The organism is Actinokineospora terrae (assembly GCF_900111175.1).
Lineage (GTDB): Bacteria > Actinomycetota > Actinomycetes > Mycobacteriales > Pseudonocardiaceae > Actinokineospora > Actinokineospora terrae.
Genome location: NZ_FOGI01000003.1, coordinates 553,116 through 610,786, shown reverse-complemented (window position 1 = coordinate 610,786; position 57,671 = coordinate 553,116). Strand labels below are relative to the sequence as shown.

49 protein-coding genes and 1 pseudogene (1 of these 50 only partly in view) are annotated in these 57,671 nt (G+C 71.7%); 27 read left to right on the top strand and 23 right to left on the bottom strand.

What is annotated here, in order from left to right:
* A protein-coding gene (locus tag BMY07_RS08410; RefSeq protein WP_092775995.1) for a D-2-hydroxyacid dehydrogenase crosses the window boundary here: on the bottom strand, window positions 1–667 show its 5' portion. The gene continues 299 nt to the left of window position 1, outside the view; 667 of the gene's 966 nt are visible here — the first part of the coding sequence; its start codon is at window positions 665–667; its stop codon lies off the left edge, out of view.
* A 781-nt stretch (window positions 668–1,448) separates the two neighbouring features.
* Between BMY07_RS08410 and shbA the strand changes: the two genes are divergently transcribed.
* Window positions 1,449–2,027 (top strand): RNA polymerase sigma factor ShbA, encoded by a 579-nt coding sequence (gene shbA / locus BMY07_RS08405; RefSeq protein ID WP_245782270.1) that lies wholly within the window; start codon window positions 1,449–1,451, stop codon window positions 2,025–2,027.
* 564 nt (window positions 2,028–2,591) lie between these two features.
* Here the strand turns inward: shbA and BMY07_RS08400 are convergent.
* Window positions 2,592–3,200: a class I SAM-dependent methyltransferase gene (locus BMY07_RS08400; RefSeq protein ID WP_092776176.1), complete on the bottom strand. Its 609-nt coding sequence runs from the start codon at window positions 3,198–3,200 to the stop codon at window positions 2,592–2,594.
* 92 nt (window positions 3,201–3,292) lie between these two features.
* Here BMY07_RS08400 and BMY07_RS08395 point away from each other — a divergent pair, with 92 nt between their 5' ends.
* Complete coding sequence (locus BMY07_RS08395; protein ID WP_092775992.1) at window positions 3,293–7,393, top strand: caspase, EACC1-associated type; 4,101 nt, start codon at window positions 3,293–3,295, stop codon at window positions 7,391–7,393.
* On the opposite strand, the gene BMY07_RS08390 is transcribed toward BMY07_RS08395, so the two are convergent.
* Entirely contained in the window at window positions 7,394–8,041 is a 648-nt protein-coding gene (locus BMY07_RS08390; protein ID WP_092775991.1) for a TetR/AcrR family transcriptional regulator, read from the bottom strand. It abuts the gene before it with no gap.
* 124 nt (window positions 8,042–8,165) lie between these two features.
* Between BMY07_RS08390 and BMY07_RS08385 the strand changes: the two genes are divergently transcribed.
* Both BMY07_RS08385 and BMY07_RS36040 read left to right on the top strand, forming a co-directional pair.
* Complete coding sequence (locus BMY07_RS08385; protein WP_245782269.1) at window positions 8,166–9,635, top strand: MFS transporter; 1,470 nt, start codon at window positions 8,166–8,168, stop codon at window positions 9,633–9,635.
* Window positions 9,589–10,499: pseudogene (locus BMY07_RS36040) on the top strand (SAM-dependent methyltransferase). Before BMY07_RS08385 ends, BMY07_RS36040 begins: the two are co-directional and overlap by 47 nt.
* On the opposite strand, the gene BMY07_RS08375 reads toward BMY07_RS36040, so the two are convergent.
* Both BMY07_RS08375 and BMY07_RS08370 read right to left on the bottom strand, forming a co-directional pair.
* On the bottom strand, window positions 10,472–11,656 hold the full coding sequence (locus BMY07_RS08375) for a hypothetical protein (protein WP_143073402.1): 1,185 nt from the start codon (window positions 11,654–11,656) through the stop codon (window positions 10,472–10,474). The pseudogene BMY07_RS36040 and the gene BMY07_RS08375 overlap by 28 nt on opposite strands.
* An 11-nt stretch (window positions 11,657–11,667) precedes the next feature.
* On the bottom strand, window positions 11,668–12,867 hold the full coding sequence (locus BMY07_RS08370; protein ID WP_092775988.1) for an OmpA family protein: 1,200 nt from the start codon (window positions 12,865–12,867) through the stop codon (window positions 11,668–11,670).
* Between the two features lie 282 nt (window positions 12,868–13,149).
* Between BMY07_RS08370 and BMY07_RS08365 the strand changes: the two genes are divergently transcribed.
* The 5 genes from BMY07_RS08365 (at window position 13,150) to BMY07_RS08345 (ending at window position 17,831) form a co-directional block, all read left to right on the top strand.
* Window positions 13,150–14,100 carry a helix-turn-helix domain-containing protein gene (locus tag BMY07_RS08365; RefSeq protein WP_143073401.1) on the top strand — a complete coding sequence of 317 codons (951 nt, stop codon included), beginning with the start codon at window positions 13,150–13,152 and terminating at the stop codon, window positions 14,098–14,100.
* Window positions 14,097–14,306: a DUF397 domain-containing protein gene (locus BMY07_RS08360; protein ID WP_092775984.1), complete on the top strand. Its 210-nt coding sequence runs from the start codon at window positions 14,097–14,099 to the stop codon at window positions 14,304–14,306. The genes BMY07_RS08365 and BMY07_RS08360 overlap by 4 nt, the downstream gene beginning before the upstream one ends.
* Window positions 14,307–14,553: 247 nt before the next feature.
* A complete protein-coding gene (locus BMY07_RS08355) occupies window positions 14,554–14,769 on the top strand; it encodes a hypothetical protein (protein ID WP_092775982.1) in 216 nt (71 codons plus the stop codon).
* A 224-nt stretch (window positions 14,770–14,993) separates the two neighbouring features.
* Window positions 14,994–16,397 carry a serine/threonine-protein kinase gene (locus BMY07_RS08350; RefSeq protein WP_092775980.1) on the top strand — a complete coding sequence of 468 codons (1,404 nt, stop codon included), beginning with the start codon at window positions 14,994–14,996 and terminating at the stop codon, window positions 16,395–16,397.
* A gap of 93 nt (window positions 16,398–16,490) precedes the next feature.
* Window positions 16,491–17,831, top strand: coding sequence for a WS/DGAT/MGAT family O-acyltransferase (locus tag BMY07_RS08345; RefSeq protein ID WP_092775978.1), 1,341 nt, complete (start codon window positions 16,491–16,493; stop codon window positions 17,829–17,831).
* A gap of 38 nt (window positions 17,832–17,869) precedes the next feature.
* Here BMY07_RS08345 and BMY07_RS08340 read toward each other — a convergent pair whose 3' ends face one another.
* Both BMY07_RS08340 and BMY07_RS08335 read right to left on the bottom strand, forming a co-directional pair.
* A complete protein-coding gene (locus BMY07_RS08340) occupies window positions 17,870–18,067 on the bottom strand; it encodes a DUF5302 domain-containing protein (protein WP_092775976.1) in 198 nt (65 codons plus the stop codon).
* 83 nt (window positions 18,068–18,150) lie between these two features.
* Window positions 18,151–18,573, bottom strand: a complete 423-nt coding sequence (locus tag BMY07_RS08335) for an SRPBCC family protein (protein WP_092775974.1) — start codon at window positions 18,571–18,573, stop codon at window positions 18,151–18,153.
* Window positions 18,574–18,656: 83 nt separating this feature from the next.
* On the opposite strand from BMY07_RS08335, the gene BMY07_RS08330 reads away from it, so the two are divergent.
* The 4 genes from BMY07_RS08330 to BMY07_RS08315 all read left to right on the top strand — a co-directional run bounded on the left by BMY07_RS08330 (window position 18,657) and on the right by BMY07_RS08315 (window position 21,371).
* Window positions 18,657–19,166, top strand: coding sequence for a hypothetical protein (locus BMY07_RS08330; protein ID WP_092775972.1), 510 nt, complete (start codon window positions 18,657–18,659; stop codon window positions 19,164–19,166).
* A gap of 73 nt (window positions 19,167–19,239) precedes the next feature.
* Window positions 19,240–19,713 (top strand): cupin domain-containing protein, encoded by a 474-nt coding sequence (locus BMY07_RS08325; RefSeq protein ID WP_092775970.1) that lies wholly within the window; start codon window positions 19,240–19,242, stop codon window positions 19,711–19,713.
* Window positions 19,714–19,770: 57 nt separating this feature from the next.
* A complete protein-coding gene (locus BMY07_RS08320; RefSeq protein ID WP_092775968.1) occupies window positions 19,771–20,121 on the top strand; it encodes a hypothetical protein in 351 nt (116 codons plus the stop codon).
* Between the two features lie 272 nt (window positions 20,122–20,393).
* Window positions 20,394–21,371: a LysR family transcriptional regulator gene (locus BMY07_RS08315; protein WP_092775966.1), complete on the top strand. Its 978-nt coding sequence runs from the start codon at window positions 20,394–20,396 to the stop codon at window positions 21,369–21,371.
* A 1,563-nt stretch (window positions 21,372–22,934) separates the two neighbouring features.
* Here the strand turns inward: BMY07_RS08315 and BMY07_RS08310 are convergent.
* The 5 genes from BMY07_RS08310 to BMY07_RS08290 form a co-directional block, all read right to left on the bottom strand.
* The gene (locus BMY07_RS08310; protein WP_092775964.1) at window positions 22,935–23,909 is read right to left on the bottom strand and encodes a hypothetical protein; all 975 of its coding nucleotides are present in this window, start codon (window positions 23,907–23,909) and stop codon (window positions 22,935–22,937) included.
* A 103-nt stretch (window positions 23,910–24,012) separates the two neighbouring features.
* Window positions 24,013–24,840, bottom strand: coding sequence for an SMP-30/gluconolactonase/LRE family protein (locus BMY07_RS08305; RefSeq protein ID WP_092775962.1), 828 nt, complete (start codon window positions 24,838–24,840; stop codon window positions 24,013–24,015).
* A gap of 151 nt (window positions 24,841–24,991) precedes the next feature.
* Window positions 24,992–25,939 (bottom strand): ImmA/IrrE family metallo-endopeptidase, encoded by a 948-nt coding sequence (locus tag BMY07_RS08300; protein WP_143073400.1) that lies wholly within the window; start codon window positions 25,937–25,939, stop codon window positions 24,992–24,994.
* A gap of 89 nt (window positions 25,940–26,028) precedes the next feature.
* The gene (locus BMY07_RS08295) at window positions 26,029–26,658 is read right to left on the bottom strand and encodes a hypothetical protein (protein ID WP_092775958.1); all 630 of its coding nucleotides are present in this window, start codon (window positions 26,656–26,658) and stop codon (window positions 26,029–26,031) included.
* A 23-nt stretch (window positions 26,659–26,681) separates the two neighbouring features.
* Window positions 26,682–27,110, bottom strand: a complete 429-nt coding sequence (locus BMY07_RS08290; RefSeq protein ID WP_143073399.1) for an HIT family protein — start codon at window positions 27,108–27,110, stop codon at window positions 26,682–26,684.
* 52 nt (window positions 27,111–27,162) lie between these two features.
* On the opposite strand from BMY07_RS08290, the gene BMY07_RS08285 reads away from it, so the two are divergent.
* The 3 genes from BMY07_RS08285 (at window position 27,163) to BMY07_RS08275 (ending at window position 30,036) form a co-directional block, all read left to right on the top strand.
* Entirely contained in the window at window positions 27,163–27,789 is a 627-nt protein-coding gene (locus BMY07_RS08285) for a TetR/AcrR family transcriptional regulator (protein ID WP_177215493.1), read from the top strand.
* A gap of 577 nt (window positions 27,790–28,366) precedes the next feature.
* Window positions 28,367–29,515 carry a trans-sulfuration enzyme family protein gene (locus BMY07_RS08280; protein WP_092775954.1) on the top strand — a complete coding sequence of 383 codons (1,149 nt, stop codon included), beginning with the start codon at window positions 28,367–28,369 and terminating at the stop codon, window positions 29,513–29,515.
* Window positions 29,516–29,562: 47 nt separating this feature from the next.
* Window positions 29,563–30,036, top strand: a complete 474-nt coding sequence (locus BMY07_RS08275) for an Lrp/AsnC family transcriptional regulator (protein ID WP_092775952.1) — start codon at window positions 29,563–29,565, stop codon at window positions 30,034–30,036.
* A gap of 52 nt (window positions 30,037–30,088) precedes the next feature.
* On the opposite strand, the gene BMY07_RS34230 is transcribed toward BMY07_RS08275, so the two are convergent.
* Entirely contained in the window at window positions 30,089–30,730 is a 642-nt protein-coding gene (locus tag BMY07_RS34230) for an LPXTG cell wall anchor domain-containing protein (protein WP_092775950.1), read from the bottom strand.
* A gap of 332 nt (window positions 30,731–31,062) precedes the next feature.
* Between BMY07_RS34230 and BMY07_RS08265 the strand changes: the two genes are divergently transcribed.
* Window positions 31,063–31,524, top strand: a complete 462-nt coding sequence (locus BMY07_RS08265; protein ID WP_143073398.1) for a hypothetical protein — start codon at window positions 31,063–31,065, stop codon at window positions 31,522–31,524.
* A gap of 249 nt (window positions 31,525–31,773) precedes the next feature.
* Window positions 31,774–32,673, top strand: a complete 900-nt coding sequence (locus BMY07_RS08260; protein ID WP_342741526.1) for an MBL fold metallo-hydrolase — start codon at window positions 31,774–31,776, stop codon at window positions 32,671–32,673.
* Here BMY07_RS08260 and BMY07_RS08255 read toward each other — a convergent pair.
* Window positions 32,670–33,677, bottom strand: a complete 1,008-nt coding sequence (locus BMY07_RS08255; RefSeq protein WP_092775944.1) for a hypothetical protein — start codon at window positions 33,675–33,677, stop codon at window positions 32,670–32,672. The two genes, BMY07_RS08260 and BMY07_RS08255, sit on opposite strands and share 4 nt — an antisense overlap.
* Window positions 33,678–33,720: 43 nt before the next feature.
* On the opposite strand from BMY07_RS08255, the gene BMY07_RS08250 reads away from it, so the two are divergent.
* The 4 genes from BMY07_RS08250 (at window position 33,721) to BMY07_RS08235 (ending at window position 37,343) form a co-directional block, all read left to right on the top strand.
* Window positions 33,721–34,242 (top strand): GNAT family N-acetyltransferase, encoded by a 522-nt coding sequence (locus BMY07_RS08250; protein ID WP_092775942.1) that lies wholly within the window; start codon window positions 33,721–33,723, stop codon window positions 34,240–34,242.
* Between the two features lie 104 nt (window positions 34,243–34,346).
* Window positions 34,347–35,831, top strand: a complete 1,485-nt coding sequence (locus BMY07_RS08245; protein WP_092775941.1) for a hypothetical protein — start codon at window positions 34,347–34,349, stop codon at window positions 35,829–35,831.
* Window positions 35,832–36,399: 568 nt separating this feature from the next.
* Window positions 36,400–36,843 carry an SRPBCC family protein gene (locus BMY07_RS08240; protein ID WP_092775939.1) on the top strand — a complete coding sequence of 148 codons (444 nt, stop codon included), beginning with the start codon at window positions 36,400–36,402 and terminating at the stop codon, window positions 36,841–36,843.
* Between the two features lie 41 nt (window positions 36,844–36,884).
* A complete protein-coding gene (locus BMY07_RS08235; RefSeq protein ID WP_143073397.1) occupies window positions 36,885–37,343 on the top strand; it encodes a hypothetical protein in 459 nt (152 codons plus the stop codon).
* Window positions 37,344–37,576: 233 nt separating this feature from the next.
* Here the strand turns inward: BMY07_RS08235 and treZ are convergent, their stop codons facing one another.
* The 4 genes from treZ to BMY07_RS08215 form a co-directional block, all read right to left on the bottom strand.
* On the bottom strand, window positions 37,577–39,292 hold the full coding sequence (gene treZ / locus BMY07_RS08230; RefSeq protein WP_092775935.1) for a malto-oligosyltrehalose trehalohydrolase: 1,716 nt from the start codon (window positions 39,290–39,292) through the stop codon (window positions 37,577–37,579).
* Window positions 39,292–41,529, bottom strand: coding sequence for a malto-oligosyltrehalose synthase (treY, locus tag BMY07_RS08225; protein ID WP_092775932.1), 2,238 nt, complete (start codon window positions 41,527–41,529; stop codon window positions 39,292–39,294). The genes treZ and treY overlap by 1 nt, the downstream gene beginning before the upstream one ends.
* The gene (gene glgX, locus BMY07_RS08220) at window positions 41,529–43,649 is read right to left on the bottom strand and encodes a glycogen debranching protein GlgX (protein ID WP_092775929.1); all 2,121 of its coding nucleotides are present in this window, start codon (window positions 43,647–43,649) and stop codon (window positions 41,529–41,531) included. Before glgX ends, treY begins: the two co-directional genes overlap by 1 nt.
* Before the next feature lie 174 nt (window positions 43,650–43,823).
* The gene (locus BMY07_RS08215; RefSeq protein ID WP_177215492.1) at window positions 43,824–45,017 is read right to left on the bottom strand and encodes a serine/threonine-protein kinase; all 1,194 of its coding nucleotides are present in this window, start codon (window positions 45,015–45,017) and stop codon (window positions 43,824–43,826) included.
* 214 nt (window positions 45,018–45,231) lie between these two features.
* Here BMY07_RS08215 and BMY07_RS08210 point away from each other — a divergent pair, with 214 nt between their 5' ends.
* From BMY07_RS08210 to BMY07_RS08200, 3 genes are read left to right on the top strand one after another with little or no spacing between them, the layout of a single operon-like run.
* On the top strand, window positions 45,232–45,525 hold the full coding sequence (locus BMY07_RS08210) for a hypothetical protein (RefSeq protein WP_092775924.1): 294 nt from the start codon (window positions 45,232–45,234) through the stop codon (window positions 45,523–45,525).
* A complete protein-coding gene (locus BMY07_RS08205) occupies window positions 45,522–46,775 on the top strand; it encodes a cupin domain-containing protein (protein WP_092775921.1) in 1,254 nt (417 codons plus the stop codon). Before BMY07_RS08210 ends, BMY07_RS08205 begins: the two co-directional genes overlap by 4 nt.
* Window positions 46,765–47,646, top strand: coding sequence for a ferredoxin family protein (locus tag BMY07_RS08200; RefSeq protein WP_092775919.1), 882 nt, complete (start codon window positions 46,765–46,767; stop codon window positions 47,644–47,646). The genes BMY07_RS08205 and BMY07_RS08200 overlap by 11 nt, the downstream gene beginning before the upstream one ends.
* Here the strand turns inward: BMY07_RS08200 and BMY07_RS08195 are convergent.
* The 5 genes from BMY07_RS08195 to BMY07_RS08175 form a co-directional block, all read right to left on the bottom strand.
* Window positions 47,640–49,019, bottom strand: coding sequence for a DUF2867 domain-containing protein (locus BMY07_RS08195; RefSeq protein WP_092775916.1), 1,380 nt, complete (start codon window positions 49,017–49,019; stop codon window positions 47,640–47,642). The genes BMY07_RS08200 and BMY07_RS08195 overlap by 7 nt on opposite strands.
* Window positions 49,016–49,345, bottom strand: coding sequence for a hypothetical protein (locus tag BMY07_RS08190; protein WP_092775913.1), 330 nt, complete (start codon window positions 49,343–49,345; stop codon window positions 49,016–49,018). Before BMY07_RS08190 ends, BMY07_RS08195 begins: the two co-directional genes overlap by 4 nt.
* 63 nt (window positions 49,346–49,408) lie before the next feature.
* Window positions 49,409–50,437 carry a hypothetical protein gene (locus tag BMY07_RS08185; protein ID WP_092775910.1) on the bottom strand — a complete coding sequence of 343 codons (1,029 nt, stop codon included), beginning with the start codon at window positions 50,435–50,437 and terminating at the stop codon, window positions 49,409–49,411.
* A gap of 7 nt (window positions 50,438–50,444) precedes the next feature.
* Window positions 50,445–52,133, bottom strand: coding sequence for a GTPase (locus tag BMY07_RS08180; RefSeq protein ID WP_092775907.1), 1,689 nt, complete (start codon window positions 52,131–52,133; stop codon window positions 50,445–50,447).
* An 89-nt stretch (window positions 52,134–52,222) separates the two neighbouring features.
* On the bottom strand, window positions 52,223–53,578 hold the full coding sequence (locus tag BMY07_RS08175) for an IniB N-terminal domain-containing protein (protein ID WP_092775904.1): 1,356 nt from the start codon (window positions 53,576–53,578) through the stop codon (window positions 52,223–52,225).
* Between the two features lie 294 nt (window positions 53,579–53,872).
* Here BMY07_RS08175 and BMY07_RS08170 point away from each other — a divergent pair, with 294 nt between their 5' ends.
* Entirely contained in the window at window positions 53,873–55,135 is a 1,263-nt protein-coding gene (locus tag BMY07_RS08170; RefSeq protein ID WP_092775901.1) for an Hsp70 family protein, read from the top strand.
* 28 nt (window positions 55,136–55,163) lie between these two features.
* Window positions 55,164–57,518, top strand: coding sequence for a helix-turn-helix transcriptional regulator (locus BMY07_RS08165; protein WP_092775898.1), 2,355 nt, complete (start codon window positions 55,164–55,166; stop codon window positions 57,516–57,518).
* The last annotated feature ends 153 nt before the right edge of the window (window positions 57,519–57,671 follow it).

The following is a 57,671-nucleotide window of genomic DNA, read 5'->3' as shown; positions in this document are numbered from 1 at the left end:
GCACCACCCGCAGCAGCTCGGCGTCGATCAGTCCCGCGGTCTGCTGGTTGTGCGCGACCGCCAGGATGATCCAGTCGTGCTCGGCGACCGCTGCTCTCAGTCCCGACATCGGCCGCACGTCACCCAGATCGGGGTCACCCGTGCGGGCGGTGGGGCCGATGGCGTTCACCGTCACCCCGACCGCGCCCAGCTTGCGCCCGATGGCCCGCGCGATCGGCCCGGTGCCCACCACCAGCGCCCGCGACCCGGCGACGCGCTCGGTCTCGCGGTGCTGCCAGCGGCGCCGCTGCTGGTCGCGCAGGGTGGTCGGCAGGTGCTTGGCGAAGGCGAGCACCAGGCCGAGGACGTACTCGGCCACCGGCTCGTCGTAGACGCCCGTCGAGTTGGTCAGCACGACACCGCTGTCGCGCAGGGCGGGGAACAGCAGGTGGCCGACCGCGGGGCCCGCGACATGCACCCAGCGCAGGGCGTCGGCGGCGGGCCAGACCCGCTCCAGCGCGGTCGTGCGGGTGTCCCAGACGAACAGGACGTCGGCGCCGTCGAGCGCGCCGCCGAGCCGGTCGGCGGTCGCGTGCCGCACGGTCGCGACGGCCTCGACCCGGCCGAGGCCGGGCGGTCGGTCGGCGCCGTGCAGGACCACGACGGTCGGCCGTGGGCGGGTGTCCATACGAGTGGGGCTCCCCGTTCGGGTGAAGGCCGTGGCCAGACAAGCAGGCAACGCTAGGAACCGGCCGGGTCGGTGTCAAACCGCCCGCTGACCTCGAGTTTTCCCAGGTCAGCAGGGGTGTACTCCTCGGTAGGGTGACGCCGCGAGTGGATCATGCTCGTTTCCGTATGTCTAGTCGTACTCCATTCGTGAGAAGGAGTACACGAACGGAGTAATCATGATCGTCCGGCGCTGGTGACGCTCGGCGGTCAGGTGGATCAAGGTTGCCTCGCCGGCGAGAAAACGACACCCCGATAGTGGTTCCCGGATCGGGTCTGCACCGCTACTGTACGTCTCACCTGGGAATATCCCCACCCGCGCCGAGCATGCACCGAAGTGACCCAGACCACTGACCGGGCGCATGGCGCAGCAGACTGTCCGAGAACCGGGGTCCAACCGCGGGCCGGGTAGGGTCGTTGTGCCCTTCCGGCTGTGAGGTTGAATACGAAAACATCGCCCGTATGCAGCAGCGATACCCCTGGTGCACAGTCATCACCCCGGCTACCATCACTCTCCGTCAGGTTCACCATCGCATCCGACGGTCACACGGGCGGATGCAACGGTGAGCCGGGACACCAACGCCGTTCCGGACCTCGACGGCGTACCTCCCGCCTTAATCGGTGCGCCGCAACATCTGGGGGCTCATGTGAGTGCGACGACAGCTTCCTCGTCCGTGTCGGAAACGGCTCCGTCCCCGTCTCCGGTCGCCCAGCCCGCCACCAGGACCCCGGGGACCGACGCCGTGTTCGCCCGTCTGAAGAGCTCGGCCTTCCACGAGCTGGTCGCCGCCTCGCTCGACGGTGAGCAGGAGGCCATCGGCACCCTGTTCACCTGGATCAACCCGGCCATCACGCGCTACTGCCGCGCCCGCATCGGCCGCACCGGCTCCGCGTTCTCCTCCGCCGACGACGTCGCCCAGGAGATCCTGCTCGCCGTCCTCGGTGCCCTCCCACGGTACTCCGACGACAAGGAGTCGTTCCTGCCGTTCGTCTACGGCATCGCCTCCCACAAGGTCGCCGACTACTACCGCCGCTCCGGCCGCGACCGCTCCGACCCCGTCGCCGACGTCCCCGACACCGTGGACCACAGCCTCGGCCCCGAGCAGGTCACCCTCCGCGCCGAGATGCGCACCCGCCTGGCGACCCTGCTCGACACCCTCGCCCCCCGCCAGCGCGAGATCCTCGTCCTGCGCCTGGTCGTCGGCCTCTCCGCCCAGGAAACCGCCGCCGCCATCGGCCTCACCGCCACCGCGGTCCGCGTCGCCCAGCACCGAGCCCTCACCCGCCTGCGCGGCAGCCTCTCCGCCACCGACTGGCTGTAGGACTCCCCGAAGTCTCCTCACCACAGGCCGCTGGGTCGCGTTGTGTGCCGCGACCCAGCGGTCGCTGGTTTTCTGCTGACCTGCGCACGCCGCGCCGCACAACCAGGTCGTGATCGTCCGGACCCACCGGACCCACCCCCACCAGCCCACCGGCCACGACACCCTCGCCGATCCCCGGTCTTCCGCGCCCCTCACTCCGGCCAGACCCCCGGGCCGCCCCCGCGAGCCCCAGCCGTCCCCGGGAAAACCCGGCTCGCCGCCCACCCCCGGCGGACGGCAGACCCCCACCCACCCGGGGGCCACCCGCATCCAGCCTATCGCTTCGCGGCTTTTGTCAAGAGGGTGAACCGAGGGCCTGTGGACAGGTCAGACCCATGTGGACAACTCAACGGCCGCACCGGATCGCGGCTCGGCGCCTGCTCTCGGCACCGCACTGGATCTGCACGGCCGCACTGGATCTCCACGGCGTACTGGATCGTGACTCCGCACTCGATCGCGGCGCGGCATTCGATCGCGACCCCGCGCTGGATCGTGACGCCGTAATAGCGTGGCGCCCCGGGGATGTCAGGCGGCGCGGGCGCGGAGGTAGAGCTGGACCTCGATGCGGCCCGGTTCGGCCTCGGCCTCGAACTCGCGCAGGGTCACGTCGGTGAAGCCCGCGGCGGTGACGATGTCGCGGAGTTGGTCCGGGGGGTAGGCGGAGACCGTGGTGGGGGCGCCGAGGAAGTTGACCGGGAAGGTGTCGAAGTCGCCCTGGACCATGCTCAGCAGCAGCAGGCGGGGGCCGGTGAGGACGCCGTGGATGGCGCGCAGGGTGGCCTCGATGTCGGCCTTGGGGAGCATCAGCAGCGCGAAGAACGCGACCACCGCGTCGAAGCTGCCCAGCTCGTCGAGTTCCCGCAGGTCGCCGTGCCGGTAGTCGGCGCCGGGGGCGTTGTCGGCCGCGAGGTCCAGCATCACCCGCGACTCGTCGACGCCGACGACCGACAGCCCGGCCGCGAGCAGCTGCTGGGCGGTGGGCAGGCCGCTGCCGCAGCCGAGGTCGAGCACGCGGGCGCCCGCAGGCAGCTGGTCGACCAGCCACGCCGCCTCGGCGATCTGGACGTCGCGCTCCACGAACGACTCGTCGTACCGCTTGCCGATCAGGTCGAACGCTGGGTTCTCGGTAGCCACGCGCACAGCATGCCGCCGTGGTCGCGAACGGTCCAGGTTTGTGCCCGGATGAGATCAACCACCGCTACCCTCGGTCGCGGCGAGGGGAGATCATGGCTGACCTTGCGGCGGCGCGGGTCGTGTTGATCGCGACAGCTGACCACGACGGGACGCGGCTGCCGTCGCTGCCCCCGGTCGAGCGCACCTTCCACGACCTGCGCGCGGCCCTGCTCGACCGCTGCGGTGTCCGCGAGGACCGGTTGACCGCCGTGCTCGACCCGGCGGACGCGCGCACCATGGCCTCGGCGGTGGCGCGCGAGGCCAGGCTCGCCGACGAGGTCCTGGTCGTCTACTTCATCGGCCACGGCCTGCTCGGCCCCGGCGACCAGCTGTACCTGGCCGCGCGCGACACCGACGAGCTGGAGCCGGGGCTCGCCGAGCACCAGGCGCTGTCGTTCGCGAGCCTGCGGCAGGCCCTCGCGGTGTGCCGGGCGCCGTCGGTGGTCGTGGTGCTGGACTGCTGCTTCTCCGGCCGCGTCTCGCTCACCGACCACCCGGTGCTCCCGCTCGACCCCGCGCACGGCCGCTACCTCATCGGCTCCGCGGAGCGGGTCGCGGCCGCGCCGGTCGACGCCGAGCACACCGCGTTCTCCGGCGCCGTCATCGACGTCCTCACCAACGGCGACCCGCGCGGCCCCCGCGACCTCACCCTCGACGACCTGTACGACGCCGTCTTCCGCAAGCTGCGCGAGCAGGGCAAACCGCTGCCGCGCCGCCAGGCGGGCGACCGGTCCGGCGGCTTGGTCCTGACCAGGAACCGGTTCGACGACCACAGCCAGCTCGAAGACCCCGCTCCCGGCCGCTGCCCGTACCCCGGCCTGGACGCTTTCGGCGTGGACGACGCGGGCGTGTTCTTCGGCCGCGAGGACATGACAACGCGGCTGGTCGACGCCCTCGCCGAGCCCGGGGTCGTCGCACTGGTCGGTGCCTCCGGGTCGGGCAAGTCATCGTTGCTCAACGCGGGCCTGCTTGCGAGCGTGCGGTCCAACCGCATCCCGGGATCCGCTCGATGGACAACGTTGCGCGTCACCCCCGGCGCGCACCCACCCGCCGCGGCTGACCTGGACGCCGATCTCGTGCTGGTGGACCAGTTCGAGGAGCTGTTCACCCTCTGCCAGGACCCCGCGGAGCGCAACGCCTTCCTCCGCGCGCTCACCGCGAGCACCAACCGCGTGGTCATCGCACTGCGCGCCGACTTCTACAGCCAGGCCACCGCCCACCCCGAGCTGCTCGCCGTGTTGCGCGACCGCCAGGTGCTGGTCGAACCCATGACCCAGGAGCAACTGCGCGCCGCCATCGAACGCCCGGCGGCAGCGGCGGGCCTGGTGCTCGACGACGGGCTCGCCGACGTGATCCTGAGGGACGCCACCGAGGGCGCGCTGCCGTTGCTCTCGCACGCGCTCTGGTCGACGTGGCGGTACCGCAACGGTTCCCGGCTGACCGTGCGGGGCTACCGCGAGGCGGGTGGTATCGAGCAGGCCATCGCCACCACCGCCGAGGCCGTCTTCACGGCGCTGGACCGGGCCGACCAGGACACCGCCCGGAAACTGCTGCCCCGCCTGGTCCGCGTCGGCACCGCCGACCTCGCCCACCCGGTCGACCGCGCCGCCCTCCCCGACACCCCGGCCACCCGCCACGTCCTCGACGAGTTCACCCGCGCCCGCCTGCTGACCCTCGACCGCGGCACCGTCCGGCTCAGCCACGAGGCGCTCCTGCGCGCCTGGCCGCGGCTGCGGGAGTGGGTCGACGCCGACCGCGACTCGCTGCGCGTGCGCCAGCAGGTGGTCGACGACGCCGAGGCGTGGGAACGCGCTGGCCGCGACACTTCCCTGCTGTACCGGGGAAATCGGCTCGCGGGTGTGCGGAAGTGGGTGGCCGAGCTGGAACCCGCGCAGGCCGAGTTCGTCGCCGTCTCGTACGGCCAGGAACGGCGGGGCAGGCGCAGGACCCGCACCGCGATCGCCCTGCTGTCGGTGCTGGCCCTGCTGGCGGGCGCGGGCGTCGTCACCATGGTGCTGTTCCGGCAGGAGTCGACCAAGGCCGCCGACCGGGACCTGGCCCGCCACGTCGCCGCCGAGGCCGGGAACCTGCGGGAGGGAAACCCCGGCCTGGCCAAGCAGCTCAGCCTCGCCGCCTACGACATCGACCCGGACATCGGCCTGGGCGCGGTCCTCGACAGCCAGCGCACGCCGGGTGTCATCAACGCGGGCGAGCAGGCCCTGGAGATCGCGCAGGGCAACGGAGTGCTGGCGATCGCGACCGGGAACTCGGTCGAACTCAGGGGAAAGGCCGGACCCGCGCTGATCGACGGCGTGCGCACCGGCCTGATCGCGGTCGACGGCTCGGACCTGGCGGTGGTCGAATCGGCGAAGTCGGTCCGGCTGTGGGACATCGGCGACTACCGCGCCGCCCGCGACACCGCGGTGTGGACGACCCAGGACCCGGTCACGGCCATCGCGGCGGGCGGCGGGATCGTCTACGCGGGTACCGAGTCGGGGTCGATCCTGCGGTGGGACGCCAAAGGCGGGACAGTGTCCACTGTGGTCACTGACGGCCCGGTGCTCTCGCTCGCGGTGTCCCCCGAGCGTGGACTCCTCGCGGCCGCGAGCGCCAACGGCGTCATCCGGTTGTGGGACAAGGGAGGCGCGCAACTCACCGCGTGGCGGGAGGTCGGGTACGGCCACCCGGACCACCAGCCCGCGAACCCGCTGCACCGGGTCGCGTTCAACCGCGCGGGGACCCTGCTGGCCACCGCCGGACTGGCCGACCGCCCGGACGTGTGGCGGCTCGACGACCCCGCCAAGCCCGCCCGGGTCCCGTACCAGCAGGAACAACAGCTGTGCCAGGAGCTGTGGGGCGCGGAGTTCCTGGCCTTCAGCCCGGTCGAGGACACCCTGATCGCGGTGTGCGACCGGGTGGTGGTGGTGAAGTACGACGGGGGCGTGTTGGTGCCGGGGGCGTCGTCCGCGCCCGACACCGTTCTCGGTCCAGTGCTCCTGGACCGGGACAATCCCAGGCGCCTGCTCACCGCCACCCAGTCCGGGGTGCACGTGACCGACTTCGCCAACCCGGACCAACCCGGCGTCGTCGCCTTCCTGCCGTCACCGCTCCTGGCCGGATCCGCTTTCGCGACGGGCGGTACCGCGGGTCGCGAGATGCTCGCCGTGCAGGGTTCCGACCGGGACCTGCTGTGGGACATCACCGCGGTCGCCGCGCCGCGCGAGATCGCCGTCGTCGCGCGTGAGGGTCGGGACTACCGCTCTTCGGCCATCGCACTCAACCGCGACGGAACGGTCTTGGCCACCACGGACGGTCCTGACGGGCGGCGTTTGGTGTTGCGTGACACCACTGCGCCGGGTGTGCCGGTTCTCGGTTCGATCGACGACATCGCGGTGGGCATCCTGTCCATCGCGTTCCACCCCGACCGGCCGCTGCTGGCCGTGTCGGACGCGCGCTACCAAGGACCGTCACCGACCATCAGGATCTACGACATAGCCGACCCGGGGCATCCTCGGCCGCTGTTCGAGACCGGGCAGCAATCCCGACAGCTCGCCTTCTCCCGGGACGGCTCGATGTTGGTCACCCTTGGCGACACCAGTGTGCAGGGGTGGGACATCACCGACCCGGCCCGGCCTGCCCGCCGGTGGGAGGTCGCGGTGTCGGAGACGGCGGGCTCGTTCGCCGTCAGCCCGGACGGGGAACTGGTCGTGGTGCACGACACCGGAGGCAGTCTGGTGCTGGTGCGGCTGCGGGACCACCTGCCCGCGGGCGCCCCGGTGATCACGACCGTTGGTAGTGCGGGGACCGGTGAGATCGTGTTCGACCCCACGGGCACGAAAGTCGCCCTGCTGAGCCTGCACGGCGAGCTCGGACGCGAACTCAGCCGCCCCGAGATCTGGGACGTCTCCACCGGCGGCGCGCCCGTGCTGCGCTACTACCTACCCATCTCCCAAGACGCAGGCGTGGAGGCAGTCGCGTTCACCCCGGACGCCGACGTACTCGCCATAGCCCGCAACAGCACAGGCGTCGAACTCTGGCCCACCGACGCCCCACGGATCCGGGCCGCGATCTGCGCCACCGCCGGTGATCCGATCACCGAGCAGGACTGGCGCCACTACATGGGTGACCGCCCCTACGCCCCGCCGTGTCGGTGATTACGGTCGGGCTGAGCTGATGGCTGCCATGAGTCCGTTGTGGGACACCCGGTTGGGGTGCAGTTCACCGGTCCCCGGGGCGCGGATGCCGTCGAACAGGAGGTCCAGGTAGCGGCGCCACAGGTCGGGGTCGGCGCTGCGGGTGGCGGTGCTCACGGCGGAGAGCATGACGATCATCGGGCTGATGTCGGTCCCGGTGATGTCCGCGCGCACCGCGCCCGCGGCCTTGGCCCTGGCGACCAGGCCGTCGACGGCGGGGACGTAGTGGGCGGCGATCCGGTCGAGTTGGCCGAAGTCGGCCCTGGTGCAGATCTCGACCACGCCGCGGTCGCCGGACTGGCGTTCGAGCACCGAGGTGACCAGGCGCACCAGACCGGCCCACGGGTCCGGGTCGGCGGCGCACGAGTCGATGGTGTCGGTGATCTCGGCGACGACCTGGTCGAACACCGCGGACAGCAGCGAGTCCTTGGTCGGGAATCGCCGGTAGAGGGTGCCGATGCCCACCCCGGCGGCGCGCGCGACGTCGTCGAGGGAGGCGGCGATACCGTGGTCGGCGAAGACCACCCTGGCGGCCTCGACGATCCGCGCGCGATTGCGCTCAGCATCGGCGCGCAGCGGCCGATTACTGCTCTCGGTGTCTGAGGTCACGCTCTCAGCTTAGCGCAAAAGTGGAGGATGAACCTCCGCTTCCGTGTTAGCGTCGCCACGACACCACAGTGGACATCCGCAGCAGGGGGAGAAAACCTTGACTCTGTCCGATTCCAGCCCACCCGTGACCACACCGGCACCCGCTGACACCCAACCGGACCACGGTCACGCCAAGCGCTGGCTGATCCTCGCGGTCATCGCCATCGCGCAGGTCATGGTCATCCTCGACGCCACCGTGGTGAACATCGCGCTGCCGTCCGCCCAGCAGGACCTGCTCTTCAGCGACGACCAGCGGCAGTGGCTGATCACCGGCTACGCGCTGAGCTTCGGCAGCCTGCTGCTCATCGGCGGCCGGGTCGCCGACCTGTTCGGCCGCAAGATCACCTTCCTGATCGGCGTCGCGGGCTTCGCCATCGCCTCCGCCGTCGGTGGTGCCGCGGGCAGCTTCGAGGTGCTGGTCGCCGCCCGCGTCGGGCAGGGCGTGTTCGCCGCGCTGCTGGCCCCCGCCGCGCTGTCGCTGCTGACCACCACGTTCACCGACCCGTCCGAGCGCGGCAAGGCGTTCGGCATCTTCGGCGCCATCTCCGGTGCCGGTGGCGCGATCGGCCTGCTGCTGGGCGGCGTGCTCACCGAGTACCTCGACTGGCGCTGGTGCATGTACGTCAACCTCGTCTTCGCCGCGATCGGCTTCTTCGGCGGCGTCTCGCTGCTGACCAAGGGCCGCGAGGCCACCGAGCGCCCCAAGATCGACCTGATCGGCGTCGTCACCGCGACCGCGGGCATGTTCGCCCTGGTGTTCGGCCTGGGCAACGCCGAGTCCGAGTCGTGGAGCTCGCCGAGCACCTGGGGCTTCCTGATCGCCGGTGGCGTGCTGCTGACCGCGTTCGTCGCCTGGCAGACCAAGTCCGCGCACCCGCTGCTGCCGCTGCGCATCCTGCTGCACCGCAACCGGGGCGGCTCGTTCCTGGCCATCTTCGTGCTGTGCGCCGGGATGTTCGTCATCTTCCTGTTCCTGACCTACTTCATGCAGGTCAACCTGCGGTTCACCCCGGTGACCAGCGGTCTTGGCTTCCTGCCGATGATCGGCACGCTGATGGTCGGCGCCACCCTGGCGACCACCGTGCTGCTGCCCAAGGTCGGGCCGCGGCTGCTGGTGACCGTCGGCATGCTGCTCGCCGGTGCGGGCATCGGTCTGCTCGCGCTGCTCGAGGCCGACAGCAAGTACGCCTCCGCGGTGCTGCCCGCGCTGCTGGTCGCCGGCTTCGGCATCGGCCTGACCATGGCGTCGGCGATGAACGTCGGCATCGCGGGCGTCGACCCGCAGGACGCCGGTGTCGCCTCGGCGGCGATCAACGCGGTGCAGCAGATCGGTGGCTCCATCGGCACCGCGCTGTTCAGCACCATCGCCGCCAGCGCGGTCACCGCCTCGCTCACCGAGGGCAAGAACCCGATGGCCGCCGCGGTGTCCGGCTACAGCGCCGCGTTCACCTGGAGCGCCATCCTGTTCGGCGTCGGCGGCGTGATCTGCGCCTTCGTGCTGCGCCCCGGTGTGCCGGAGGAGCTGCGCACCGCGGGTCCCGCAGTCCACATGTGACAGTCCACAAAGGGCTCTCGACCACGGTGGTCGGGGGCCCTTTGTGCGTTCCGGGGGCGGTCGGGCCCGGCGCCGGCTACGCTTGTCCCGGGGCAAGGGTGGAGGACTGACTGTGGCCGAGATCGACCCGGAGCGACCGCACCCCGCGCGGATCTACGACTACCTGCTCGGCGGGGCCTGCAACTTCGAGCCGGACCGCGCGTTCGCCGAGCAGTTCCTGCGGGTCATGCCCGGCGCGGCCGACGCGGCCCGCCTCAACCGCGCCTTCCTGCGCCGCGCCGTCCGCGCCTGCGTCGAGGACGGCATCACCCAGTTCCTCGACCTCGGCTCCGGCATCCCGACCGTCGGCAACGTCCACGAGACCGCCCGGGCGCCCGCGTGCTGTACGTCGGCAACGACCCGATCGCCATCGCCCACAGCGAGATCGAACTCGCCGACGCCCCCAACGCCACCGCCGTCCTCGGCGACCTCCGCGACCCCGACGCGGTGCTGGCCGCCGCCGCCCAGGTCCTCGACCTCACCCGACCGGTCGGCCTCCTCATGCTCGCGGTCCTGCACTTCGTCGAAGCCCCCGAAGAACCACTCCGCCGCTACTACGACGCCCTCGCCCCCGGCAGCCACGTGGCCATCACCCACGGCACCGCCGACGAAGAACCGGAGAAGCGCGAAGACGTCCTCCGCCTCTACGCCAGCAGCGGCTCCCCAGCCACCCCCCGCGACCGCACCCAGGTAGCCGCCTTGGTCGAAGGCCTGACCCCCCTCCCACCCGGCGTCGTCTGGACCCCTCTCTGGCGCCCCGACGAACCGGTCACCACCAACCCCGCCCGGTCACTCACCTACGCCATCGTCGCGCGCAAACCCTGACCAGCCAATGCCTCGGCCTCGGCCACCGCGGCGCGTGCCTGGTCCAGGGGAGTGGTGAGCGGGGTTCGATCCACCGGCAGCCGGATAGGTAAGCCCGTGCCCGGGGCGGTTGGGCTGAGCGGGTGATCGGGGGATGGACCGGCCAGGGAGCGGGACAGCAGGATGGTTCGGTGGGCGGGGAGGTAGTAGCGGGCGGCGCGGGCTAGGGCTCGGTCGTGTTCGTGGTGGACGCGGGCGGTCAGGCGGCGGGCCCGGGTGAGATGGCGGTGCGCTTGGCGGAGGTGGCGGTGGTGTTCGGCGTCCGCGCGGGTGATGACGCGGGTGAGGGTGGCGGCTCGGCGGGTCAAGGGGGAGCCGTCGAAGGTCTCCTGCTGGACGATGATCCAGGGGGCGGCGAGGGTGCACCCGGCCAGCACCAGGCCGATGGCGGTCGCCACGGAGGTCTGGTCCACCAGGTCGCCCTCGTGCCGCAGCCGCAGCAGGATCGACACCGCCGCGCACCCGCTGACCACGAGCAGCAGCACCGCCGTCCAGGTGATCACGACCCCCTCGCCGCCGCCCACCCGCCGGGTCCACGCGCGTCGGCCCAACTCGACCGCGAGCTTCGCCTGCACCCCGGCGCCGAACAGCGAGAAAGCGACCGCGGTGGCCATCGGCGCGGGTTGGGGTGCGGCCCAGTCGAGGTTGAGCAGCAGGGCGACGACGGTGAACAGGGCCACCGCGTCGACGGCGAGCAGCAGGTAGGCGATCGCGGTTATCAGTCGACTTCTGCTCTGGTGGTGGGTCGTCACGCCCGCGGACACCTCTTCATCGATGGTGCGCAGCGTCGCGGCGAGCAACGGGCGTGCCTCTGTGGCGCTGATGGCCCATCCCCGCGCGGCCGTTGTGTGGTAGGAAAAGCCGAGGACACGAGTGGTGTCCGCGGCAGCGAGGGCGCTGGCGCGGTGGGCGGTCGACGCGGCCGCCGCCGAGCAGGCCCTCTTGCTCCACCGACCCAGCCTGCGGGAGCGGCGGTGGACGAGCCTGCCCGCCCTTCCCAGGCCCCGGACCTCGTGCGCGAGCTCACCGTTCTCGGTGCCCCGCGCCAGGAACGTGGCGTTCGCGGCGACGACGGGGTGTCGCAACCACAGCGACAGCGGCAAGTGACGGGATCGCATGGCGGGTCTCCCTACGGGCGGGTCACGATGAGCGAGACGGACCGGTTGCGCTGCGCCGCGGCGGGGATGAGCACCCCGCCGGGGTCGCGGTCGGGGACAAGGGGCGCGTCGAACCCCAGTCCCTCGACGGTCAACGCCGCCGCGGGGACTCCGTGGGCGGCCAACGCGTCGCCCACGGCGCGGGCGCGGCCCAGGCTCAGCGCCCGCGCGGAGTCCGGCGCGCCGACCGAGGCGGTGCGGCCGAGGAGGTGGACCCGCGCGCCCGCGGGCAGCGCGGCGGCGAACCCGGCCAGCAGCGGGTCGGCCTCCGGGAGCAGCGCGGCCGAGTCCGGGCCGAACAGGATGTCGCTCGGCAGTTCGACCGGCCCCGCCGCCACCGCCGGTGCGGTGATCGCGGGCAGTTGGGGGATGGCGACCGTCGGCACCGGCGTCGTGGACCGGGGTTCACCGCCCGCCAGCGGTTCGGTGTCGACCGAGCAGTCGCCGCCGCCCGCCTGGCAGAACCGGGTCCACATCGCGGCCAGCCGGTCCCGCAGCGGCGCGGGCAGCGGCTCCTGCGGCCGCCTGACCTCGCCCAACCCGCTCAGCACCACCCGTTTGCCGCGCAGATCGGGCACCAGACCGTCCCGGACGGCCTGGTCGACGACCTCGGCGGCGCCGATCCGGTCCCAGCCGAGCGCCGCGACGGCCAGCGGACCGGATGTCTGCAGGCCAGAGCTGATGACGACGGCCGTGGCCGGTCCCGGTACGCGGGCGACCGCGTCGAGCAGCCCGACGAGGTCCAGTTCGGCCGCCGCGCTGTCCGCGTCGCCGAGCACGGCGCCGATCCGCAGCACCTCTTGCCTGGTCAGCTCGGCTCTGCGGGCGGTGTCGTGCTCGACCTGGGTGCCCCGGCGCAATCGCATGTCGCCGTCCTCCAGCACCCTCGGGCGCTCGACGCCGCCGATCACGATCCGCAGTCGGCCCCGGTCGGTGCCCAGCGCGGCGGCGACCTCCGCCCTGGCCGCCGCGGTGAGCGTCGGCCGCTGCTCGGTCGCCACCGCGGTCACCGCGATCACCAGCGTGACGCCGGTACCGGTCCGGTCGCGGGCACCACCGCAGGCCGCGGCGCCGAGGCAGGCCGCCACCGCGGTGGTGATCATGAACAGCGCCTTCGCGGCTTTCGGTCGCCGCGGGCCGCCGTGGTCGCCGAGCCTGCGTCGTCGGGTCATCGCGCGCTCCCCTCGGGCCGGGCCGCCCACCGGGGGCGGCTACGCAAGTCCGTCTTCAGATTCCGAGATTCACGCGCGCGATACAAGTGCTCAGTGCAAGTGCATGAGGCAAGTGCGTCGAAATTCGGCCACTCGCCGTCGTTCCGTACACCGTTCGGGGCACACCCATCCGGGTGTCGTGCACTTGCACCGTGCAAGTCCGCGACCTCCGGTCCTCAGTGGATCGAGCCTGGTCACGGGCGGCAGGAACAGGCCATCCGCTGGTCGTGCCAAGTTCAACCAGTGGTACCGTCGAACATCGATCCGGGCGAGCAATCCCGTCCGGCAATTGCATGGCGCGAGGAGGCGTTGATGCCGTCGCAAACGCCGCTCATCCCGCGGCGTCGCCTGGGGCAGGAACTGCGCAGGCTGCGCGAGCTGCGTGGGCTGCACCTCGAGGACGCGGCCGACCACCTTGAGTGCTCGCCGTCGAAGATCAGCAGATTGGAGACCGGGCAGGGAGTGCCCAAGGCACGGGACGTGCGCGACCTGCTCGACCTCTACGGGGTCGGCGACCAGCGGTTGCGCGACCAATTGCTGCGGCTGGCCGGGGACGGCCGCAGGCAGGCGTGGTGGCAGGACCTGGCGGATGTGGTGTCCAGTGCGATGGACACCTTCATCTCGCTGGAATCCGAAGCCTCCAACATCCGCTACTACGTGCAGTCGACATTTCCCGGAATGTTCCAAACGGAGGAGTACGCGCGCGAGTTGTTCCGCGCCATCTACCCCCGGGATGACGATGTCGAACGCGAGAAGCGGGTCCGCCTGCGCCTCAAGCGCCAGGATATTCTCGTCGAGCGCGAGGACCAGCCCAGGATCGGCGTCATCGTCGACGAGGCGACGCTGCACCGCGTCGTCGGTTCGTCGGCGGTCATGGCCGACCAGTTGGCCGCGCTGCTGCAGGCGAGTGAGCGTCAAGGTGTCACCCTGCGCGTCTACCCCTTCGCAGCAGGGCCCGATATCGCCATCCAGTGCACGTTCGTGGTCTTCACGTTCGAGAGCGAGTACGACCGCAACTCGGTCCACATCGAACTCAGCGCTGGTGATCGGTGGCTCGAGCAAGAGAGCGACATCACCCGCTACACGCGGATTTTCGATGACCTCGGCCGCAAGTGCCTCTCCGTCGAGGACAGCCGGGACATGATTCGTTCGATGATGGAATACTATTCGAGCAAGGAAGAACCGCCCCGATGAACACCATTTACCAGCAGAGCAGCTTCTGTTCCACCGGTGGCTGCGTCCAGGTCGCCGTGCTCGCGGACGGCACCGTCTCGCTGCGCGACTCCAAGAACCTGACCATTCCCGCGCACACCTACACCGCCGAGGAGTGGGTCGCGTTCACCGCGGGGGTCAAGAACGGCGAGTTCGACCTCGTGCCCGGCGGGCTGCTCGCGGGCTGAGGTCCGCCACCTGTCCTCGTCGCCACCCTCCGCGACCGCGCCCAGCGGGTCGCGGAGGGTATTGGCGCGTCTCGTAACCATCCGGTAACCTGAGGTGACGAGGTCGCCCGACGTCGTTACCCCCAGCGGTGTGGTCGAACGCGCCAACCCGGCCACCCGAGGTGTGCCTGCTTTCGGCACTGGTCGCCCGCGCCCGGCGCGCGCCGTCCACCGGGTCGTCGGTGTCGGGGCAGGGAGGGGGCGGCCCATGTCCGGTGTGACGTCGAGCGAGTCGGGGGCGGGGGAGACCGGTTTCCGGCGCGGCTCCCGCTGCACCACCGGCGCGTGCGTCCTGCTCTCCGCCTCGGCCGACCTGCTGCGCGTGCGCGGCAACGATCCCCAGCGCGAACTCAGCTTCCCGGCCGCGGCCAGGGGGCCGCTGCTGCGCGCCATCACCGACGGGCTGCTCGCGCCTGACCGCTGAGCGCGCCCGCGTGCCGGGACGACCCCGGACCGTGAACTCGCTGTGACGAACCGAATCCAGCAAACCACCACACGTGGACGGATGATCGCCCGTCGGTGTGATTCGCTACTCTCGGTCCCTCCACTCGGGGGTCAGTCCACGCACGCGAGGAGTACCTGGTCATCGAACAGGGTGAGTTGATCGCCGGGCGTTATCGGCTCGAGGAGCCTGTCGGCAGCGGCGCTATGGGTGTGGTGTGGCGGGCGCGCGACGAGCGCCTGGAGCGGGTCATCGCCCTCAAGCGGTTGATCATCCGGCCCGGGCTGACCCCGGCGCAGACCGACGAGGCGCGCCGCAGGGCCATGCGGGAGGCGCGCATCGCCGCCCGGCTGCAGCACCGCAACGCGATCGCGATGCTCGACGTCGCCGAGCACGACGGCGACCCCTGCCTGGTGATGGAGTTCCTGCCCTCGCGCAGCCTGTCCGCGGTCATCGCCGAGGACGGCCCGCTGCCGCCCGAGCAGGTCGCCGCGATCGGCTCCCAGGTCGCCGCCGCGCTCGCCGCCGCCCACGCGGCCGGGATCGTGCACCGCGACGTGAAGCCGGGCAACATCCTGCTCGCCGAGGGCGGCACGGTGAAGATCACCGACTTCGGCATCTCCCGGGCCATCGACGACGGCACCGTCACCGAGACCGGCATGCTCGCGGGCACCCCGGCCTACCTGGCCCCGGAGATCGCCCGCGGCAACGAACCCAGCCAGTCCTCCGACGTGTTCTCCCTCGGCGCCACGCTCTACCACGCCGTGGAGGGCGGCCCGCCGTTCGGCCTGAACCCCAACCCGCTGGCGCTGCTGCACGCGGTGGCCTCCGGCGAGGTCACCCCGCCGCGCGGCGCGGGCGCCTTCACCCCGACCCTGATGACGCTGCTGCGGCCCGAGCCGACCGACCGGCCGACCATGGAGGAGGCGGCGTCCATGCTGGCGCTGCCGACCGCGCCCCTGCAGGTCCCCGCCTTCGAGCAGCGCACCGTGCCCGCCGGGCCCAACCCGATGCGCGCCCAGCCCCGCCAGGCCCCGCCGCCGCCCCGGCGCCTGCCGCCGGGGGAGCACGGGCAGCAGCGCCAGCCCGCGCAGCAGGGACCCAAGCGGGGCGTGCTGATCGCCCTGCTGCTCGGCGTCGTCGTGCTCGCCGCCGCCGTCACCCTGGTGCTCACCAGCTCCAAGGAGCCCCTGGGCACCAACACCGTCACCACCACCATCGTCACGGTCAGCCAGGACCCGCCGAGCACCCAGGCGCCGACCACCTCCGCCCAGCCGGTGCAGTCGCAGAAGATCGGCGACTACCCGGCCGCCGGGCGCGCGGTGATCGCCTACTACGGCAGCGACAGCCCGCCCCAGCAGCGCTGGGAGATGCTCGGCCCCAACGGCAAGGCCGTCTTCGGCGACTACGCCGGGTTCGAGCGGTACTGGGGCCAGTTCCAGTACATCGCCTCCCGCAACGCCAACGGCGTCACGTCCAACCAGGACGGTTCGGTGAACGTGCCGGTCGACGTCACGGTCAAGGGCGCGGCGGGGGAGGTCGCGGGCAAGAAGACGGTCAAGGTCGTCCTGCTCGACGGCCGCTACCTCATCGACTCCGATTCGCGGTAGCCGATCGCGGGGTACCTGCGGGGTTTGCGCGACGAGGACCGCGGTGGCAGCGTTCGCCGGGTCCGCGCCCACCGAGTGCGAAGGAGGCCGACCGTGCCGCTGATGCCCGTCACGGAGTCGATGTTCCTGCTCGGTGAGTCCCGCGAGCACCCGCTGCACGTCGGCGGACTGCAGCTGTTCGAACTGCCCGAGGGCGCCGGACCGGACTACGTCGGCGAGCTGCACCGCGCCCTGCTCGACACCAGCGACATCCACCCGCTGCTGCGGCGCAGGCCGCGCGACCCGGTCGGCAGCGTCGGGCAGTGGATGTGGACCGACGACGACCGGCTCGACCTGGAGTACCACGTCCGGCTCTCCGCGCTGCCCACCCCCGGCCGGGTCCGCGAGCTGCTGGAGCTGGTCTCCCGGCTGCACGGCTCGCTGCTCGACCGGCACCGCCCGCTGTGGGAGGCGCACCTGGTGGAAGGCCTGCGGGACAACCGGTTCGCGCTCTACACCAAGGTCCACCACGCCCTGCTCGACGGCGTCTCCGCGCTGCGGCTGCTGCAGCGCTCGCTGACCGCCGACCCGACCGTGCGCGACACCCGACCGCCGTGGGCGGCCCGCCAGGACGAGCCCAGCGGCCCCCGGTCGCGCACCGGCGTCGGCGCGGTGCTGCGCGACATCGCCGGGCTCGGCCCCGCCCTCGCCAAGTACGCCAACGAGGTCTTCCGCGCGCAGACCGCCACGCTCCCCTTCGCCGCGCCCCGCTCGATCCTCAACGTGCCGATCACCGGCGCCCGCCGGTTCGCCGCCCAGGGCTGGCCGCTGGCCAGGGTCCGCGCGGTCGGCGACGCGGCCGGGGCGACGGTCAACGACGTCGTGCTGGCGATGTGCGCCGGGGCCCTGCGGCGGTACCTGCTGGAGCTCGACGCGCTGCCCGAGCGGCCGCTGGTCGCCGCCGTCCCGATGTCGCTGCGCAACGGCGACGACAGCGCGGGCGGCAACGCGCTCGGCATGATCCTGTGCACCCTGGCCACCGACCGCGCGGACCCCGCCGACCGGCTCGCCGCCATCACCGAGTCCACCCGCAGCGGCAAGGACGTCTACCGCGGCATGTCGCAGCTGCAGGTGACCGCGCTCAGCGCCATCCCGTTCGCCCCGCTCGCGCTCGGCCTGCTGCCCGGCGCCGTCCGGCTCACCCCGCCCGGCTTCAACCTGATGATCAGCAACGTTCCCGGCCCCACCGAACCGCTGTACTGGAACGGCGCCAGGATGCTCGGGGTGTACCCGGTGTCGATCCCGTACGAGGGCCAGGCCCTCAACATCACCGTGACCAGCTACAACGGCTCGCTGGAGTTCGGCCTGACCGGCTGCCGCCGCACCGTGCCGCACCTGCAGCGGCTGCTCACCCACCTGGACACGGAACTGGCCGACCTCGAGAACGCGGTCTGAGCGCTCGGGGCCGGCCAGTTTCCGGGGTGTGTCCTGGATCAGCCGCTCTTGCGGCGGAACTGGCGCTTGGCGCCCGCGCGACCGTGCGCGTCGTGCACCTTGGACGCCGAGTCGGCGTGGCCCTGGCCGTTCTTGGACTGGGCCTGCTTGCGGGCCAGCGCCTCGCGGAAGCGGGCCTTCACGTCCTCGGTGTCCGTGCCAGGGGTTTCCTCGGTCTGGCCGGGCTGTTCGGACATGGTGGCGACCTCCAGGCGAGACGGGTGGTGGTCCCAGCCTCGCACGTGCGCGCGCTGAGGTCGAACCGATTTCGCCGAGGGCGTCACCGCGAGCCCTCGGACCGCGCCTTCACCCCCTCCGCCTCCAGCGCGAGGTACCGGTCGGTGAGCCCCGCGGTGAGCCTGGCGATGATCACCCCGAGCGGGCCGGTCATCTCCAGCGACAGCACTGCCCGCGCGCCGTCGCCGAGCGGCTCGACGGTGTGCGTGGCAACCGTTCGCGCGCCCGGGCCGCCCGCGACCCAGGTCCACGACCGGCCGTCGTCGAACTCGGTAATGGTCCAGACCGTGGTGGGCAGCTTGGGCTGGCGGATCCGGGCCCTGGTCCCGATCCGCAGCGGGCCGTCGTCGAGCACGGTGATCGAGGTCACCGACGCCGTCCACTCCGGCCACCGCTCGACGTCGCGGTAGACCGCCCACACGTGTGCCGCCGGTGCGGCGATGTCAACCCGGGTACCGAACCGCATCGGCCAAGGGTAGCGCCGATGATCAGCGGCGGGTGGCACCCGACTATCCTCCGCGGTGGATCTTTCTCGGCGGAGGACGACTGGTGAACCTGCTGGACCACATCGCGGCGGTGGCGGAACTGGCGGAGTGCACCGGGTGCGACCACCGCGCCCTCGGCGCCGACCCGGCGCGCAGGCTCGCCTGGTACCGCGCCGCCGACCCCGCCGACGAGGCCGAGTTCCTCGCCGCCGTGCTGCGCGACCCGGACCCCGCCACCGGCAGCGCCGCCGCCATCGCCCGCATCGACGACCGGGCCCAGCGCGGCCCCGGGTTCGGCCGGTGGGCGGCCAGGGTGCGACCCGCCGTCGCCGCCGCCGAACCGGTCGCCGCGCGGCTGGCCGAGTGGTGCCTGCTGCACGACGCCCTCGCGGGCAAGCCGGTCTCACCCGGCGCGGTGCTCGCCGCGTCCGACTGGGCCCAGCGCAGGCTCGCCGCCGCGGTCGACGGTGAACTGCTCGCGTTCCTGGCCGTGCACGGTCGAACCCGCCGGGTCCGGGCGCTCACCAGGGTTCCCCGCCCGGTCCGCGCTCGCAGGCTGGCCTGCGACGACTAGCGGCAGTCCTCTCTGGAGGGTGCGGTGCGGTCGCGGTTGGTGGAAGAGTGGACCACCTGGCGAGAGGAGAACCATGTCGTACCTGGGGACCACCGGCGAGCACAACGCCCGCTTCCGGCCGGTGGACGAGATCACGGTGCTCGACCGGCCCACCACCTCGGCGCACTTCGTCGCACCGGGAACGGCCACCAACGGCCAGTTCGGGCTTTTCCGGTGGGACATGGCGCCGCACGCCGGTGGGCCGAAACCGCATTTCCACCGCAAGATCTCCGAATCGTTCTACATCGTCGAAGGCGCCGTCCGGCTGTTCGACGGGCAGCGCTGGGTCACCGCCACACCGGGCGATTTCCTCTACGTCCCGGAAGGCGGAGTGCACGCGTTCACCAATGAGTCCGACGAGCCCGCCTCGATGCTGATCCTGTTCGCGCCGGGGGAGCCGCGGGAGGACTACTTCGTCGAACTCGCCGAGATCGCCGAATCCGGTCGGGAGCTCACCGAGGCCGAGTGGACCGAGTTCTACGCCCGCCACGACCAGTTCCACGTCTGATGGGCCAGCCGGGTGAGGCCCTGTAGCGGGGCCGCGCCCGGTGTCGATGCGCAACACATGGTGCGCAGATCGCTGCTGCGGTGCGGCGCGGTCGCCTCGGCGCTCGTGGTGGGCGCCGGGGTCGCCGCGTGCGGGTCGGAGGACGAGACCTGGCGGTGCGCGGCCGCCCGGTGCGAGCTGACCGTCTCCGGGTCGCCGACGCTGGAGGTGTTCGACGCCAGGCTCAAGGCTGACGTCGGCCAGGACCGGGTGCGCGTCGCCGGTGGCGGGGTGGACATCACGCTCAACCCGGGGGACGCCGCGGTGGTCGACGGGCTGGTGGTCGAACTGCGCGGGGTCGACGGGGGTGTCGCGCGCCTCGTGCTGTCCCCGGTCGATGACCGTTTCGCCCGGCTCGACGGCGGGTAGACCACTAGCGGGAGCACCCCACAGACCCGACCGCCGGACGCGCCCACCGCCCTCCCCCCGGGTACGGGCAGCGCTGCGGTCGGCCGGGCAGGCCCCGGTACACCCCCCAAGCCGGGGCCTGCCGCTCCTCCTCGGTCCGCGCCCGGCCCCGGCGAAACCGCAGGGTGCGCGACCGGGACCGATCCCGTGGACAAGCGCCGCGATGGGCCGGTGGTGTGGTGCTGGTTCTCACGCCCGTTCCCCATGTCGGCCGCATAATCCGGGGCCATAACATGTCGACCATGGAACTGGAGTTCCGACACCTGCGGATTGTCATCGCGGTGGCCGACGAGGGCAGTATCACCAAGGCCGCCGCGGTTCTCGGATTGTCCCAACCTTCGTTGACTTCTCAACTTCAACGGATTGAGCGGGCCATGGGCGCGCCCCTTTTCGAACGCGCCAGAACCGGCGTGGTGCCCACCTCTTTCGGCCGCACGGTCCTGGCCAGGGCCAGGTCGGTGGTCAACGAGATGGCCGACCTGCGCGGCGAGACCAGCTCGCTGTCCACCCCGCGCGGCCCGGTCGAGCTCAAGATCGGCGGCAGGCCCAGCCCGCTGCTCTCGGTCGTCGTCCCCCGGCTCGGCGCCGCCTACGCCGCGCTGCACGGCCCGGACGCGCCACCGCTGGCGATCCAGGTGCACACCGACCCGTCCGCGGCCGCCCTGCAGGGCCGGGTCCGCGCCGGGCGGCTCGACGCCGCGGTGCTGTGCGACGTCATCGGCTTCGAGATCGGCACCGCCGAGGGGGTGCGGCGCGAACTGGTGCTGGCGCGCGAGCCGGAGTTCGTCGCCCTCTCCGAGCGCCACCCGCTCGCGGGCCGCGATGTCATCGACCTGGCCGACCTCGCAGGCGAGAACTGGATGATCGACCCGCAGGAGGACCACGGCGGCATCGGCCCGCTGCGCGCCGCCTGCCGGGCCGCCGGGTTCGAACCCAGGATCACCCACGAGATCAGCGACTCGAACTCGGCCCGCGAGTTCGTCAACAGCGGCCAGTGCGTCAGCCTCGCCCAGCCCACCTCCAGCGAGGGCCGCGGCATCGTCGTGCGCCCGCTGATCGGCGACCCGATCTGCAACCGGCTCGACCTCGCCTGGAAGGACCTCGGTCCGCTCGACCCCGCGCTGCTGCACCAGGCGGTCACCGAGGCCTACGAGAGCCTCGTCGACCGCAACCCCAGCTACCCCAGGTGGCGTGCCGAGCACCACCGGTGACCCCCGGATGGTCGGGGCGCGGTGACGTCACCCGATCGGGCCTTAACGCAGCAAAGGCTTGTTTGTGGGATGCGCGACTGCCCTGACCGCCCGCAGTGCCCCGGTTGCGCCCGGTACGTCCGGTTCGACCGCGCCGGGTGGCTCCCCCGCTGCGCCGAAAGAGTGTAGTCGATCGCTCGCGCCCGGTGAGTTAAGAATTTTGATGACCGCTAAGTGATGGACGTCGTTGCCGCGAACCCCAGAACCGGGGACCATTGCCGTCGGAACGGTGGACCGCGCCGTGCAGGGTCGGCAGCGGATCACCGTCCGTCCGCATCGCCTCTGCGGTCGCCGCGGCCGGGACACCGCGCACCGCGCCCTCGCGCGATGGGGACGGCGGGCCCCGGAGGTCGGGTGGAGCCGACACCGGGGCCTGTCACGCATCTAGGCCCTCTCCCGGGCCCCCGCGGACAGGCACACCTAGCCGCGCCTTCCTCCGGCTTGGTGTCCGCGCGGCCACATTCCTGGCCCTCGTCCTGTGCCCCCCGGGCGACAGTGGACCCCACCCAGCCTCCAGCTCGCTCACTCGCCGGACCTTCAAGCTCCGGCAACGAGCCCTGACCCACACTGCGTCAGGCCCGCATCGGCCTCTTACGCCGCACTAGCCCGCCACCGTCCACTTGCCCCTGCCCCGCACGGCCCCGCACCTCTAGCCTCGCGTCGGCTTCTACCCCGCCGCCGGTCTCTTGTCTCCGTTGCGGCCTTCTATCCCTGCCCGGCACATTGCCCCGATGCCAGCTTCTTGCCCCCGCAGCGTCCCCTGGCACGCTTCCGGCTTCTAGTGGCTCATCTCGCCGCTGGCCTCTTGTCCGACGCTGGCCTCTTACTCAGCATCGGCCGCCCCTTTGCCGCTTGCCTCGACGCCCAACCCCGCCATCAGCCGCCTACCCTCGACGTTGATTTCTGTCCCGCGTTGGTCTCTATGCCGCCACCGGCACTTACCCCGACGCCAGCCGCCTGTCCCGCCATCGGCCGCTTGCCCTCGACATCGGCTTCTTACCTCGCGCTGGCCCCTACCCCGCTCTTGGCCTTTTGCCGCGATGTTGGCCAATCGCCCTGAGTCGCTTTTTGTCCCGCCATCGGCCTATTGCCTCGCCGGGACCGCTTATCCCGCCAGCTGCCACTTACCCCGATGCCGGCCACTACCTCGCCACTCGCCGCCTATCTCGCTGCTTGCCCCGATGACGACCGCTTGCCCCGCGGGCCGCCCATCTCGCCACCGGCGCTAACCCCGCGCGAGCCCCTTACCCGCCACCCCGCCTGCTTACCCCACCCCAGCCGCCTCGCGCGCACGCGGTCCCGACCCTGCCCAGCCCCCACCCACACCGGGGGGCGTCCCAGTGCCAGTCTATCGGCACCCACCGACAGACGATCTTGAAACAGGCTGCCGAAGATCCAGATGTGGATAACTTCTGTCCCTGAACCGGGTGAAACCCCACGCTCCCAACCCCAAGAACCCCCAGCTCAGCGCCAAGCCCCCAACAGCGAGCCCGCCCCAAACCCCAAGTCGGCCAAAACCCAAGATCACCGAGCCGAGGAACTGCTGCTCCCGCCATCCTCCGGCTCATCGAAATCCCCGTGGTCGCGGCTCCCGCGCGGCCACAGCGGCTGCTCCGGCGCGTCCGACACCGGTAGGGCTCGTCTGTCCTCTTCGGACGTTCCGCTGAGGCGGGGCCAGCCGACAGCGCTCAGGGTGGGGCGTTCGTCGAGGCGTTCGGCGTACTGGGGGGCTATTTCGGTCTTGGTGACGGCCGCGGTGATCTTGGCGAAGGTGGGGATGAGGTCGGCGGCTTCCTTGACCTGCTCCGGGTGCCGGGCCAGCCACCAGACGACGGCGGTGCCGGGGTCGGTGAGGATCTCGTCGGCCAGGTACGCGCGGGTGCGCTGCTCGAGTTCCTGCTCGTGGTGGCGGACCTGCTTCTCCTTGCGCAGCTCCGTCAGCCGGTCCAGCCGCCGCGCGTCCTCCTCCGGCACGGCCAGCCCGACGTTCTCCGCCCACGCGATGATCTGGCCCGACCGGTCCGGCGCCATCGCCCCCAACTCCGCCGCCAGCCGGGTCTGGACCACCTCGGTCTCGGTCGGCGACCCGGTCACCGTGACCGACCGCGCGCGCTCCAGGATCGAGTGCACCGCCAGCCCGCGCAGGTTCCCGTGCTGCGGCAGGCTCGCGTTCGGCTGCCAGCACACCGTGCACGTGAGGACGAACCGGTAGTACGGCTCCGCGCTGTCCACCGGGATCGCGGGCACGTGGTGCTCGGCGTGCGGGGTCGGTTCCGGCGCGGGCTTGGCGCGTTCCCGGACCGCCGCCGCGCGCAGTTCGCGTTGCTCGCGGTAGAACAGCACCTGCTTGACGACCAGTCCGGCGATGCCGAGCGCGACCAGCGTGACCGGCACCGTCACCCAGTTCGCCCAGCCGAGCACGAGGCCTGCCGCGAGGGGAGCGAGCGCGGCCACCCCGAGGATGATGGCGGGCGCGCGCCAACGCGCTGCAGTGTCCACACCTAGGTGGGTACCTGTTGGCGCCGTCGAGTTGTAGACCGATCAAGCGGATTCGCTCGAACATACGAACCGGCCGCAGCGGTCGGTGATCACCCTGGTCTGGTCAGGGGAACGCGGGCGCGTCCGTCCTGCCCCGTCCGGGCAGGCCCGTCCAGCGCACCGAGGGCGCCCCGGTCGTGCCGGGCGCGCAGGCGTGCACGGTGCCGTCCGCGGTGGTGATCAACAGGGTCGACCCGGCGAAGCAGCAGCCGATCGCCACCGCGTCCGTCAGCCGGACGATCGTGTACGCGACACCGGTGTGGTCCACCCGCCGCACGGTGTTCCCGCCCGCCACCCAGGCGAACCCGTCGACATCGGTGGTGACCCCGCGCGCCGACGACACCAGCCGCCGCGCCGCGCCGGTCGTGCCGTTGGCGAGGTCGAACTCGTGGGCGACCAGCCCGCCGTCGCACACCCGGTAGAGGGTGCGGGTGTCGGGACTCCAGGCCAGCGCGTCGGTCGGGCCGTCGAGCACGGTGCACACGCGGCCGCCGAGGTCGACCCTGGCCAGCGCGTGCCCGGTGTCGAGCCACAGCCGCCCGGCCGGGTCGCACCAGATCCCGTCGCACGTCGGCAGGTCCAGCGCGACGACCCGCCCGTCACGGCGCAGGAACGCGGGGTCGCCGCCGACCACCCAGCCGCCCTCGGCAGGCACGGCACCGGTGACCCGCCCGTCGAGCACCAGCGTCGCCACGTGCCGGGGGCCGAGCGGGGTCATCCGGCCCAGTTGCACGCTGCCGCCCAGTTGCGCGCCGCCGTCCGGGTGCCCCAAGTCGGCGCGGGTGTCCACCCAGGACAGTTGGCGACCGGTCCAGTGCGGTCCGGCGACGCGTCTGCCCAGCAGCCCGACGCACATCCCGGCGGTCAGCTCGGTCGGCCTGATCATCGCCATCTCGCCCCCTGGTGGTCTGAACCATTAAGTGGTCTGAACCAATGTGTCCGGTGCGGGGGCGGAAAGCAAGTACCCGGACGTCCGCATTTCCGCCACCGCTCCAACGGACGGTAGCCGAGCCGCGACGGTGCGTGCCGGTGTTCGCGGCGAATTAGCGCACGGCGGTGAGGTGGCGTCCCACTGTCGCTGGGACAACGCCGAGCAACCCGGCGATGGCCCGGGGTCGCACGCGCAACGCGGCCGCCAACTCGGGCACCGGATCGGCGAAGGCCATCCGCGTTGCCTCAAGCAGCGCCTCGGGCGCATCGGCAGCGCCACCATCCGCAACGCCACTGTCTTCAGCAACGCCCCCGTCCCCGGCAACGGTGCGAAGCCGGATCCCCAGTGCCCGCGCGCGCCTGGTCAGACGGTCGACGGGCACGCCGAACCGGGCCGCGACCTCAACGGGATCACGACCCGCGCAAGCCAACGCGTCCGCGGGCATCAACAGCTCCGCGGCGAACGCCGTTGCCGACGCATGGCCCGAGCCCGACAACAGGTGCCCGAACTGCTCGGCGACAGCCCACCGCCGCTCCACCAGCGACATCGTTGCGACCACGCCGATCACGGTGTTGCCGGGCAGGTCCGCGGCGCACGACGTCTGCGGCACCAGGGCGACCAGCACCCCCTGGTCCTCCAGGTGGCCGATGAGGTTCGGCAGCGGCCCGGCGTCCACGCCCCACGCCGCCCGGACCCGGCGCGCGAGCGCGGTCGGGAACGTCGGCGGACCGAACCGGGCGACCGGGAGGTCGACGTGCTGCCGCACCTCGCACAGCACCTCCCACAACAACTCCACCGCCGCGGCCGTCTGCTCGGCACCACGCGGCAGGGACGTGCGGGCGAGGTCGAGGTGCAGCCGCGGCCTACCCGGCTGGAAGAACGCCACCGGCACGTCGAGCGCCCGCGCCAACTCCCGCTGGACGTCGGCGCCGGGGTGCACCTGCCCGAGCTCGAACGCCTCGACATCGGCCCCGACCCGCTCGGACAGCTCACCGACCCCGTTCCCGGCCAGCCGCCGCGCCATGGTCAACCGGGGCGGGTCGAAAGGCTCACGCGGCACCGACCGGACTCCCACCTACGACGACAGCGACCGCGCCATCCTCGCCTACCGCCCGCGATCGCGCCCCCGCAGGCCGAGGGTGCGGCGGGTCAGGCCAGGTCGCGGCGGGTGTGCGGATTCGGGCGGCGCGGTGTGGTGGGGAACAGGGTGGCCTGGCCCTCGCCCGCGGTCAGGTCCAGTTCGACCAGCCAGTCCCAGGTGACCCGGGTGCCGTCGCCCTTGCGGGTGACGCCCATGCCCGCCCAGAGCCCGATCAGGCCCGCGTCCTCGTTGCCCTGCCAGGGGAGCAGGACCAGGTCGCGGCCGTCCACCCACAGCTCGCGCCTGCTCAGCAGGGCCAGTTCCTGCGGCTCGCCCTCGCCGAGCAGCTCCCGGCGCAGGTCGCTGGCGGTGCCCATCGGGCCGTGCGGGCCGGATGGGGCGCTGAGCGGGTAGATCGCCGCGTGCGGGAGCTTGAGCAGCAGCGACTGGAAGCCGCGGTCCGGCTCGATGCCGTCGACCTCGGTGCGCAGCGAGTCAGCCGTGTTCACCAGGTACTGGTAGCGGTCGGTGCCGTAGCTGACCGGGTTCGCCCACGTGCCGCGCTCGTCGTCCTCGCGCAGGTGCTGCAGGTCGGCGGCGGCCTGGTGGCCGTCCCAGAGCCAGCGGGCGAGCACCTCGGTCAGGTGCGGGACCGAGGTGGGCGAGATGAGGTGGGTGAACCGCTCGGCCGGGTCCATCGCCGCTCCCTGGGGTCGACGCGCTACTGACCGTTATACCCCAGCTGATCGCGGATCCTGGCCGCGTACGACTCGGCCGGGTGCTCGGCGTCGTAGGGGTGGCGCGGGCCGAGCCAGAACCGCAGGCCGTCCTTGCGGTGCCGCGGGATCACGTGCAGGTGCAGGTGCGGCACCGACTGGCTGACGATGTTGTTGATCAGCACCAGCGACCCGTCCGCGCCGAGCCCGTCCTCGACCGCCCGCTCCAGCCGCTGCGCCGCGCCGAAGAACGGCACGAGCTGCTCGGCTGGCAGGTCGCTGAGGACGGTCACGTGCGTGCGCGGGACGAGCAGGACGTGCCCGCGGAAGAGCGGGCGGTGGTCGAGGAAGGCGACCACGTCAGTGTCCTCGTAGACCATGACGGCCTCGAGTTCGCCCGCGATGATTCGGCAGAACACGCATGTTTCCGACAAGGATTCCTCCACCTGGGCCGAACGTCCGAATCCATCTGGGCACAATGGCCGCGTGACCGTTCCAGACTCCCCCTACCGGGTCCGGCGCACGCCCACCCAGTATCGGGCCAGCCGCCAGATCGAGCGGATCCTCGACGCCGCGGCCAGGGTCGTCGCAGGCAAGGGTTACGCCGCCACCACCACAGCGGACATAGCCAAGGCCGCCACCGTCTCGATCGGATCGGTCTACCGCTACTTCCCCGACAAGACCGCCGTCATGCGCGCCGTCGTCGACCGCAACACCCGCCGCTTCCGCGACCGCGTCCTCGCCGACCCCACACCCGTCCGCACGTGGCGCGCCGCGCTGGACCGGGCCTACGCGGTCTATGTGGACATGTGCCGCACCGAGGAAGGCTTCCGCGCCATCAGCGGCGCGGGCCTGGCCGCGGGCGAACTGGAACCCGCCGACGACACCAGGGACCCCCTGTCCGAGGCGTTCGCCACCCTCCTGGTCCGCCACTTCGCCTTCCCCGACACCCCCGCCCTCCGCACAACGCTCCTCCAGTGCACCACCCTCGCCGACGTCCTCACCCGCCTCGCGTTCCGCCTCTCGCACACCGGACACCAGGACACCCTCGACCAAACGCGAACGATCATCGAGAACCTGGTGGCCACCCACGAACCCCCACGACCGTCCTAACCAGAATCCCTTTCACCCCCCTCCGGCCGCCGCCCCCCTTGCCTGGCGTCCCCCCAGCGCTACGAGCCCCTCGACTGCTCGCCCCACACCGGCCCATCACCCTCTTCCCGACTCGGCGCGCTCCACCTCTGACGCCGACCTCAACCCCGCTACTGGCTGTGTCCCCGGTGCGAGCCTCTTACCCCGCACAAGCCACTTATCCCGCCCCAGCCGCCTCGCGCGCACGCGGTCCCGACCCTGCCCAGCCCCCACCCTCACCGGGGGGCGTCCCAGGCCCCAGCCTACCGGCACCCCCCGACAGTCGATCTTGATAGCATCCCGAACAAGATCCACATGTGGATAACTTCTGTCGCTGAACCGGGTGAACTCCACAGGTGGCCAAGCAGGCGGGAATCGACGGATCCGCAGGCCGGGAGGTGGAGCGGCAGGCGAATCGGATTCGGTTTGGGTGGCGCGTGGAGGGTGGGAGCCGAACTGGGTGGAGAGCGGGAGGCGGGAATCGGGTGGTGGGGTTCGGCGCCGGGTCGGGAGGGGTGGGGGACGGCTCATTCTGGGTGGGAGCTGAGGAGAGTGCGGGATGAACAGTCTGGCCACCATGGCGGTGCACGCGGGGCGCGAAGACCTCGCGAAGCTCGGCGTCCATGTCCCCCCGATTGACCTGTCGACCACCAACCCGATCCCCGACATCGAGTCCGGTGGCGCTGCCTACGAGGCACTCGCTACCGGTGGCCTACCGCCTGCCGAGGGCGGGCTGGTCTACCAGCGGCTGTGGAACCCCACCGTCGCACGGTTCGAGACGGCGTTAGCGCAGTTAGAGGGGGCCGAGCAGGCCGTAGCGTTCGGTTCCGGGATGGCAGCGTTGACTGCGTGTCTTACTGCCACCGTCGCCGCGGGGAAGCCTCATGTTGTGGCGGTGAGGCCGCTCTACGGCGGTTCGGACCATGTGCTCGCTAGTGGACTTCTAGGCACAACAGTCACCTGGACGACCGCTGACGGCATCGCGGCTGCGTTGCGTAAGGACACCGGGCTCGTCCTGGTCGAGACTCCCGCGAACCCCACCCTCGACTTGGTTGACCTAACGGCCGTGGCAGCGCAAGCCAACGGTGTTTCCGTCATCGTGGACAACACCTTCGCCACGCCGGTCTTGCAGCGTCCAATCGAGCACGGTGCCACGATGGTCCTGCACTCGGCGACCAAGTACCTCGGTGGACACGGTGACGTCATCGGCGGCGTTGTCGCTACCTCCGCCGAGTGGGCCACCAAGCTGCGGCAGGTGCGAGCGGTCACCGGCGGTCTGATGCACCCGCTCGCCGCTTACCTGCTTCACCGTGGCTTGCAGACCCTGCCGATCCGGGTCCTAACGCAGCAGGACAACGCCAAGAGGCTCGCCGCCTGGTTGTCCGATCACGAGTACGTACAGCGGGTCCACTTCCCGTCAGGCCCTCTTGTCGGCACCCAGATGTCCGGCCCCGGCGCGATGATCGCCTTCGGGGTCGCGGGCCTGGACGAGGCCGCGCGGACGGTGGCGGCCGTGCGGCTGATCACGCACGCCGTGTCCCTCGGCGGCGTCGACACCCTCATCCAGCACCCCGCGTCGCTCACCCACCGCCCGGTCGAGGCGTCGGCCAAACCGCACGCGGCCGTGGTGCGAATGTCGGTTGGGCTGGAGCACGTCGACGACATCCAGGCCGACCTGGACTACGCGCTCAAGGAAGCCCACCGCTGACCTAAGTTCGGGGAGACCGATCCGCAGCAGAGGGACGCAGGACACGCATGGGCCAGCCAGCCGACATCGACGCAACCGACCTCGCCATCTTGCGCGAGCTGCAACGCGACGCCCGGTTGCAGAACAAGGAACTCGCCTCGATAGTCGGCGTCGCCCCGTCGACAGCCCTGGAGCGGGTGCGCTCGCTGCGGCGACGAGGCGTGCTCACTGGCTTCCACGCGACGGTAAGCCTCGCCGCGCTCGGTAGGCCTATAAGCGCGTTGCTGTCGGTGCGGGTAAGACCTCACAGACAGCGCGTGGTCGAAGAGTTCAAGGCCTTCGTGTTGGAGCAGCCGGAGACAGTCTCGTTGCTGCACGTCGCGGGTCCTGACGACTACCTCATCCAGGTAGCCGTACCGGACACCAGCCACCTGCAGCAGCTGCTGATCGCCAGGTTGCTCAGCCGCACCGAGGTGGTCTCGGTCAACACGATGCTGGTGTTCGAGGCCATCACGAGTCCGGTTCAGACTCCGACCCCGTAAAACGCGGAACGGCCGGGCCTACCGCAGGCCCGGCCGTTCCGCGTTCACGTGCTTAGTTGTTGCCGCGCTTCGCCCGGCGCGCGGCGAACAGGGCGCCACCGCCACCCAGGACCAGCAGGCCGCCGATGGCCAGCGGGAGGCCGACGTTCGAGCCGGTGTCCGGCAGGTCGTTCGGGTTGGTGGTCGTGGTCGGCGCGATCACGGTGCTGGCCGTGGTCGGCGCGGACGACGACGGCGTCGTCGAGACGGTCGTGGTCGAGGTGGGCTTCGTCGTCTCGGACGGCTTCGTGGTCGTGGTGGTGTCGATCTTGCACGCCTTCACGTCCAAGACCTTGTGCAGCTCCCACTCGGGCTTGTTCGGGTCCGGCGTGATGTCGATGTCGAACGAGATCTTGTGGTCGACGGAGCCGTCGAGCTGCCACGACTTGCGCTCGAAACCGGCCTTGAAGGTCTCGCTGACGAGCGTCTTGTCGCCGTCCTTGACCACGACCGTGTTCTTCACGTTGTCAGAGGGGTCGTACGCGGTGGCTTCGACCCAGGCGGTCGTGACGCCGGTCTCGCGGTCGCACTGGGCGCCGTAAGAGGGCGTGTGCGCGCTCGCGGTGCCCGCGAACAGCGGCAGGGACAGGCCCGCGACAGCGGAGATGACGGCGACGCGGCCCGCGGAGCGGAGCCAGTCGCGGGAGAAGGACATGCGCAAGGGAACTCCATCCTCAGCAGGGCGCCCGTGGCCCCCGACACGAACGAGTCACAGTCGAGCCACCGACGGTGGTGCGCCGTGAGAGTAGTCACCCCTTTGGGTGGAACTTTCGTCGGGTGGGTACTTAACGTGCTGCGTTTACCCGGTCGATACCTCGGAGCCCATCACCCGCAGGTGTGGGAGCATCGATATGTGTCTTCTTTGTGTCATTGACATCACTCCACCCCCATGGGTCATTCGGGTGAGGTAGACAGACAGTACGAACACACCGTGTCATTGCCGCCTGCACCAACCCGGCGAGGACACCGGCCAATCGGGTGATCACGATGAGCCAGCCCTGCCAGCAGTCACAACCGTCCGACCTCAGCGAGATCGACGACCTGCTCCGGTCGGTCGTCTCGGACGGCTTCACCGTCTACCTGTGCGGGGGCGCCGACCGGCCTGAGGCCATCGTCGCCACCTACGCCTGGGAGACCCACGTCGACTACGTGGTGATCAAGGACGCGCACGACGTGACCGCGGCGAGATCGCGGCTGGTGCGGGACTGGGACGTGTTCACCACCGAGTCCGTGGTCTGGTCGTACCAGGGCCACGCCCGCTGGGCACTGCGCGCGATCCTCGACCTGCTGCCGCCGGAGCACCCCAACGCCCCGCACGAGGACTACCCGGCGCCCGCCAGCCTGCGCGTTGACCCTGCCTTCCTGAGTTCGGTGTCGGTGCGCTCGCCCCGTCTAGGGCTCGTCGCCCGCAGGGCCATGCGACTGCGTCTAGCTGCTAGAGAGCGCTAGTCAGACCCCCTGTGATCGGGATCGCGGCCACACTGAGAGCGATCACAGGCTGTCGCGAGGACCATCAACGGAATGAGACGAGTCCTGACCGCGCTAGCGGTAGTCGCTGCCGCCGTCGCTTGGGTCGCCTGGGACGTGCCGGTAGCGCTAGGAAGGCGACCGCGCGGGAACAGGGTCACCAAGTCACCCCAGTACCGAGATGGCGCGTTCCGGAACCAGGCCCCACCGACACAGGTGGACCCGGACGCCATGCGCAACACCCTGCGCGCGCTGAGGCAGAACAAGGGCCTGCGCAAACCCTCCGGGCCTATCCCTGTCGTCGAGCCTCTAGCCCCCGTCGACACCGGCCTGCACATCACGTGGCACGGGCACGCGACCAGCTTGGTGGAGCTAGACGGCTCGCGAGTGCTGCTAGATCCGGTGTGGAGTGACCGAGTCTCCCCATCGCGGCTCGTCGGCCCGCGACGTCTGCACAAGCCTCCGCAGCGCATAGAGGCGCTGCCGAAGCTGGACGCCGTAGTCATCTCCCACGACCACTACGACCACCTCGACTTCGCCGCGATCCGTGCGCTCGTACGCACCCAGGACGCGCCGTTCGTCGTCCCGCTGGGGATCGGTGAGCACCTTGAGCGCTGGCGAGTCCCAGCCGACCGGATCATCGAACTCGACTGGCACGAGTCGATCGAGATCGGCGGGGTAACCCTGACCGCGACCCCCGCCCAGCACTTCTCGGGTAGGGCGTTCAAGCGCGATGGCACTCTCTGGGCGTCCTGGGTCGTGGCCGGTTCTAGGAACAAGGTGTTCTACACCGGGGACTCCGGCTACTTCGCGGGCTACAAGGAGATCGGCGAGCAGTACGGTCCGTTCGACGCGACCCTCGTGCAGATCGGTGCCTACGCGCCGGGCTGGCCGGACATCCACATGACACCCGAGGAGGGCATCGACGCCCACGTCGACGTGCGCGGCGAGCTGCTGATCCCGGTGCACTGGGCGACGTTCTCGCTCGCGCCGCACCCGTGGACGGACCCGGTCGACCGGCTGCTCGTCGAGGCCGAGAAGCGCGGGGTCACCGTGGCCATCCCCAAGCCGGGCGAACACGTCGACGTCACCGTGCCGCCCAAGCTCGACTACTGGTGGAAGGACTGCTAGATCGTCACGCCCAACCGCACCAGGGCCCGGGCGAAGGCGTGCTCGCCGCTGTAGGACCACGGCAGAGCCGATGGCCGGTTACCCACTCGCTCCAGGTGCCAACGGGCACGGTCTGGCTCACCGGACTCCAACATGGCCCACCCGAACAGGTTGTGGACGTCTTTCGCGTAGACGCCGGAGGCGGACCCCTTGGAGTCCGCCTCCCGCAACTCGGCGCGTAACTCAGGAGTGAAGTACCGCGCGTTGAGCTTCACGTACGCCCACGCACTACCTTCGGCGATGAACCTGTCGCCCTCGTTGAGCAGGTACTCGGCGTGCGCCGTAGGCAACATCGCGACCAGGGGACTACCGGGCGCGGCCTTGGCCACTGTGTCCCGCGCGAACGAGAACATCTCCTCGTGCGACCCGCCCCACTTCAACGCGAGGGTCTGCAACCGCCCGGCGTGCGCGGGATAAGAGGTCGGGCAGCGCTGCATCGCCTCTAGCCACACGAAGTCCCGCTGCGGCTGGTCCAACCGCATCCCGCGCGCGTACCGCTGCAACTCCACCCACGGCGTCGCGTCGTCCGGGGCAAGCCGGGCCGCGGCCATCAACGGGTCGCGCGCCTCGCGCAGCCGGGACGAGAACAGCTTCAACCGCTCTTCCCCGACCCCGCGCGCCGTCCCACCGCCGCGGATCTTCCATGCCTCCGCGATCAGCGTGCTCCCCAGCCACAGCAGCACATCCGAGGCCGTCGCCTGGTCCAGCTCGTCGGCGGTGAGCAGCTCGCGGATGTCGGTGGACTGCCCGATGGCCGCGTCGGCCAGCGCCCGGACGCGCTGCGTGCGGGTCTCGTGCGCGTCGCGGCTCTCCCGCAGCAGGGCCAGCGCCGCCTTGCGGTGCCCGTCGACCACGGCGTCCACCCCGACGTCGAGGGCGAAGTCGTCCCAGCACCGGTCCAGCACCAGGTGCTCGGCGAGCGCGGCGGCCTCCGCCTTGGCCTTCCTGCGACCGAACAGTCCCATGCGGGCAGCGTAGTCACCGGCCGTCGCGGGTTAGGCTCGGTTCGTGCTCACCTTCCGCCGCGCCACGATCGCCGACGTGGACGCCCTGGTACCGCTGGTCGAGTCCGCCTACCGGGGCGAGGCGAGCCGGGTCGGCTGGACCACCGAGGCCGACCTTCTCGACGGCCAGCGCACCGACCCCGAGGGCGTCGCCGAGGTCATCACCGCGCCCAAGAGCGTCGTCGTCATCGCCGAACAGGACGGTGCCGTCGTTGCCTGCTGCCACGTCGCCGAGGTCGACGGCGCCGGGTACTTCGGCATGTTCGCCGTGGACCCCGCCAAGCAGGCCGGTGGCATCGGGCGGCTGACCCTGGCCGAGGCCGAGCGCGTCGTCAGCCAGGACTGGGGACTGCCGGAGCTGCGGATGAAGGTGCTGACCGCGCGCGAGGACCTGGTCGCCTGGTACGTCCGCCGCGGCTACGAGCGGACCGGCCTGCTCATCCCGTTCCCCTACGGCGACGAGCGCTTCGGCCAACCGCGGCGCACCGACCTCGCCTTCGAGCTGCTCACCAAGCGCTTGCCCTGATCGCTCCGGTCGCGGGCAGTGTCGGCTGCACGCGTGGCCGCATTGATCACGCCAGTGGTGAGTTGGTCGAGGGCAGTGTCGGATGCACGCGCGACAATGGGTCCGTGCCCTCGATCCACGACCATATCGCCGGACACCTCGATCCTCGCGGCCGCGGCCTGCTCCCCGGCGGGGACGAGCTGCCGGACGCCCAGATCGATCACCGGCGGGGCGGTGGTCTGGTCCCCTGGTCGGACGGCACCGCGCTGACCTACCACCCGGCCGACGTCACCACCGACCTGCCCGCGCTGGTCGCCGCCGCCATCACCGGTGGTGACCACGGCCCGCTCTACACCGCGTTGTGCGAGCGGGAGGTGCTCGCCGAACTCGACGAGGTGCTGGCCGGGGTGCGCGCCCTCGGCAGGCCGGATGCGGTGCGCGAGCTGGGCAGGCGGCTGGCGACCGAGTCGGGGCACCGCGCGCCGGTCAAGTTCGGCATCGCGCTGCTCGGGCTCGGCGCCGGGCCCGGCGACCTGGACGTGCTGCTGCTGTTGGGCAAGCACGAGGAGTTCACCGCGTTCGCCTTCGCCGCCGTCGAGGCCACGCAGCCCGATCCGGAACCCGCGCTGCTCGCCCTGGTCGACGGGGTCGAGGGCTGGGGGCGGATCGGCGTGGTCGAGCGGTTCGGCGAGGGCACCGGGCCCCGGCTGCGGGAGTGGCTGCTGCGCGGCGGTTTTCGCAACACGGTGCTCGACGGGTACCTCGCGCACCGGGCCGCCACCATCGGTGGACTCGTGCCCGCGCTGTCCGCACCCGATGTCGACGAGGAGCTGCTCGACGCGGCCGCCGACATCCTGTGCGCGTTGATCGAGGGCGGACCGGCCGAGGACATCGACGACTACAACGATGCGCCGATCGCCCTGTCGTTGCTGATCGGGCACCTCGCCCGGCGCGCCGACCGGCTGCGCCACTTCGTCACGACCGCCCGGGTCGAGGAGTTCCTCTCCGGTCCGGGCTGGGACCAGCGCTACGCGGCCGGCTGGGACCTGGCCCGCCACGACACCCTCGTGCGCGGCTGCCGCGACCTCATGGCCGAGCCCCGCTGGCGCGACCTCACCCTCGCCGACCTCGACTCCCCGGACGACCGCGCCTTCCACGACGCCTGCTACGCCGCCACCGCCCTGGGCATCGACCGCTTCCCCGCCAGCCTCCGCCGCGCCCGCACCCCGGCCGACTGGACCGGCCTGCTCGCCCAGGCCACTTCGGAACGCCTCCCGCGCATCCTCTCCCTCGCCTCGGACGTGCTCCCGCTGTCCGAACTCGGCACCGGCCCGGACGACATCCCCGGCATCGGTGCCCGCTGGACCGACCACGTCGTCCTCGATGTCGTGGTCACCGCATTGCGCGACTTCCCCGGACAGGGCGTCGAGTTCGTCCTGACATCGCTACGGTGCCCAGTCGTCCGCAACCGTGTGATGGCAGTGCGAACGTTGACAGGCTGGGGGCCGGAGTCCTGGCAGCCTGAGGTCCAGTCAGCCCTGCGCACAGCGGTGGCAGCGGAACCGGACCCGACGGTGCGCGAAAGCATGGCGCAGCTCCTGACCCACTGAGTCCCGCGGCGGCGCCCCCTCGTTTTGGGCGACTCGCGGCTGGCGGGCCTCGGCTGCGGGGTCGGATCTGCGTTGTCCCTGCTCAGGGGGCAGTCGCCTGCTCGTCAATTCACCCGGTTCAGGGACAGAAGTTATCCACATGTGGATCTTGTTCGGGGTGCTTTCAAGATCCACTGTCGGGGGGTGCCGGTAGGCTGGCACCTGGGACGCCCCCCGGAGAGGGTGGGGGCTGGGCCGGGTCGGGACCGCGTGCGCGCGAGGCGGCTGGGGTGGGGTAAGCGGGCGGGGTGGCTTAAGGCTTGGCGTGGGGCGCGGGGTGGCGCGTGGGGGTAAGGAGGCGGGATTGGGGCCGTGGCGTCGTTGGGCTGGATCCGGGGGGGCGGTTGAGTGAATGGGTTGGTTCGGGGGTCGAGTTGGGCCGGGGCCGCTCTACTTCGATGACTGGGGCTGCGGCGGGGAGTAGGGGCCGCTTCGGGCGTTGAGTCCGGGGGTGGGCGGGTGCGGAGGCTCTGGCAAGGCGGGGGTGGGCTGTCACCCGGATGCGTGTACCGGCGGGTAACATGTGGGTATGGTGAAGCGGCAGGTCAGTGCGACTCGGGTGGTGGGGGTCGGGGCCGGTGAGTTGTTCGAGATGCTGGCGGACCCGGCTCAGCACCCGGTGATCGATGGGTCGGGGACGGTGGTCGGGTCGCGGAGTGCGGGGCCTCGGCGGCTGGGGTTGGGGGATCGGTTCGGGATGGAGATGCGGATCGGGCTGCCGTACAAGATCTTGAACACGGTGGTGGAGTTCGAGGAGGGCACGCGGATCGCGTGGCGGCACTTCTTCGGGCACCGGTGGCGCTGGGAGCTGCGGGACCTCGGCGACGGGCGCACCGAGGTGACCGAGACCTTCGACTGGTCCACGGCCAAGGCGGGATTCCTGCTGGAGTGGGTGCGGTTCCCGGCCAAGAACCTGCACGGCATCCGGGCCACCCTGGACCGGCTCGCGGAGCGCTACCCGGCCCGCGGCTGAGTTGTCAAGCAGGGGGCACCCGGTGGTGTCACCATGGACGCATGACAGTTCCGCAAGAGCCTGACCCGCGGCGGACCCAAGCCCTGCCGGTGGACCGGGACGACCAGTACGTCCGGCCCGCCGCCCAGGAGGAAGTGGTCAGCGAGCGGGTCGAGGACAGCTACGCCAGCCGGGTGCGCACGGTGCGCATGGTGTGCTCGGCGATCACGTTCGTGGTCGGTCTGTTCGCGGTCGTCCTGGTCGCGCAGATCATCCTGGTCCTCGCCGAGGCCAACCCCCGCAACGGGTTCGCCTCGTTCGTCGACGGTTTCTCCTCCGGGGTGTCGCTCGGCTTCGACGGCCTCTTCACCCCGGCGTCGGAGAAGGCGGCCGTGCTGTTCAACTACGGCACCGCCGCCATCGTGTGGCTCCTCATCGGCGCCGCCCTCACCTACCTCATCCGCAAGTTCGCCCTTCCCGGCCCTCGACGGGAGGTCCGGTACCGGCGCACCGTGGAGTAGATCGACCGCGGTGCCGCAGGTCTTGGCCGTGTCCCGCACGACACGGCCAAGACCTTTGCGCGCGCGGGGTTTCACGATCGAACCGCAGTGAGCAGCCCCCGATGCACAGCCTAACGGGAGGCGCCGACGAGAGCGGTCGCTTGACGGTTGGGCTGTGGACAACTCGGTGAGTGCCGGCGGATCTTGTGCACAACTACCTGTGGAGAAGTCCGGGAGTTGTGGATAACCGGGTGCTAGATGCCGACCACCGCGAAGGTGTCCGGCGGGAGGGTCAGGGTCTCCGGGGAGCTGGAGACCCCTTCGGCGGCAAGGAGAATGGACGTCGCTCGCACGGGAACTGTCACCGGTGAGGGGCTCAGGTTGACGGCCACTCGCAGAGATCCCCGGTGTAGCAGGAGAAACCCGTCGTGGTCCTCGACGGTGAAGCGGTCCAGGCGGGGGTCGGCTAGTTCGGGGTGGTTGCGGCGCAAGGCGATCAGTGCCCGGTAGGTCTCCAGCACGGATCGGTGATCAGCTGACGCGAGCTCCGACCAGTCCAGAGTGGACGCTGCGACCGTGTCGGGGGACATGGGGTCTGGGACCTCTGACTCGCCCCAGCCGTGGTCGGCGAACTCTCGGCGGCGGCCTGTTCGCACTGCCTCGGCCAGATCCGGGTCGGGGAAGGACGCGAAGAACTGCCACGGGGTGCCAGCCGCCCACTCCTCGCCCATGAAGAGCATCGGGGTGTACGGGGAGCAGAAGACCAGTGCCGCACCGCACAGGACGCGGGCGGGGGAGACCGTTGCGGTCAGCCGGTCGCCGGTCGCACGGTTGCCGATCTGGTCGTGGTTCTGCAAGTAGGCCAGGAATCGGTGCCCCGGTGTGGTCCGGACGTCAACAGGGCGGCCGTGCGTGCGGCGGCGGAACGAGGACCACGTGCCCGCGTGGAAGAACGCCGAGCGCAACGTTGTGGGCAGTTGCCCCTCGAAGTCCTTGTAGTAGCCGGAAGTGTCCCCGGAGAGCGCGACGTGCAGGGCGTGGTGCAGGTCGTCGCACCATTGCGCGTCCAGGCCGAGGCCGCCGCCCGCGCGCGGGGTCACGAGCCGGGGGTCGTTCAGGTCCGACTCCGCGATCAGCGACAACGGCCGCCCCAGCCCGGTCGAGAGCGCCTCGACCTCGACCGCCAACTCCTCCAGCAGGTGCGTCGCGCGGGTGTCCACCAGGGCGTGCACCGCGTCGAGCCGCAGCCCGTCGACGTGGAAGTCGCGCAGCCAGCCCAGGGCGTTGTCGATGACGTACCGGCGGACCTCGTCGGAATCCGGCCCGTCCAGGTTGATCGTCGGACCCCAGAGGTTCTTGCCCGCGAAGTACGGCCCGAACCGGTCCAGGTACGCGCCGGACGGTCCCAAGTGGTTGTAGACGACGTCCAAGATCACCCCGAGCCCGCGCGCGTGGCAGGCGTCGACGAACCGCTTGAACCCGTCCGGCCCGCCGTAGGGCTCGTGCGCGGCGCCCCACAGCACGCCGTCGTACCCCCACCCCGACACGCCGTCGAAAGCGTTGACCGGCAACACTTCCACGAAATCGACGCCGAGCGACACCAGGTGGTCCAGCTTCTCGGCCGCCCCGTCGAACGTCCCCGCCGTGGTGAACGTCCCGACGTGCAGCTCGTAGATGACCCGCCCGGCAACAGGACGCCCGGTCCACGCCGAGTCCGACCACTCGTACGCCCGGTGCTCGTACCGCCGCGACGGCCCGTGCACGCCGTTGGGCTGCCACAGCGACCGGGGGTCCGGCAGCGGCGTGTCGTCATCGTCCACGAGGAACGCGTAGTCCGTGCCCGGCCCGGCGCCGGGAACCTCCGCGTGCCACCAACCCCGGTCGTCGCGGGCCATCTCGTGCCACGAACCGCCGACGTCGAGCCGCACCCGCGACCGCTGCGGTGCCCACACGCTGAACGGCTCGGCCATCACGCCCCCCGCACCAGTAGCGCCACCGGGTAGTCGGCGAGCATGTCCGCCAACCGCCCGTCCGTCACCCGTCCCGTCAACTGGTCCACCCACTCGCCCGCGGGCAGGTCCAGCGCCGTGTCCGCCCACCCCGGCAGCGTCGCGGGCAACCGGGTCGCCACCGCGATGAGGCCCGTCCGCTCGAACGCGACCACGTGCCGCGCGGCAGAACCGTTGGCGTACAAAGGTGTGTACCCGGTGAACAAGGACGGCCGCTCTCGGCGCAACCGCAGCGCGGTGCGCACCAGGTGCAGCTTCACCGCCCCCGTCTCGTCGATCGGCGGCGGCCACCCCGAGGCCAGTTTGGCCAGCAGCTCCGCCCGGTCGGCGAAGTCAACCGGCCGCCGGTTGTCCGGGTCCACAAGGGACAGATCCCACAGCTCCGTGCCCTGGTACACGTCCGGAACGCCAGGGCCTGCCAGCTGCAACAGCTTCTGCCCCAGCGAGTTCGACCACCCGTGCGGCGCGATCCGCGACGCGAACGCCTTCACCTCGGCCAGCAGTCCCGCGTCGCCGAGCACCGCGCGCGGCCACGCCCGCACGGTCTCCTCGAACTCCTCGTCGTGCTCGGTCCACGACGTGCGGATCTTGGCTTCCTTCGCGGCCTTGTCCAGGTACGCCGAGAGCCGGTCCGGGTTGATCGGCCAGGCCCCCAGCAACGTCTGCCACGCCAACAGGTTCAGCGACGGTTCGGGAATGCCGCGCCGAGAGGTCCACCCGCGCACCGCCTCGGCGAACTCGTCGGGGATCTCGGACAGCACCGCCATCCGCGCCCGCACGTCCTCCGACCGCTTGGTGTCGTGAGTGGACAGCGCGGTCATCGCCAGCGGGTGCGTCGCCTCCCGGTGCGCCTGCGCGGCGTGGAACTCCTCGACGCTCACCCCGAAGTGCGACGGGTCGCCGCCGACCTCGTTGAGGGCCGCGAACCGGGTGTACCGGTAGAACGTGGTGTCCTCGGTCCCCTTGGCCACCACCATCCCCGACGTCTGCTGCAGCCGGGTCGCCAGCTCGCCCCCGGCCCGCATCTGGGCGTCGATGGCGTCCAGGGCCGCCCCCAGGTCCGGCCGCTGCGACCGCGCCCGGGCCAGGGCCGCGGTCAGGTACTCGACCCCCTCCGGCAGGTACGACCGGTACACCGGGAACGCCACCATCAACTCCGCCACGGCCGACCGGGCGAGCTCACCGTCCACACCGGTCACGTGCGAGGCGATGCGCCGCACCTCGGCCGCCAGCGACCGCGACGTGATCAACCGGCGGGACTCGTCGACCACCGCCGGGTAGTCCGTCGGCACCCCCAGCGAGTCCGCGAGCTTGGTGAACGCCCCCTCGGCGCTCTGGTCGACGAAAACCCCGCACACCTCGCGCAGCGCGTCGTACCCCGTCGTCCCCGCCACCGGCCACGACGAGGGCAGTTCCTCGCCTGGCTCCAGGATCTTCTCCACGACGATCCAGCACCGGGCCCGCTCGGCCAGCCGCCGCACGTACCCGCCGGGATCGGCCAGACCGTCCGGGTGGTCGACCCGCAACCCCTGGACATCGCCCTCGCCGACCCACCGCAGCACCTCGCCGTGGGTCGCCTCGAACACTTCTTCGTCCTCCACGCGCACGCCCGCAAGCGTTGTCACGTCGAAGAACCGCCGGTAGTTCAGCTCCTGCCCGGCCCGACGCCAGTCGATCAACCGGTAGTGCTGCCGGTCGTGCACCTCGGCCGGGCTGCCCTCACCCGTGCCCGGCGCGATCGGGAACGCGTGGTCGTAGTACCGCAGCACATCGCCGTCCACGCTCAGCTCGGACACGTCCTCATCGGACCCGAGCACCGGCAGCAGCACCGGGAACGACTCGATGTCGAAGTACCGGGCGTACCGCGAGGCCGGGCCGTGCGACAGCACGTCCCACCACCACTTGTTGGTCGACGGCACCTCCACCGCCATGTGGTTCGGCACGATGTCGACGACGAGGTCCAACCCCGCGCCGCGCAACCGGTCCACCAGCGCTTTCCGCGCGGGCTCGCCACCCAGCTCCGGGTTCGCCCGGGACGGGTCCACCACGTCGTACCCGTGCGTGGACCCCGGCGTCGGCGTCAGGATCGGCGAGCTGTAGAGCGCCCCCACGCCCAGGTCGGACAGGTAGTCGACGATCGCGGCGGCCTCGGCGAACCCGAAGCCCGGCCGCAGCTGAACGCGGTAGGTCGACCGCATCACTCGCTCCCGGTGCGTCGCAACACGATGAGGGACCTCGAAGGCAGGACCAGTTCGCTCTTGCCCGAGTACTTTGCGGCCAACGGCGGCGACACCTCGCCGGTCGCGGTGTCGAGCACCACTTCCCACTCGGCGCCGTAGTCGCCGTCCGGGACGATCGCCGAGATGTCCTCGTGGTGGGCGTTGAAGCACAGCAGGAACGAGTCGTCGGTGACCCGCTCCCCGCGCGCGTCCAGGTCCGGGATGCCCTCGCCGTTGAGGAACGTCACGATGCACCGGCCGAACCCGGATTCCCAGTCCTCGTGCGACATCTCCTGCCCGGAGGGGGTGAACCAGGCGATGTCGCGCAGCTCGTCGCCGCGCCGGATCGGCCTGCCCGCGAAGAAGCGGCGGCGCCGGAAGACCGGGTGCCGCGCGCGCAGCGCCACCACCCCGGCGGTGAAGTCGATCAGGTCGGCGTGCGTATCGGCCAGCGACCAGTCCACCCAGGACAGTTCGCTGTCCTGGCAGTAGCCGTTGTTATTGCCGTCCTGGGTGCGGGCCATCTCGTCGCCGTGCAGCAGCATCGGCACACCCTGCGACAGCATCGTGGTGGCGATCATGTTGCGCCGCTGCCGCGCTCGCAGCTCGTTGACCTCGGCGTCGTCGGTCGGCCCCTCGGCGCCGCAGTTCCACGACCGGTTGTCGTCGGCCCCGTCGCGGTTGTCCTCGCCGTTGGCCTCGTTGTGCTTCTCGTTGTAGGACACCAGGTCGTTGAGGGTGAACCCGTCGTGCGCGGTGACGAAGTTGATCGACGCGAACGGCTTGCGGCCGTCCTCCTGGTAGAGGTCGGACGAGCCGGTGATGCGCGAGGCGAACTCGCCCAGCGTCGCGGGCTCACCGCGCCAGAAGTCGCGGACCGTGTCGCGGTACTTGCCGTTCCACTCCGTCCACAGTGGAGGGAAGTTGCCGACCTGGTAGCCACCGGGGCCGACGTCCCACGGCTCGGCGATCAGCTTGACCTGGCTGATCACCGGGTCCTGCTGCACGATGTCGAAGAACGCCGAGAGCCGGTCGACGTCGTAGAACTCGCGGGCCAGGGTCGCGGCCAGGTCGAACCGGAACCCGTCCACGCGCATCTCGGTGACCCAGTACCGCAGCGAGTCCATGATGAGCTGCAACGTGTGCGGGTTGCGCACGTTCATCGAGTTCCCGGTGCCGGTGTAGTCCATGTAGTAGCGCTGGTCGTCCTCGACGAGCCGGTAGTACGCCTCGTTGTCGATGCCGCGCATGGACAGCGTCGGCCCGAGGTGGTTTCCCTCGGCGGTGTGGTTGTAGACCACGTCGAGGATCACCTCGATGTTCGCCTCGTGCAGCGTGCGCACCATCGCCTTGAACTCCGCCACCTGCGCGCCCTGGGCGGTCTGCGCGGCGTAGTCGGCGTGCGGGGCGAAGAACGCGATCGTGTTGTAGCCCCAGTAGTTGCGCAGCCCCCGCTCCTGCAACCCGTGGTCGTGCAGGAACTGGTGCACCGGCATCAGCTCGATCGCGGTCACCCCGAGCCGCTGCAGGTGCTCGATCACCGCGGGGTGCGACAGACCCGCGTAGGTGCCGCGTAGCTCCTCGGGCACGCCGGGGTGCCGCATGGTCAGCCCGCGCACGTGCGCCTCGTAGATGACCGTCTCGTTGTAGGGCGTCTTCGGCGGCCGGTCGTTGGCCCAGTCGAAGAACGGGTTCACCACCACGCCCTTGACGGTGTGCGCCGCGGAGTCCTCGTCGTTGCGCTGCTCCGGCTCGCCGAAGGTGTAGCCGAACACCGACTGGTCCCAGTCGACCTCGCCGCCAACGGCCTTGGCGTACGGGTCGAGCAGCAGCTTGGTCGGGTTGCACCGCTGGCCCGACGACGGGTCGTGCGGGCCGGTGACCCGGTAGCCGTAGTGCTGGCCTGGCAGCACCCCCGGCAGGTAGCAGTGCCAGACGAACCCGTCGACCTCCGGCATCCGCACCCGGTGCTCGGTGCCGTCGGCGTCGAACAGGCACAGGTCGACCCGGCTCGCCGCCTCCGAGAAGACGGCGAAGTTGGTGCCGGCCCCGTCGTAGGTGGCGCCGAGCGGGTAGGGGGTTCCAGGCCAGGGCCGCACACGGTCTCCTCGTTCTTGCCCGGCCGCGGGGTACGGCGCGAGGCGGTCACATCTCGGGGTCGCGCGGTGCCAAGCCTATGGGGACCAGGGGTCGGGCCGCAGGATGGCGAATGAGCGCCGACCGCAGGTCGAGCCGCTGATCAGGGCCCGCTGTGGGCGGGGTCACCGATCGGGTCAGCCGCCGTCGCCCCAGTCGCCCCAGCCACCCGGGTACGGGGGCCAGGTGAACCGCGGCCGCTGCTCGCGGGTGATCGTGACCACCTTGGTCTGCACGGTGGGCACCTCGATCACACCCGTTGCGACGCCCATCGGCATCGGTGCCATGCCCTGGGTGGTCGTCGGCACCGTTGTCATGGTGACCGCCGCCGGGGTCGGGCTTGGGTCGGCGGTGGACGACCCGGTCGAGAGCAGCACCGCGGCCCCGCCGATCAGCACCGCCCCGGCCATCAGGCTCGCGTGCACCAGCCGCGACGGGGTGCGCCGCGCGTGCGGTTCGTCGGCGAAGTCCATCGGCGCGTGGGCGGTCACGTCGCGCCGGGCGGGCCGCGGTGCGGTCGAGGGCGCCTGCACGGGGTCCGAGCCCGCCGCCGCGGCCAGCAGCCTGGCGCACTCGGCTGCGTCCGGCCGGTCGTCCGGCTCGCGCCGGGTCATCGCGGTGATCACGTCGACCCACGCGGTCGGCAGCCAGTCCGGGATCTCGGGGTCGCGGGTCAGCCGGGCGATCGCCGCCTCGATGTCGGACCCCTCGTACGCGGTCGCGCCGGTCAGGCACTCCAGCAGCACGAGCCCGAGGGAGTAGATGTCGCCCGCCGGTCCGGTCAGCTGACCGCGGACCTGCTCGGGCGCCAGGTAGGCCGCGGTGCCGACGCAGTGCCCGGTCGAGGTCAGCCTGGCCCCGCCGAGGGCGCGCGCGATGCCGAAGTCGGCCAGGTAGCAGGCGCCCTCGTCGTCGATCAGCACGTTGGACGGCTTGACGTCGCGGTGCACGATGCCGTTCGAGTGCACGTAGCCGAGGATCTCGGCCAGCCGCGTCCCGAACGCGGCAACGTCGGTGGCGGGCAGCGGACCGCGGTCGAGCCGGTCGCGCAGCGTGCCGCCCTCGACCAGGTGCATCACCAGGTACGGGCGCTCGTTGTCCACGGCGACGTCGAACACCCGGACCACGCCCGGGTGCGACAGCCCGGCCAGCAGCCTGGCCTCGGTGTCGAGCCTGGCGACGGTCCCGCCGTCTGCCTTCGGGTGGAAGAGCTTGACCGCGACCGGACGACCCAACCGGGTGTCCACCGCGCGGTGCACGTCCGCCATGCCCCCCGAACCGATGAGCTCGCCGACCAGATAGCGGTCGTCGAGCAACGTCGGCGTCCCCATCGCACCTCCCGCGCGTTCCGCCCCGCCCTGAGTTACCCGACCCCCACCCGGGGCAAACGTGATGCCCGATGGGTGGATTCCGCGCATGACCGAGCCGTCCCGGGGTATAGGGCCTGTGACCGACCCACTGGGTGGATCCGCGCATGGCCTGACCCGTTCGGGGGTACCAAGGCGAGGACCCACCTGATGGGTCACCCACCACGAGGAGGTAGCCATGTCTCTCGAAGACGACGACATCCGCAGCGGCCACACCGCGGGAGCCGATGGCGGCGCTGGTTCTGACCACGGCGCCAAGGACGGTGGCGCGGGCGGCGACGGCGGTGCCGACGGGGGTGCCGATGGCGGCGCGGGTGTCGCCGACCACGGCGCGTCCGGCGTGCCGGGTGGTCACGACGGCGGCGCGGACGGTGGCGCTGACGGCGGTGCCGGATCGGACCACGGTGCCGCGGACGGCGGTGCGGGCGGCGACGGCGGCGCGGATGGCGGTGCCGACGGCAGCGCCCGATGACAGCCAGTCCCCTGCCCCCGGTCGGGTGGTCCAGCACGGACCGCCCGGCCGTCCGGCGCTGCGTCGGCGTCGAGCCGGACGAGTTCGCGGCCACGTTCTGGGGCGCTCAGCCGCTGCTGACCCCGGCGGGCGGGCTGCCCAAGGGGTTCGACGACCTGCTGACCCTCGCCGACGTGGACGAGCTGCTGTCCCGGCGCGGCCTGCGGACCCCGTTCCTGCGGGTCGCCAAGGACGGCGCGGTGCTGTCGTCGAACCAGTTCACCTCGGGCGGCGGGGTCGGCGCGGAGATCGGTGACCAGGTCTCCGACGACAAGGTGGCGCGGCTGTTCGGCACCGGGGCCACCGTGGTGCTGCAGGGGTTGCACCGGCTGTGGCCGCCGCTGATCGACTTCGCAGGTCAGCTCGGCGTCGACCTGGGGCACCCGGTGCAGATCAACGCCTACATCACGCCACCGTCGTCGCAGGGGTTCTCGGCGCACTACGACGTGCACGACGTATTCGTGCTCCAGGTCGCGGGCCAGAAGCGGTGGCGGGTCCACGCGCCCGTGCACCACGACCCGCTGCGGAGCCAGCCGTGGGACCAGCACGCCGACGCGGTCGCGGCTCGTGCGCTCGAGGCACCGCTGATCGAGGAAACCCTCAACCCCGGCGACGCGTTGTACTTGCCGCGTGGGTACCTGCATTCCGCCACGGCTCTGGGTGAGGTGTCCGCGCACCTCACGGTCGGGGTGCACGTGCTGACCCGGTACACGCTGGTCGAGGCGCTGCTGGGGTTGGCGGGACGGGACGACGACCTGCGCGCGACCCTGCCCCTCGGCATCGACGTCGCCGATCCGGACCAGGTGGCGCCGCACCTCGACGCGACGGTCGAGGCCCTGGCGCGCGTGTTGCGGGAAACGCCGGTGGACGAGGTCGTCCGGCGGGTCAGGGACCGGGTGTGGCACGGAACACGGCCGGAGCCGATGGGGCCGCTGGCACAGGCGGCTGCCGCGCACAATGCCACGACGGGGTCGTGGGTGCGATTGCGGTCCGGGCTGCGGTACCGGTTACGCGAAGACGGTGATCAGGTCGTCGTCGAGGTCCCTGGTGACGAACTGTCCCTGCCGTCGAGCACCGGTGCGGCCGTCCGCGCACTGTTGACCGGCGAGCCGTGCGTCGTGGGTGAATTGCCCGACCTGCCGGTGACCGACCAGACAGTCCTCGTGCGCAGACTCCTGCGAGAGGGAATCCTCGTCCCCTGTGACCGCTGACCACCCCGTGGAGCGCTGCGCCGACGGCTGCCTCCGCCGAGGCGATCCCCTCGGCGCCAGCGCTCCGCCGGTCCGGCACTGGATCTTGGTCGAACAACCGGGCCCGTGGGGTCCGCACCCGTGGCGGGACTCGTCGTTGCCGGACGAGGTCGTGTCCGCCATCGCCGCGCAGGCTGAGGCGGTGCACGCGCGGGTGCTGTTGATCCGCCGCCCCGGCCGCGCGCGCGAGGGTCTACGGCGGTGGGCGTTCGTCGAGTCGACCCCTGGGCAGGAGCGCGCGTGGTGGAGTTCCTACCGCGATCCCCTTGAGTTGACCGACCTCGGATTGGCCGCGCCGCGCGGTGAACTCTCGTCGGCGCCGATCTACCTGGTGTGCGCGCATAGCCGCCACGATGCCTGTTGCGCGATCCGTGGCCGACCCCTTGCCGCGGCTTTGGCCTCGGTGCGCCCGGAGGAGACGTGGGAGTGCACGCACGTGGGCGGGGATCGGTTCGCGGGCAACATGGTCGTACTGCCACATGGCCTCTACTACGGCCAAGTCCCGCCTGAGCTGGCCTCGCGGATCGTCCACCAGCACGAGGCAGGCTTGCTCGAACTGGCCCACTTCCGCGGCCGAACAACGTATTCGGCCCCGGTCCAGGCCGCCCAAGACCTGGCACGTGCCGAATCCGGCGACACCCGCCTCGGCTCCTTCCCACCCCAGTCGGTCCGCCACACCGGCCACGAACAATGGGAAGTAACCCTCGACGGCGCCATCCTGGAAGTCCGCGCCACCTTCCACCGCAGCGACACCCCACTGACCTGCTCGGCAACGGTCCCCGCGGCAGTGCGAGGTTTCGAACTGGTGCGCTGGCTGTCGAAGCCTCAGTGACCCTGCTGCGCCAGTGCGTGCGCCCGAGTGACCTGCTTGCGCGCCATCACCCGGAACACCACCAGGTGGATCGGGTACACCGCCCGCCAGTAGACCCACCCCAGCAACCCCCGGGACCGCAACGCCCCCACCTGGCGCAGCTTCGTCCCGCTGATCCGGTACCCCAGCCACGCCTCGCCGCAGAACCACTTCTCCGTGCGCAGCACGATGTACTGGTCGCCGAATTCCGCCACTGTCCACCAGTCCACAGTGGCGCCCTTGGTGACTTTCGCCGGGCGGTGCAAGGAGAGGCGTTCGCCGAAGAGGCGGCCGAGGAGCATGCGGAGCCACCAGGCCCAGGCCCAGCCGTACCAGCGCAGGGAGCCGCCGCAGCGGCGGAGGTCGAGGCGGGCGGCCGGGGTGTCGGAGTGGGGGATGTCGACGTCGGTGGCGAGGGTGAAGACGCCGTCGAGGACGCCGTTGGTGAAGTCGAAGGCCTTGGCGGCGACCCGGTCCTTTTGGGCGTCCAATGTGGACAGGATGGCCTCGGCGACCGGGGTCGGCTCGATGGCGAAAACCGGGCTCGGGGTGGTGACCACGACATCGGTGGTGAGGCTGTCGATGAGCGAGCGGCTGACCGACCGGTCGACCGGGGTGACCAGGTTGACCCAGTGCGCCGAGAGCCCCGGGGTCAGCAGCGGCACCTGCACGATCCGGCGCCGGGGCAACCCGCGCACGGACGCGTAGGTCTGCATGAGGTCGAGGTAGGTCACCACCTCCGGGCCGCCGATCTCGTGGACGCCCGCCGGCACGTCCGGATCCGCCGCGCGCACCAGGTGCGCCACCAGGTCCGCCTCCGCGATCGGCTGGACCCGCGTGCCCACCCACCGCGGGCAGATCATCACCGGCAGCCGTTCGGTGAGGTAGCGCAGCATCTCGAACGAGATGCTGCCGGAGCCGATGATCACCGCGGCCCGCAGTTCCACCACCGGCACACCGGCTTGCGCCAGGACCTGCCCGACCTCCTGCCTGCTGGCCAGGTGCGCTGACAGCTGCCCCTGGCCAAGTCCACCCAGGTAGATGATCCGTCCGACGCCCGCCTGCTCGGCCGCGGCCGCGAACGACGCCGCCGTCGCCCGGTCGCGCTCGGCGAAGTCACCGCCCGCCGCCATGCCGTGGACGAGGTAGTACGCCGTCTCCACACCGCGCAGCACCTCGGTCAACGCCTCGGTGTCGGTGACGTCGACGGCCGCCTTGCGCACGTTCTCGCCGTCCGGCAGCGCCTCGACCCGTCGACCGAGCGCCAGGACCGGCCCGTCGAGCGCGCGGACCAGCTTGCGCCCGACGTACCCACCGGCACCGGCGACCGCGATCAAGCCAGGGCGGGCGGTCATGCCAAGACGGGCAGGTGCCGGGTGAACCGCCGGACCGCGCCCACCTTGGTGTGCGGGTCGGCGCCCCCGCGCGGCACCAGGTCGAGCCACGCGGCGAACCGCACGGCGGCCTGGATGGTGTCGGGATCGGCGTGCGGGGCCAGCGCGGAGACCAGCCGGTCGACCACCCGGTCGCGGTCGCCGTCGTCGTCGATGTCGGGCCGCTCGTGCAGGGAGGCGACGACCTCGACGGTCAGGTCGTTGACCAACCGCTGGTCAACGACGCAGCAGCCGACACAGCGGTAGACGAACGCGAGCAGCCGGTCGTGTCCAGAACCCCACAGCACGCTGGCAACTCCTCATCCACCACGGGTGACCGGGACGACGGTATCCCGGGGTGGGACCAGCCGCTATTCGACGGCGCCCACCGCGACCAGCGCCTCGCAACTCCTGGCGACCACCGCCGCCGCCCGCTGTTCGGCGTGGGTGTGGTCGGGGGACTCGGTGAGCGCCTGCCAGCGCAGGTGTGCCCGGAAGGGGTCGCCGCTAACCGCGAGCCTGGCGGCGGGGGACGTGCCGCGCGCGCCGAGCAGGTGCCGCGCCTCCTCGTCCCGGTCGCCGAAGCTGACCCGGCCCGCGTCGATCGCCGCGAGCAGCCGCAGCTCACGGGGTTCGTGGGCGCTGGCGAGCACCCGTTCCACCTCGGCCGACAGCGGGTGGCCGCGCAACGCCGGGGTGATCGCGAGCAACGCCGCCCGCGCCCGCAACACCGCGGACCTGGCCAGGAAGTGGGTGCCGATCGCGTCCAGCAGGTCCTGCACGCCGCTGTGGTGCACCAACCCGGACGGCACCGCCGCACCCTGCCTGACCAGCTCGACCGCCACCCGCACGCCGAAGATCCCCAGCTTCGCGGGCAACGCGTCGCCCACCCTGGCCCGCAGCCGGTCCACCGACAGCAACGTGTCCGGCTCGCTGGCCAACGTTGCGAGCGCGGCAGCGTCGTCCCTGGTCAACCGCAGGCCGCCCACCGCGGGCAACGCCGCGACCGCCACCGCCGTCTGGCACTGTTCCCCCAGGTCGCCCTGGACGTGTCGGGCCGCGACCCGAGCAGCTGCCGCGACAGCGTCGACCCGGCCGCCGCCCAGTTCGTCCGCCCGGGCCAGCACCACGATGGTGGACACGGCATCGGTTGCGACTGGCTCGTCCGGCCGTCGCACCAGGTGCAGCCGGACCGCGTCGTCGCCCTCGACGACCTCGAACTGGGTACCCGCCAACGCTTGCGCCACCGTCGAACGCCCCACGCCCGGGGCACCGGTGATCCCCACGCGCACCGGCCCTCCCAAGCGCCCCAGCCAGTCGTCGGCGATGTGCGCCGCGGGGGGTGCCTCGCGCACGGCCCGTTCGAGCAGGCCCCAGGTGATCGTGGGCAGGTCGGTCACGGTGTTCTCACCGGGCGGCCTCGATGCGCGTGCGCAGCGCCAGCAGGCGTTCGAGGTCCCGCCGGACCTGGGTGAGCCGGGCGGTGTTGCGGGCCGACTCGGCCTCCAGCTCGGTCTTGATCACCCGCGCCGACTCCGCCGCCGCCTCGCGCAGGGAGTGCGCGACCTCGGTGCAGCGGTCCCGCAGCGCGCGGTGCACCGTGCGGGTCGCGTCCTTGGCTTCCTTGCCGTAGCGCAGGAAGAAGTCGTCGACGTGCCGCTGCGCCGCGGTCTTGGCCACCGCCTGGCGCCGCTTGAGCCGGGCGCCGCGCTCCTCGAAGACACTGCGCGCGCCGAACGCCGCACCCGCGCCGAGCGAGATCGGGTTGATCAGCGGCAGGCCCGCCAGCGTCGTCGCCAGACCGGACATCAGCAGGCCGCTGTAGGAGCCGCGCAACCCGACGAACACCTTCTGCGCCGGGGAGAAGCGCTCAATGTTGGGTTTGCGCAGGTCGTCGTGCCAGCTCCCGCCCAACGCGCGCAACAACTCATTCGGGACGACATCGTTGCCGGGCAACGCCTGCCGCGCGACCCGGGTCGCGATCCACTCGAACCGTTCCACCAGCCACCCCGAGTTGACCTCGGCCACCGCCGTCAGCGAGTCGTGCATCCAGTCGCCGAACTCCTCCCACACGGTGCCCGGGTCGGCCGCGTCGAAGTAGTCGTCGACCTCGCGCAGAATCCGCCTGGTGCGCTCGCGCAGGTCGAAGTCCAGGTCCGCCAACAGGTCCCCGACGTCGTCTGCCAGCTGCGTCTGCCAGCGCGCGCTCTCCCGCTGCAGCCGTTCCACCCGGCGTCCGGCCGACTGCCACTCGGCCAGCGCCCGGGTGTCGGTGGGTGCGAGCCCGGCGTCGAACTCCGCGCGCAACGGGGTGATCAGCTGCTCGAGCGCCATCCCGCTGGTCGCCGCCGCGGCCCGCGCGGCCACCCGCGCCGGGTCGGCCAGCACGTCGCGGCGCAGGCAGCCGATCAGCTCGGCGAACCCGGACTCCTTGTTCAGCTCGGCGTCCTCGCTGCGCACCGCGGCCGCGCGCAGCACCGACGACACCGGCACCAGCGGCGCGACCACCCCGGCCTCGGCGAGCCTGCCGCGGTCGACCTCGGCGACCCGGCGCCACCCGGGCACCAGGTCGATCTTGGTGAGCGCCACCAGCACCGTCGGGCACAGCCTGCTGACGTGCGTGAGCAGCTCCAACTCGAGCGCGCTGAGCTCGCTGGTCGCGTCGGTGACCACCAGCACCGCGTCGGCGTCGGCCAGCACCGCCAGCGCCCGCGTGGTCCGCGGGCAGCCCGGCGCGCCGAAACCGGGGGAGTCGACCAGCACCAGCCCGGCGCCGAGCAGCGCGCGCGGCAGCCCGACCTCGCGCGGCGAGTGGCCGGACGGCGCCAGCACCGGGGTGGGTCTGTCCGCGTGCCGGACGAACGTCGGGGCGAGCGTGGTCAGGTCATCGCCGACCGGGCACACCTCGGCCCCGACCAGGGCGTTCACCAGGTGGCTCTTGCCCTTGCCCGGGTAGCCCGCGACCACCACGCGGCGACCCGGCTCCAGCAGACCCGCGCGCCGGTCGAGCAGCCGGTCGACCAGGTCGTGGCGCTCGTGGGTCGCGCAGGCGCGGATCGTGTCGTCCAACAGGTCCACCCAGGGGGGCACGGTCATCACCCTTTCGAGGATGCCCTGTTCCCCCGGATAGGTGAAGAAGGCGGGGCCCGTCGCTGGGACAGACCCCGCCCTCACCGCGGGGTGGCTCAGTGGCCGAGGTCCAGGTCACCGGTGAGACCGCCGACGTCGGGCAGGTCGTGACCGCCGAGCACGCCGTCGGTCAGGCCGCCCACTCCGTGGGACACGTGGCTGGCCACCTCGGGCAGCGGGTTGGCCACCGGCAGGTCCGGCACCTCCACCGGGAGCTGGGGCAGGTGCGGCAGGTCGACCGGGAGCTGCGGCAGGTGCGGGAGCTGGGGCAGGTCGGTCGGCAGCTGCGGGAGACCGCCGGGCAGCTGCGGCAGGTGGTCGCCGGGCAGCGCGGGCAGGTGACCGGGCAGCTCCGGGAGCTCGGGCAGCGCACCGGTGTCGACCGGGAGGTGCTGCGCGGGCTCCGGTGCGGGAACCGGCTGCGGCAGGGTGGCCCGCAGGTGCTCGCTGATCTCCTCGACCTCGGTCAACGGCGAGGCACCGGTGAGGAAGCCGCCGAGGTCGGTCGGCGAGCCGTGCAGCAGCTCGCCGCCGGAGCTGACGAAGTCCGCAACGGTGCCCGCGGTGAGGTCGGTGCCGCGCAACGAGTCGGTGTCCAGCGCACCGGTGGGGTCGATGGCGGGCAGGTCGAACCGGTCGGTCAGGCCCGCGCTGCTCAGTGAGCCGGTGCCCGCGGCGCTCACCTCGACGGTGGGCAGGGCGACGGCGTCGAGCGCGGCGGTCGGGTCCGAGGCGTCCAGGTAGTCCACAGAGGACACATCGAGGTCGGCGCCGAAGGCGAACCCGGCGGCGTCCACCCCGGCGGCGGCACCGGCGGTGTTGGCCGCGGCGGTGACCGAACCGAAGTCCGAGCCCGCGGCGGCCGCGAAGCCGTCCTCGGACACCGCGACCTGGCCGGAACCGTTGACCTGCTCGGATTCCAGCGCGAACGCCCCGACCAGCGAGTCGTGCGCGGTGAGGTCGGCGGCGTAGCCGAGGTCCTCGGTGGCGCCCGCGGTGACCGCGTGCAGGCCGTCGGTGAGGTCGAGCGCGCTGGTGCTGGAGAACCAGTCGGAGCCCAGGTCCAGCTGACCGGCGGCCGCGCTCGGGTCGACGTCGCCGGTGACCGTGGTCGCCGAGGTCAGGACCTGCGACACCGCGTGCAGGTCGGCGGCGGGGGCGTAGTCGGCGACGTAGGGCAGCGCGTCCTGCAGGTCCTGCACGGAGACGGCGCCGAGGCCCGCGCCGGACAGGGCGCCGGTGGGGTCGGCGGCGAAGGCGGTGCGCGCGGCGTCGTCGGAGATCAGGCCGAGCACGAACTCGTGCAGGGTCTGGCCGGACTCGACGGGCAGGTCGGTGGGGGCCGCGACCGGCTCGGACGGCGCGACGGGCTGGGCGGCCTGGGTGGGCTGGCCGGAGCCGGAGCTGGACAACGCTTCTCCTCGGGGGGTGGGGACTGGCGGGGACGGGACTCGGCTACCTGCGCCGATTCCCTCCGCGAGGGGACCGGGGGCATCGACCCTGGCGGATGATCACCAACGGTAGGCCGGATGGCGGACGCTGCCATCGGGGATCACTCCCTGTCTCAATCCCCCACTGATGGGTCGGTGACTATTCACCTATTAGGGGGTTAGGGAGTGTTGTGCCTACCACTCGGGGTTGCTGACGGGGGATGGTCGCCTGGTACGAACTGGGGCACCCGTGACCGACGAGGAGGACCGACCGCCATGCCCGGTTCCCCGCCGTACGTGCTCGGCGTCGACATCGGCCGCACCCGGTGCGCCGCCGCCGTGCGCAGGCGGGTCGGGGCGGGCTTCGGGCCGGTCGAGGTGGTCGCGCTCGACGGTTCCGCGCGCTGGCTGCCCTCGGCCATCTTCCTGGGACCGCAGGGGGAGGTGCTGGTCGGCGCGGCCGCGGAGCGGGCTGGGGTCGAGCAGCCGGACCGGATCGCCCGCGCGGTGCTCGACCGGGTCGGCGACGACGTCCCGGTGCTGGTCGCCGGCGAGCTCTACCCGGCGGAGAACCTGGTCGCCGCGCTCGTCGGGTGGGTCGTCGACGTGGTGGCCGATGCCGAGGGCGGGCCGCCGAGCCGGTTGGCAGTCACCCACCCACCTGAGTGGGGGTCATACCGGCGGGGGCTGCTGGCCGACGCGCTCGCCGACGCCGGGCTGCCCGGGGTCGTCCTGCTGCCGACCGTGACCGCGGCCGCCGAGGCGCACCACGCCGAGACCCCCGTGCCCGCGGGAACGCCGCTGGTGGTGTCCCTGCTCGGCGGGCACCGGGCCGACCACGCGCTACTCGTGCGTAACCCGGTGGCCTTCGACGTCGTTGCCCATGGTGTGACCCCTCGCGCAGGCGCCGCGGTCGACGACGCGCTCTACCGGCACGTCGTCACCTCGGCGACCCCACCGGCGGCGATCACCGGCGGCACCGACCTCGAGACGACGGCCGTGCTGACCCGCCAGCCCGACCCGGCCCTGCTCACCGCCTTCCGCGCCGCCTGCGCCACCGCCAAGGAGCGCCTCTCCGCCGCGACCGAGGTCCGCGTCCCCGTGCCCCACCTGCGCACGGACGTCACCGTCACCCGCGCCGAACTCGTCGACCTGGCCGCCCCGGTGCTCCTGCCCGCGCTGGCCGCCACCCGCGCCATGCTCGGCCAGGCCCCCACCGCGGTCGTCGCGGGCGGTACCGCCAAGATCCCCCTCGTCGCCTCCCTGGCCCCCGGCCCGGTGCTCGACGACCCCGCCACCGCGGCCGCCAGGGGAGCGGCGTTGGCCCTGGCCCCCGTCGCGCCGCTTCCCGAACTCCCCGCCGCGGCGGTGAAACCCCTGCCAGACCCGGAGAGCGAGCCAGCGTTGTTCCCGGTTCTGGATTCCACTGTGGATGGACTAGACGTGACAGACGACCCCCCGCCGCGCCCGCCGATCGAGGTCATCCCCCTCGAACCCCCACCCCGCCGCTTCCGCCTCGGCCGCCGGGGCGACCGGTGATCCCGAGACTCCGCGACCGGAGTGGCCGGTGATCCCCGGGCACGCCGGGCCTGACGAGCTGGTGCTGGACGAGCCGACGCGGAGGTTGTGCGGGGCTATCACCGGTGGTGAACTCGCTCCGGTACGGCTCGCTGTCATCGCGCCCGGCGGGTACGGCAAGAGTGCGTTGCTCGATCTGCTTGCCACGGCGGATGGGGCGCACCGCTACCGGCGCGGTGTGTCGGGTGGGCTCGTGCTCGTCGATGACGCGCATCTGTTGTGTGACAAGGACTTCGCTGCACTGGAGGATCATCTGGCGGACGAGTCCGCTGGGTTGGTCGTCGCCGCGCGGCCCCGGCCACGGCCTGCTGGGCTCACGGCGTTGTTGGGGCGGTTGCGGGGACAGGTTGTCCTGCGGGCGTTCGATGTCGGTCGTACCGCTGCATGTCTTGCGGCCCTTGGGGTTGACACCAGTCGGGCCGCGTTCGTGCATGCCAACACCGGTGGCGTCCCGGGGCTGGTGCACCGGCTCGCGCCGCACCTGGGCGCCGGGCAGGACACCGTTCCGGCCGCCGCCGTCGACGAGTTCCGGCTCGACCTGGACCAGCTGACCGGCAACCAGGTCCGCGCACTGTTGGCCGCCGAGGTCAACGCCGACGCAACGTTGCTCGCCGGGCTGCTGGGCGTGCCGACGACCGAGGCCGCGGCCCTTGTCGATGAGGCCCGGGCGACGGGGTTGCTCGCCGCTGATGGGTCGTTGCTGCCGTTGGCCGCCGCGGTGCTGCGGGCGCTGGTGCCCGCTGACCAGCGCACCGCTGTGCTCGGCGGGTTGGCGGAGTTGCGCCTGACCCGCACCGGGCCGACCGGGGAGTTCGCGGCCGCGCTCTTGGCCGCCTCCGCGTCCGGACCGGCGGCGGGGGCTGTCTACGCGGCTGCCGCTGCCGAGGCGGAGCCGGGGTTCGCGGTGCGGCTCCACCAGGCGGCGGAGAACGCCGGCCACCCCGTTGACGAGGTCGGTCGGGCTGAGGCCGAGGCCCGTGCGGGTGACCTGGATGCCGCGTTGCGCCGGGCGGACACGCTCCTGGCCGCTGGTGAGCCTCGGGCCGCCCTCGTCGCCGCCGCCGCGCTGGCGCACCGGGGTCAGACGACGCGCAGCGCGGAGTTGTACCGGTGGGCGGGTTCGGGTGCGTTCGCCGCCATCGGCCTCGCGGCGACGGGCAGGCTCGCTGAGGCCAAGTCGGCCATGCCGGTCGACGGCGCCGCGCCGCCGACGTTGTTCAACACGGCGATCTCGTTGGCCGCCAAGGGGATCGTCGACTCGATCACCGGCGACGGTACCGCACTGTCCACTGTGGTCAGGGCGGCGGAGGTCATGGAGCCGGTCGGGCGGGACGTGCTGGTGCCCGACAGCCCGGCCGCGCTGGGCGCCATCCTCGCCATGCACACCGGCGCGACCGGCATCGCCGAACCGCTGCTCGCCCGGGCCTGCACCGGCGGTGAGCTGCTGCGCACCAGGCACGCGCTGCTGGCCGCCTGGGCCGCACTGTTGCGCGGCGAGTCGGTGCCGGTGCCGGAGCCGGCGCGAACTCCTCGTGACCACCTGTTCGTTGTCGGCCTGGCTGTTGGAACCGCACGCCGAGCCGGTGATCTCGCAACGTTGCGCCGGGGGTGGGACCAGGCCAACGAGGCCGTCGTGCGCCACGACATCGACCTGTTCACCCTGCTGCCCCTCGGCGAGTTCGCCATCGCCGCCGCCCGCCTCGGCGACAGCGACCGCCTCGCCCCCCACCTCGACCGCGCCTGGACCCTGCTCGACGCGCTCGGCAACCCGCCCGCGTGGTCCGCTTTCCCGCGCTGGCAGGCATTCCACGCCGAGATCACCGCGTCCCGCATCCCCCAGGCCCGCGAACACGTCGACTTCCTGAGCGCCTTCACCGACCAGTTCCCGATGGCCCTGACCGAGGCCGCCCGCTGCTGGCTCGACATCCTCGCGGGGACGATCAACGCCCCCCGTGTCGAGTCAGCCGCCCGCGCCCTGCACACCGCAGGCCTGCACTGGGACGCCGCCCGCCTCGCGGGCCAGGCCGCCACCCGCACCCCCGACCGAAAACGCATGCTCGCCCTCCTCGACTGCGCCAGAACCCTCCAACCCACCCCCACCCGCGACGACCCCCCGGAATCGCCCCTCAGCGGCCGCGAACTCCAGGTAGCCGAACTAGTCCTCTCCGGCCTAACCTACAAACAGGTCGGCGACCGCCTCTTCATCTCCGCCAAAACCGTCGAACACCACATGGCCCGCATGCGCTCCCGCCTAGGCGCCACCAGCCGCCCCGACCTCTTGTCCCAACTCCGAGACCTGGTCACCACCCCCCAAACCCCCGCCGCAGAACCCGTAATCCCCTAGCCCCACAACAATCCTCAACCACTCCCCACCCTCCACGCCCCCGCCGCCACCACCCAGCTCAAGATCAACTCTGCTCCGGGGGCCCACCCTCCCGGGGCCCGGGGCCCCATCTCTGAACCTATCGACCAGGACGATCTGTCAATAGGGCTTGGC

Coding starts and splice junctions, on each gene's coding strand:
- BMY07_RS08395 (WP_092775992.1), top strand. CDS start 3,293: ATGGCTGACCTTGCGGCGGCGCGGGTCGTGTTGATCGCGACAGCTGAC.
- BMY07_RS08340 (WP_092775976.1), bottom strand. CDS start 18,067: ATGTCCGAACAGCCCGGCCAGACCGAGGAAACCCCTGGCACGGACACC.
- BMY07_RS08210 (WP_092775924.1), top strand. CDS start 45,232: ATGTCTCTCGAAGACGACGACATCCGCAGCGGCCACACCGCGGGAGCC.
- BMY07_RS08335 (WP_092775974.1), bottom strand. CDS start 18,573: ATGCGGTTCGGTACCCGGGTTGACATCGCCGCACCGGCGGCACACGTG.
- BMY07_RS08305 (WP_092775962.1), bottom strand. CDS start 24,840: ATGGCGATGATCAGGCCGACCGAGCTGACCGCCGGGATGTGCGTCGGG.
- BMY07_RS08295 (WP_092775958.1), bottom strand. CDS start 26,658: ATGGACCCGGCCGAGCGGTTCACCCACCTCATCTCGCCCACCTCGGTC.
- BMY07_RS08260 (WP_342741526.1), top strand. CDS start 31,774: ATGCGCAACACCCTGCGCGCGCTGAGGCAGAACAAGGGCCTGCGCAAA.
- BMY07_RS08315 (WP_092775966.1), top strand. CDS start 20,394: ATGTCGACCATGGAACTGGAGTTCCGACACCTGCGGATTGTCATCGCG.
- BMY07_RS08240 (WP_092775939.1), top strand. CDS start 36,400: ATGGTGAAGCGGCAGGTCAGTGCGACTCGGGTGGTGGGGGTCGGGGCC.
- treY (WP_092775932.1), bottom strand. CDS start 41,529: ATGCGGTCGACCTACCGCGTTCAGCTGCGGCCGGGCTTCGGGTTCGCC.
- BMY07_RS08325 (WP_092775970.1), top strand. CDS start 19,240: ATGTCGTACCTGGGGACCACCGGCGAGCACAACGCCCGCTTCCGGCCG.
- BMY07_RS08350 (WP_092775980.1), top strand. CDS start 14,994: ATGGGTGTGGTGTGGCGGGCGCGCGACGAGCGCCTGGAGCGGGTCATC.
- BMY07_RS08170 (WP_092775901.1), top strand. CDS start 53,873: ATGCCCGGTTCCCCGCCGTACGTGCTCGGCGTCGACATCGGCCGCACC.
- BMY07_RS08355 (WP_092775982.1), top strand. CDS start 14,554: ATGTCCGGTGTGACGTCGAGCGAGTCGGGGGCGGGGGAGACCGGTTTC.
- BMY07_RS08235 (WP_143073397.1), top strand. CDS start 36,885: ATGACAGTTCCGCAAGAGCCTGACCCGCGGCGGACCCAAGCCCTGCCG.
- BMY07_RS08205 (WP_092775921.1), top strand. CDS start 45,522: ATGACAGCCAGTCCCCTGCCCCCGGTCGGGTGGTCCAGCACGGACCGC.
- treZ (WP_092775935.1), bottom strand. CDS start 39,292: ATGGCCGAGCCGTTCAGCGTGTGGGCACCGCAGCGGTCGCGGGTGCGG.
- BMY07_RS08275 (WP_092775952.1), top strand. CDS start 29,563: ATGGGCCAGCCAGCCGACATCGACGCAACCGACCTCGCCATCTTGCGC.
- BMY07_RS34230 (WP_092775950.1), bottom strand. CDS start 30,730: ATGTCCTTCTCCCGCGACTGGCTCCGCTCCGCGGGCCGCGTCGCCGTC.
- BMY07_RS08255 (WP_092775944.1), bottom strand. CDS start 33,677: ATGGGACTGTTCGGTCGCAGGAAGGCCAAGGCGGAGGCCGCCGCGCTC.
- BMY07_RS08375 (WP_143073402.1), bottom strand. CDS start 11,656: ATGCGATCCCGTCACTTGCCGCTGTCGCTGTGGTTGCGACACCCCGTC.
- BMY07_RS08265 (WP_143073398.1), top strand. CDS start 31,063: ATGAGCCAGCCCTGCCAGCAGTCACAACCGTCCGACCTCAGCGAGATC.
- BMY07_RS08195 (WP_092775916.1), bottom strand. CDS start 49,019: ATGACCGCCCGCCCTGGCTTGATCGCGGTCGCCGGTGCCGGTGGGTAC.
- BMY07_RS08280 (WP_092775954.1), top strand. CDS start 28,367: ATGAACAGTCTGGCCACCATGGCGGTGCACGCGGGGCGCGAAGACCTC.
- BMY07_RS08215 (WP_177215492.1), bottom strand. CDS start 45,017: ATGGGGACGCCGACGTTGCTCGACGACCGCTATCTGGTCGGCGAGCTC.
- BMY07_RS08370 (WP_092775988.1), bottom strand. CDS start 12,867: ATGACCCGACGACGCAGGCTCGGCGACCACGGCGGCCCGCGGCGACCG.
- BMY07_RS08320 (WP_092775968.1), top strand. CDS start 19,771: ATGGTGCGCAGATCGCTGCTGCGGTGCGGCGCGGTCGCCTCGGCGCTC.
- BMY07_RS08360 (WP_092775984.1), top strand. CDS start 14,097: ATGAACACCATTTACCAGCAGAGCAGCTTCTGTTCCACCGGTGGCTGC.
- BMY07_RS08180 (WP_092775907.1), bottom strand. CDS start 52,133: ATGACCGTGCCCCCCTGGGTGGACCTGTTGGACGACACGATCCGCGCC.